Genomic DNA, 57,671 nt, shown 5'->3' with positions numbered 1-57,671 from the left:
TGACAAACTCTTCTCTCCAGGTATTCTTTATGCTGTTGACCGCGGATTCTGCCTCTGTGGCCGCATCGAAATTCTCTCCTGCTGCTCCATAGGCTCCGCGCTGCTCTTTTTCAAAAAGCTCACTCAGGTAATCAAGGAGTTTTTCCTCGTCCAGTTCAGCCCGGGCATAGGCGCTGCCATTGATGCCCTCGCAGGAAAGCTTCATATAATCTGCAAGGGAGAGGGTCTCCACCGGAATCAGTCCATCCACCGTCGCGGTGACATCCTCATAGATAAAATGAATGCCGTATTTCTCGATGTAATCCGGTCCGCTGCAGTGGTAGGTCACTTCGTTGCCGTTCTTCTGGTAATCTTCGCCCTCGTAGATCCAGGACATGTTGTAGATCACAGAAGGAAGGGAGTCTGAAATGTACTCCTCGGCTTCCTCGGAGTTGTCTGCCTTGCGGATCAGTTCAGCCGTCGCTGAGATCAGGCCGTCATAATCCTGATTCAGATACACGGCTCCGAAGCCGTCAAAACCAGAAAACTCTACCTGAACGTAGTCCTTGACGTTTACCTCCTGAACCTTCACCAGATCTTCTACTTTTATCGTCTTGTCGCCGTTTTTCAGCTTCACTTTATAGGCTTTGAGAAGATCCTTGTCCACGCTGCTGCTCACTTTGACTTTGTCGCCGTTGGAAAGGTTACTGTCATCGGAGAGCACGATATCCTTGTAAATATCGTCCGTCAGATCCTGAATCTCCTCCCGCATGCGCTCCGTCAGCGTCATCTTTTTGGAAACCGCGTCGAAAATGGGCTGAATGTCGAAATCAAAGTAAGCCCGGCCATTGCCGTCCACACCGCTGATCGTCACATTCACGCAGTCCATGACGGATACGGTAGTCCCTCCGCCGAAAACACCTTTGATCAGCACCACAGCCAGAACGATGACGGCCACGAGACCGACAATGGCGTAAAGCCCGGTCTTACCGCCATTTCCGGCGGGCTTGGGCGCTGGCTCCGGCGCTGGGCGCGGAGCTTCCGGTGTCGGAGCCGTTTTCGGTCTCGGCTTGGGAGCCGGATTCTTTGGAGGGGGAGCCTCCTCCTCGGGTTCCGGCCTTACTTCAACAGTTTCTTCCTGCTCTGTCGTTTCTTCCACCGGCGGCGGAGCAGCCTGAATCTTCGCTCCGCAGTATGGGCAAAATTTTGTCCCATCGGCTAATTTCTGTCCACATTCCTGACAAAACATAACTTTTTCCTCCCTTCTCTCTTTCCAGTACAGGTCACAGACCTGTTTTATAAGAGTATAAAGCAATTTAGTATAAAAGTAAACGGATTACTCATCATAATTCAGCAGAATTTACCAAAAAATATCGCCTGAGATTTTTTCTCAGACGATACTTTTTCACTGAACGTAATAAATTTTTTCTTTTTTCTCCTGACGCTTTCTCTTACTCTTCTTTTTTCCTCAGCCCCCGCGTGTTCTTCTCCACCAGCTTCCGGGCCACCATGATCTGGTGGCCGCAGCCGGTGCATTTGAGGCGGAAATCGGCTCCGACCCGGAGGATTTCCCACTCATAACTGCCGCAGGGGTGGGGTTTTTTCAGTTTTACGATGTCTCCCACCTGGTAATCCATTGTTTTCTCTCCGTTCATTTTCAGATCTGGGAAAAGATCTCGCCGATGCTTCCCTGCACCAGAAGGTCTGCTCCCGCGTCCTTCGGGGTGACGGACTTATTGACCATCACCAGTTTCTTTCCATTATAGTAGTCGATGAGGCCGGCCGCCGGGTAAACCACCAGAGAAGTGCCGCCCACGATGAGGACGTCAGCCCTGGAAATGTACTGGATGGCCTTGGAAACCACCTGCATGTCCAGCCCTTCCTCATAGAGGACCACGTCCGGCTTGATGATGCCGCCGCATTCGCATTTCGGCACGCCCCCAGCCCGCTGCATGTATTCCGCATCGAAAAATTTGCCGCAGCGCGTGCAGTAATTCCGGTGGATGCTGCCGTGAAGCTCCAGAACTTCCTTGCTTCCGGCCTTCTGATGGAGGCCGTCGATGTTCTGGGTAATGACAGCTTTGAGGCGCCCCTCCTTCTCCCACTGGGCCAGTTTCCGGTGGGCCGCATTGGGCTTCGCATCCAGAACCAGCATCTTATTGCGGTAAAAACGATAAAATTCCTTCGGATTCCGCATGAAAAAAGTGTGGCTTAAGATGGTCTCCGGCGGATAGGCATACTCCTGATTGTAAAGGCCGTCCTGGCTTCTGAAATCAGGGATTCCACTTTCCGTCGAAACGCCCGCACCTCCGAAAAATACAATATTATCACTGTCGTCAATCCATTCTTTCAGCTTCTCAATCTTTTCATCCATTCCGGATACCCCCTTTTTATTTCTTTTTCGACCAGTAGGTTTTGCTGAGCTTACCCTGGACGATAAACCGCGTGGACTCGTTGCCTGTACAGGTGGAGAGGGTCACGATTTTATCCTCCGCCGTCACCTTGATGTCATTTCCCTTTACTACGGAACGGCTGTAAGCGTCATCGATGTATTTCTCAAAGCTTCCCTCCTCGGAGAAGGTGATCTGGTAGGCCAGGCTGTCCACCGCCACCTCCGCACAGGAGAAAATATCATAGCGGTAAATCTTGTCCGGCGTGTAAATCCAGAAATAGGGGGCTTTCTCGTAGACTTCGTCCTCGTAAAATTTCCGGAGGGTGCCGAACATGGAACCGTTCTTCATGTTGTGGCCGTAGATAATTGTGTTCTTATCGGAAAAATCGCTGTGGTTCTGATATTCCATGAAAATACACCCGGCAAAGTTGTCCACCCGCTCAAAGGTACGGTGCAGATAATAATCGTTGTTCGTACTCTGGGCAATCGGGTAGCTGATATCCAGCGCGTTGACGCGGATCCAGCCGATGATATCCTCGTTGACCTTTTTCAGGCTCTCAAAATCTACAGGGTTTTTGAGCACCGGATAAGCCTTCACGGTCGTCTTTCCTTCCGCGTCGGTCTCGATCTCCGTCTCGGTCTCTCCCGTGGTGTAGGGATCTTCGGCCGTGCCGGAACCCTCGACTTTTCCAGTAGTTTCAGAAGTGCCGTCGGTGGCTTCACTTCCGTCGCTGCCAGTCCGGGTGCCGTCGCCGGTACCTGACGGGGTGTTGTTTTCCGTCGTGCCGCTTATCGTATCCTCCGTCACATACTGCTGCTCCAGAGAGGAATATTCGTCAGTACCTTTCTTATATTCCAGATAGATCGTCACCAGCTGAAAGGCGCAGTAGCAGAAAACGACCAGCGCCGCCAGAAAGACGAGCCTCCAGATAAAATCGCCAATGCTCTTCTTTTTCCTGGATCTTTTCATTCTTTTCCTCCATTTTTTGCGATGCGGCCCCATTTTTTCGCCGCTGCGGGCTGCTGCTCCTCCTGATGCCTCGGAAGTTTCACGGTAAAACGGGTGCAGACCGGGCTGCTCGAAGCCGCGATGGCTCCGCCGTGAAGCTCCACGATCTCTTTCGCGATCGAGAGACCCAGGCCCGCGCCTCCGGTCCGGCTCTGGCGGGCATTGTCCACACGGTAGAATTTTTCAAAGATGAAATTCAGCTTCTGGGGCGGGATCTGATCGCCCTGGTTGGAAAACGTGATGATGATGTCCTTTTTCTCCCCGAAAGCCTGGATGTCAATGTTCGTGCCGGGATAACTGTAGGCGATGGCATTTCTTAAGAGGTTATCGAAAACCCGGGCCAGCTTGTCCGGATCCCCGTCCACCAGCAGATTGTCGTCCGTGTGGATCGAACAGGTCAGGGATTTCTCTGCCAGCACCGCATAGCTCTCATCCGCCAGCTGCTCCAGCATCATGGAGAGATCCAACGTTTCCTTCTGAAGCACGATATCCTGAAGATTGAAGCGCGTGATCTCGAAAAATTCGCTGATGAGCTCACCCAGCCGGATCGATTTTTCCAGGGAAATATGGATGTATTTCTTCTTGTCCTCCTCGGAAAGCCCCGGCTGTTCATCCAGCATCGTGAGATAGGCGATGATGGAGGTCAGCGGCGTTTTGAGGTCATGGGCCAGAAAGACCACGAGGTCATTTTTTCGCTGCTCACTCTCCACGGCCTCGTACTCCCGGCGTTTCAGCGTCATTTTCAGGGTGTTGAGCTTCTCGGAAATGGGCCTCAGTTCCGGCTCCAACGTCACAGGAGCCTCGGAATTACTTAAAATAGTCTCGATCTCCGTACCGATACTGTTGAGGTACCTGGTGACTTTTGACATGGCCAGATAGAAAAAGATCAGGAACAAAATGATAAAGCCTACCGCCACAAAGAGACCTTTGTTCTGCATGAAGACCGTGCCGTAGACGCGGTCAGCCTCCGTCTGGCTCATTCCGAACTTCATCAGAAGGCTGATGATCATGGCCGGGAAGCTGTCCTGGAGCACGCCGTCAATGAGGACCACCAGGATGATATAGCCCACCGCCAGGGAAAAAAACGCCATCAGCACAGTACGGAGCATGAGGCTCCATTTTAACTTCCGGTAATTATTTTTCAACGCGGTATCCCACTCCCCAGACGGTCTTGATGAAATCCGATTTTCCCGTCGGTCCGCTCATTTTCTCGCGGAGATGACGGATGTGGACCATCACCGTATTGTTGCTGTTTTTGTAGTATTTTTCCTTCCAGACCTGCTCAAAGAGCTGCTCGGAGCTGATGACCTGCCCTCGGTTCTCGCAGAGAATCCAGAGAATGTCAAACTCGATGGGCGTGAGGGTCAGTTCTCTTTCATTATAAATACATTCGTGGGTATTCCGGTTCAGGAAAAGCCCACCGAAGTCGATGATGTCCTCCTGAGACCGATTTCCCTCATTGTACTTCGTGGACCTTCTTAACTGTGCCTTGACTCTCGCCATGAGCTCCAGCGGATTGAAGGGCTTCGCGATATAATCGTCGGCCCCCAGGGTCAGTCCGTTGATTTTATCCATGTATTCGGTTTTGGCCGTGAGCATGATCACCGGAAAGGTGTATTTTTCACGGATCTTCTGCAGGATTGTGAAGCCGTCGATATCCGGCAGCATCACATCGAGAAGAGCCAGGTCCGGCTTCTCTTTTTCCACAGCTTCCAGAGCGTCGCGGCCGTTGTAGCATTTCACGACCTGATAGTTTTCATTTTTCAGGTAGAGTTCTACTACGTCGGCGATCTCCCGCTCGTCATCTACAACCAATATCTTACTCCCCATTTTTATGCCTCCCTAAATTAAATTCCGCGCGGCAGTCGCCAAATATCCATGCAAGCATGGCTGCTTGGCTCGTTGCTCGCGGAAATCAAAAATGCTGCGCCGTTTCGGCATGGCAATGACAGACAGCCGGAAAAAGTCTTCTGTGTCTGTCAGCGCCATGTTCCCTCCCCGGTGCAGCAGTTTTTCTTATTTTTCACTACTTTGTACTAACAAATTGCTCCGCTGCTTCGCAGCTCCCGCAATTATAACTCACATGTACCTACTGTTCTCGGGAACGGCAGCACGTCGCGGATGTTGCCCATACCGGTGAGGTACATCACGCAGCGCTCAAAGCCAAGGCCGAAACCGGCGTGACGGGTGGAACCGTATTTCCGGAGATCCAGGTAGAAACCGTAATCCTCTTCCTTAAGGCCCAGCTCATTCATTCTGGCGAGGAGCTTCTCATAGCTGTCCTCTCTCTGGCTTCCGCCGATGATCTCTCCGATACCCGGAACCAGGCAGTCCATAGCGGCTACGGTCTTTTCGTCGTCGTTAAGCTTCATGTAGAAGGCCTTGATCTCCTTCGGATAATCGGTAACGAATACCGGTTTCTTGAAGACTTCCTCTGTGAGGTAACGCTCGTGCTCGGTCTGCAGGTCTACGCCCCAGGATACTTTGTACTCGAATTTGTCGTTGTGTTTCTCCAGAATCTCGATGGCCTCAGTGTAGGTCACATGGCCGAAATCGGAGTTTGCCACATGTTTCAGACGCTCGATGAGTCCTTTGTCCACGAAGGAGTTGAAGAAGTTCATCTCTTCCGGCGCATGCTCCAGAACATAGTTGATGACATATTTCAGCATGGACTCAGCCAGGATCATGTCGTCCTTGAGGTCTGCGAAAGCGATCTCCGGCTCGATCATCCAGAACTCAGCCGCATGACGGGTGGTGTTGGAATTCTCTGCACGGAAGGTCGGTCCGAAGGTATAGATGTTGCGGAAAGCCTGAGCGAAGGTCTCGCCGTTGAGCTGGCCGCTTACAGTCAGGTTGGTCTCTTTCCCGAAGAAATCCTTGCTGTAATCGATGGAGCCGTCCGGATTTTTCGGCGGGTTGTTGAGATCCAGAGTCGTCACCTGGAACATCTCGCCAGCACCCTCACAGTCGCTTCCTGTGATCAGGGGAGTGTGTACATAGACGAAATCTCTCTCCTGGAAGAATTTGTGGATGGCGTATGCAATCAGGGAACGCACGCGGAATACGGCCTGGAAAGTGTTGGTTCTCGGACGCAGATGGGTGATGGTACGCATGTACTCCAGGCTGTGACGTTTCTTCTGCAGCGGATAATCCGGTGTGGAAGCGCCCTCGATGGAGATCTCTTCTGCCTGGATCTCGAAGGGCTGTTTTGCTTCCGGAGTCGGAACCAGAGTTCCTTTGACGATAACGGCAGCGCCGACGTTGATCTTGGTCAGCTCCTGGAAGTTTGCCATGGTGTCGTGATATACGATCTGCAGGGTCTCAAAAAAAGTACCGTCGTGCAGTACCAGGAAACCGAAGGCTTTGGAATCACGGTTGCTCCTTACCCAGCCACCGACCTGGATTTCTTTGTTTAAATATTTTTCTCTGTCTCTGAAAATTTCTCTAACTGTAGTAAGTTCCATTTTTCTTTCCTATCCTTTTTCATGTTTGATTACACGGATTGTTTCGTGCTTCGCACTCCCACAATCCTTCCCTACATTCGCATATCGTGGAGCTTACGCTCCCCTTCCATGCTCATGTAGGGGCGCGTCCCAAGGTCTAGGTCCGCTTTGTGCAAGTCCAAGCAGACTTAGACTTTTGGACGCTGTAATCACAGTATATCCTATTAAAAAGATCTATGCAAGGGCAGTTCTTTTTTTTGTTATAAACTCTAATATTTTTCTGTATAAAATATTAAAAAATGCTGATTTTATCGCCTTACAAATTGATTTTTACACAGATTTGCACTATAATGTTCTAATAGCTAAAAGCGTGGGACAGCAAAACTGCCCACGGTGTCAAAATTTTATCACAGATTGGAGTTTTATTATGGACCGTATTTTCAACATGGACAACAAATTTTTCACCTTCATGGGCAGGGTGGCGGATCTTATTATCCTGAACCTTCTCTTCCTGCTCTGCTGCATCCCCATCGTCACCATCGGACCGGCCATCACCGCCATGTACTATGTGACGATGAAAATGGTTCGGAACGAGGAAGCCTACATCGCCCGTTCCTTCTTCAAATCCTTCAAGGAAAACTTCAAGCAGGGTCTCGGCATCTGGCTCATCGCTCTGGTACTGATCATCCTTGAGTTCATGGATTTCATCATCATGAAACAGCTCAGCGGCGGCATTTACACCGTTGTCAAATACGGCCTGCTGGTCATCGCTCTTATCATGGTTATGATCCTCCAGTATGTGTTCCCGCTCCTGGCGAAATTCGTCAACACCGTGAAAAACACAATCCGCAACGCGCTTCTGATGTCCTTAAGACATCTGCCCTACACGATCCTGATGCTGCTCATCAGCATTGCTCCCATCGTTGCAATGCTCTTCAACACCATGATCTTCTCCTACGGCATCCTGGCCTATTTCCTTTTAGGCTTCTCCACCCTGGCCTTTGCGAAATCCTACTTTTTCGTGAAGATCTTCGACAAATACATCCCGAAGGATGAGAGCGAAGAGGAAGAAAAAGATGAGGACGACTGGACCATCGAGGGACTTCGTGAAGAGCTCGATGGAAGCACTGAGGGAACTGATTCTGAGGAAACCGTTTCTGACGAAACCGCAGCTCCCGCCGATGAAAAGCCCGAAAATGACAACACGACAGAGCAGTAATTTTCTCCTCTGACTGCTGCATCTGCCTATTTCCAGCGAGGTGAAACATGCAGACAGGAAGCAAAGAACTGATCCGTGACATCAATTTTCATCTGATTTTAGAAGCCATCATCAATGAAGGCCCCATTTCCCGTGCGGGGCTCGCCAAACACCTGGGACTTACCAAGGCCACCGTCTCCTCCATCGTACAGGAGCTTCTGGATTCCGGCCTGGTAAGGGAGGTGGGAAGCGCCCCGGCGGAAAAAGGCCGGAAACCCATTCTCCTGAGCTTACATCAGGAGGCCGGATACGCACTTGCCGTCAACATCGAAACCACAGGAATCACGGTTATGTCCGCTGATCTTCTGGGAACGGGCTGTCGGCTGAGGCAATATCCGGTCCGGGCCTTTGATGAGGGTTTTTTTTCATTTCTTCTGGAAGTTCTGAAAAATACGATGGAGGCCCTTCCGCCCTCCCGCTACGGTGTCGTGGGCATCTGTCTCGGCGTTCACGGCGTCTCCCGCGGAAACCGGATGATTTTCGCTCCCTATTATTCCCTGGATGCGGACCTCGCCCGGCGGCTGATGGAAGCCTTAAACCTGCCGGTCTATCTCTATAATGAAGCAAATCTCTCAGTCCTTGGCGAGCGGGCTTTTGCCTTCAATTATCCGGATATGATCAACATCAGCGTTCATTCCGGCGTGGGCATGGGAATCCTCATCAACGATCACCTTTACACCGGAGCCAACGGTTTCGCCGGAGAGCTGGGCCACACCATCGTGGAGCCAGATGGCCGCCCCTGTCCCTGCGGAAATCTTGGCTGTCTCGAGCAGTACATTTCCGAGCGGGCTCTTCTACTTGAACTCTCCCAGCGGAAAGGCTATGAGGTCTCCCTCGATGAGCTGATCCGCCTCTCCCGGGACAAGGACCCGGATGCTCTTTTCGTCCATCAGCTTTTCCTCAAATATATGAGCATCGGCCTCAACAACGTTCTGAATACCCTGAACCCGGACCTCATCGTCATCAACAGCTCCTTCACGACCTATTTCCCGGACATCGCACGGACCCTGGAAAAATCCCTCAACAACCGCATGGGGCGCCCCTTAAAAATCCGTCCCTCCCATCTACAGGACACGGCAATCCTCCTCGGCGGCATCTATGTGGTCCTGAAGGAATTTCTCAAGGTGGAAAATCTCCGTCTGAAACCCGCCGTCACGGAAAACGACATGTAAAAAGCTCTGAACCTTAAGATTTTCTCTTAGATTCAGAGCTTTCTTTTTACTCACTTAATGCATTGGCAAGAGCTGCGAACTGCTCCAGCGTCAGGGCCTCGCCGCGGACACTCGGGGAAACACCCAGCGTCGCAATGGCTGCTGCCACCTGCTCCTTCGTGAAATCCAGTTCCTGAGAGTTCACCAGGCCGTTCTGGAGCGTTTTTCTACGCTGGTTGAAGGAAGCCCGGATGAGACGGAACAGGAGCTTTTCGTCCTTGACCTGCACCGGTGTCTCCTCGAAACGGGTCAGACGGATCACCGCGCTGCCCACGTTAGGTCGGGGCATAAAGCAGTTGGGCGGCACATTTGCTGCCAGATAGGGGCTCGCATAATACTGAACCGCCAGGGAAAGAGCGCCGTAATCCTTGGTGCCGGGGCCTGCCTGCATCCGGAGGGCCACCTCTTTCTGAACCATGACCGTCAGGCTCTTCAGGGGCACATGGCTCTCAAAAAGGCTCATGATAATCGGGGTCGTGATGTAGTAGGGCAGATTTGCCACTACTTTGATGGGTTTGCCGCCGTTTCTCTCCTCAGCCAGTTTCCTGAGATCCACCTTTAAGACGTCCTCGTTGATGACGCTGACGTTGTCGTAAGCGCTCAACGTATCCTCGAGAATCGGGATCAGCGTGCTGTCGATCTCCACAGCCACGACTTCCCGGGCCGCTTCCGCCAGATACTGGGTCAGCGTACCGATGCCGGGGCCGATCTCCAGAACAAAATCATCTTTGGTGATCTCCGCCGCAGCGATGATTTTGTCCAGCACATGGGGATCGATGAGAAAGTTCTGGCCGAATTTTTTCTGAAAGCTGAAATTATATTTCTGTAAGACCTCGATAGTCTTCTGGGGATTTGATAATTTTTCCATTTTATCCATTGATTTTATACATCCTCATTGCATTTTCCCAGGTGGTCTCCTCCACCGTTTTGGGGGCAATTCCTTTGAGCTTCGCAATCTCTTCTATGACATAGGGGAGAAAAAGCGAAGAATTTCGTTTTCCTCGGTAGGGCGTGGGGGCGAGATAAGGGCAATCCGTCTCGATCAGAATCCGCTCCAGGGGAACGGCCGCTGCCACTTCCTTCATGACACGGGCGTTTTTGAAGGTGACAACGCCACCGATACCGATATAATAACCCATTTTCAGATATTCCGCAGCCATCTCTTTTGACCCGGAATAGCAGTGGATCACGCCGCCGGTGCTGCCTGCGTGATGCTCCTTCATGATGTCAAAGGTCTCCTGGGAGGCCTCCCGACTGTGAATGATGACCGGAAGATTTACCTCTTTGGCCAGCTCCAGCTGGCGGATAAACCACTTCCTCTGGACCTCGTCAGACTCGGTGTCCCAGTAGTGGTCGAGGCCGATCTCGCCCACAGCCACGATCTTCTCCCGGCCGGCCAGCTCCTTCATCCACTGGATTTTTTCCTCGGAAAGCTCTCCCACATGGTCCGGATGAACGCCCACGGAACCATAGATAAAAGGATATTTTTCCGTAAGCTCCACAGTGGCTGTCACGCCGGAAAGCTGGGCCGACACGTTTACAATGGGGGAAATTCCGTTTTCCGGAAGGCTATTCAGAATGGCCTCCCGGTCTTCATTAAATGCCTCATCGTCGTAATGGGCATGACTGTCAAATATCATTTTACTGTAACCTCCAGCACTTTGCTCCAGGGACTGTAGACGTTCTTTTTGCCGACTTTCGCCATAGCACAGATCTTGAAATAGTAAGTGCGTCCTTTTCTCAGATTTTTCCAGGTGTAGGAGCGGTTCGTTCCGCTGTAGAGTCTCCGGAAACTCCGCCCTGGGGCGTTGGTCCAGTAAACTGTACAATTTGTGGCTCCCTCGGGGATCTTCCAGGCCAGCCTCAGGCCGCCCTCGAGAGCCTTTCCATAGATCACGGGCGTCTTCGGATGAACGGTCAGATAGAAACTCTTCACCGCCCCAGCTCCGTATTTTGCCTGGCAGGTGATCTTCACTCTGCCCGGTTTGTTGGCTTTCAGAATACCGTTCTTCGTGACCGAAGCGATTTTCGGATCGGAGCTCTGGAAGGTTACTCCCTTATAAAGGGCGTTCGTAGGAAGAATCTTGGTCTGAAGCACCAGCTTTTCTCCGACGTTCAGATCGGTGGGCGCATTGGTCACACGCACCGCCGACACATAATTTCGCACGGCTACAGTGAATTTCGTCTGGATTTTTCCGGAACTGCAGGTGATTACGGCTGTTCCGTTTTTCCGGGCCCAGAGCTTGCCGTCGGCCGTCACCGTCACCACCGAGGGGCGGGAGCTCTTGTAGGTCAGACTCGCGTTTGTGACGTTTGAGGGAACAAGCTCCATTTTCGGGGCATATTTCTTGCCCACGGCCAGTCGCAGAGTCTTCGCCTCGGGCCGGATAGCGGTCAGTTTCACCTCCACCTTTACCTTGCAGCTCAGGCTCTGGCGGTCGCCGTAGCGGGAGGTGCAGGTGATCGTGGCCTCGCCGCCTTTTTTCGCTGTGAGGGTCCCGTTTTCATCCACAGAAACTACCGAGGAATCACTGGATTCCCACTGGAAGGTCTCCGGAGCCACAGCCGCCGAGGCCTGGGAAAAACCGGTGTTTTTAAGATAAACCGTGAGGTTTTCCGTCTTGCCGGGCTCAAGCTCCAGAGAGGTTTTATCAAGATAGAAGGAGGCATTCTCTCCCGTGATCCGGATATCTGTGACCTTGCTCACGTCGGCCTGGCTTCCGGGATTTTCTGCCTTCTCTGTGCCGAAAAGCTGTACCCAGCACTTGAGGTTTCCCTGAGAAAAACAGCCCACGCCGATGCTTTTTACCTCCGGGTCCAGGATGTGGCTCTTGAAGCCATCGGACTGCATCCAGACTTCCATGGCCTCCCGGGCGGAGCTGACGCCGATCAGGCGGTTTTCCGCTTTGGCCTTGCTGCTGACGGAATCAAAGCTGGCCCCGTTGGGGCGCCGGTCGGAATAGAGGACGTTCAGCTCCGCGCTCCGAGTCATCGCCCCCTCCAGAAGCTCCCGATCCATCACGACAGCTTCAAGACCTGCTTTGACCCGCTCCTGATTGACCAGCGTCAGGACCTTTTCCGCCTCGGAATAGAGGTAGGTACCGGAAATCTTGAGGCCGCCCCGTTTCCGATAGGAGCCGTCCCCCTGATCCTCCAGGTCTTCCGGAAGGTTCAGGCTCAGGGCGGAACAGCCTGAAAAAGCGTTTTTGTCAATGCGATAGACACCGGACGGGATCACGATATTTTTCAGGGCGCTGCACAGACAGAAGCTCTGCTCCCCGATGACTTCCAGAGAAGGGTTCAGTTCCACGGTCTCCAGGGAGGTGCAGCCGCGGAAAAGCTGGATCGGGAGTTTTTTCACGCCGTTTCCGAGAGCTGCGGTTTTTAAGGCCGTACACTCCTGGAAGGCTCCGGTCTCCAGCGTCTTCACGGAATCCGGAAGGGCAATGGAAGCGAGGCTCTTGCAGCGGTAAAAAGCAAAGCTTCCGATGGTTTTTAAGGCACTTCCGAATTGGAGCTCCTCCAGGGTCTCACAGCCCCGGAAGGCATTGGTTTCTATCGTGAGGACACTGTCCGGAAGGCTTACTTTTTTTATTGTTTTCTGATCTAGGAAGGCTCCGGAGCCGATGGCTGTGATGCCGGCTTTCACCTGAACTTCCGTGATCTCTGAGAAATCCGTATCTTTGAGAGTAGCCGCCGTCAGAGCGCCTTTTCCGGAGATCAGAAGAAGACTTCCCTTCTGAGTCACTGAAATTTTCCCGGCGGTTTCCGCTGTGTCTTTTGCAAGAGTCGCTGCTGAAATTGTCTCAGAAATTACCGGTGTGCCTGCATTTGCGCTCAGTCCCGGCGCGCCGCCGGAAAGCAGAGCCGCCGTCAGAAGAGAAGCTGTTGCCTTTTTCCACAGATTCGCCATTTTCCTTTCCTCCTTGTTTAAGATAAGCCCGGCGAGGGCGGCTTTTTGCCGCCTGCCAGGCTTACGTTTCCCACTACTTTTGAATGTTTTACGGGTCTTAAAGTCAAAAGCTTTATCGTGCAAGCACGAACAGCTTTCTGGCTTTGATCCCCTGATGTTAGCAAACTTCTGCGCCTGCGGGCATTTTTTTCTCGGGAACCATGAGAGCCAGCTCGCCGTTCTCATCCTCAGCGCAGAGGATCATTCCCTCGGAAAGAACGCCTGCCAGTTTGGCGGGTTTGAGGTTTACAAGAACCATTACCTTCTTGCCGACCATCTCCTCCGGTGAATAGTGAGCCTTGATACCGGACACGATCTGTTTTACCTCGCTTCCGATCTTCACCTGGGAGCAGAGAAGCTTTTTGGATTTCTTGACTGCCTCGCAGGAGATGATCTCACCTACCTGGAACTGCATTTTCTCGAAGTCCTCGAAGGTGATCTCCTCTTTTTTCGGGATGTCGATCACCGGCTCTTCCTCTTTGGCTTCCTCGGTCTCACCGGCTGCGGCTTTGGCTGCGGCTTTCTTGGCCTCTACCTTTTCCAGAACCTCTTTGACGTCCTGACGTGCGAAAAGGATCTCCGGCTGCTCTGTCACCTTGTTTCCTGACTCATAGAGACCGAAAGTATGCATATCGGAAAGCTCTCTCTTCTTGGCGTTCAGCTGAGCGAGGATCTTCTCGGAAGTCTCCGGCATGAAGGAGCAGAGAAGGCTGCCGCCGATCGTGATGCTCTCTACCAGGTTGTAGAGAACTGTTGCCAGACGATCCTGTTTCTCCGGATCCTTGGCCAGAGCCCAGGGCATGGTCTCGTCGATGTATTTGTTACAGCGTTTGAAGAGAACGAAGATCTCACTGATGGCATCTGCCACACGAAGGTCGTTCATCTTTGCATTTACTCTGTCCACGGTGGAGAGAACAACCTGTTTGAGGTCCTCATCCATGGTGTCGCTCACGCCTTTGTCAGCCACAACGCCGCCGAAATATTTATTTGACATGGAAACCGTACGGTTCAGAAGGTTTCCGAGGGTGTTGGCAAGGTCGGAGTTCAGACGCTCCACCATCAGATCCCAAGTGATCACGCCGTCGTTCTCGAAGGGCATCTCATGAAGCACAAAGTAACGCACTGCGTCTACGCCGAAGAGCTCTACCAGATCGTCTGCGTAGATTACGTTTCCTTTGGACTTACTCATTTTTCCGTCGCCCTGAAGGAGCCAAGGATGACCAAATACCTGCTTCGGCAGAGGCAGATCCAGAGCCATCAGGAAGATCGGCCAGTAGATTGTATGGAAACGAATGATGTCTTTTCCAATGAGGTGAAGGTCTGCGGGCCAGTTTTTCTTGAAGAGGTCGCTGCTCTCACCGTCGCAGTCATAACCGATTCCGGTGATGTAGTTGGTCAGGGCGTCAAGCCATACATAAACCACATGCTTCGGATCGAAGTCTACCGGGATTCCCCATTTGAAGGAGGTTCTGGATACGCAGAGATCCTGCAGTCCCGGCAGAAGGAAGTTGTTCATCATCTCATTTTTACGGGAAACGGGCTGGATGAACTCCGGATGCTCGTTGATGTAGTCGATGAGTCTCTGGGCATATTTGCTCATTTTGAAGAAGTAAGCTTCCTCACGGGCAGGCTGTACCTCGCGGCCGCAGTCCGGGCATTTGCCGTCTACCAGCTGGGACTCGGTAAAGAAAGACTCACAGGGAGTACAGTACATTCCCTCGTAATAGCCCTTATAGATATCGCCTTTGGCGTACATTTTTTTGAAAATTTTCTGAACCTGTTTCTCATGATACTCATCGGTGGTACGGATGAATTTATCATAGGAAGTGTTCATAAGATCCCAGATCCGTTTGATCTCGGAAGACACGTTATCGACAAACTCTTTCGGAGTAATGCCGGCTTCCTCGGCCTTCAGCTCAATCTTCTGGCCGTGCTCGTCGGTTCCGGTCTGGAAAAACACATCATAGCCCTGCTCTCTCTTGAAACGGGCGATGCTGTCTGCGAGAACGATCTCGTAGGTGTTTCCGATATGCGGCTTGCCTGAGGTATAGGCAATGGCCGTGGTGATGTAATATTTTTCTTTTGACATGTGTAGATCCTCCTTCTTAATTCCGCAGAGACGATTCCGGACAGGCACAGCATACCACATCAGTGTATCTGTCCCGGCTGTCCTAACGTCCTGCATCCATTGCTTCCCGCGAAAAAAACCGCCTTCCCGGGGATCTCCCAGAGAAGGCGGCATAAAACCGCGTTACCACTTCACTTCATCTCCTTCTCACAAAGGAGACCTCACTGAGTGCTTTTCACACTCTTCCGCTGTAACAGGCGGTCCTGTCACCGGCTTGCTGTCCCATCAAAGCTCACCCGTGCCGCTCAGAAGCCATCTTCACCCATCGTCCCTATGACCCCTCTCAGCAAACAGGCCTCTCTGTGATATTTCTTATGGGTTACTCTCTTCATCTCTGCGTTTTCCCTAGATTTTAGGCTATCACAGGCGGTTGGGGTTGTCAAGGGGAAAAGTCAAATGACTTCTCAGACCATCGGGGACATACAGCGTGCCAAAAACTCCGTCTCCAGTGGTTAGTGCTTCGTCATCCACACCCGCATTTCATTCAGCCCCCGGTTGCCCCAGCTGTAATAGGGAACCGCATAAGCCGTGCAGGGTGTTTCTTTGAGCTTTCTGGCGGAATACAGGCCCTCGGGGATCTCTTTTCGGAAAGCTTTCACTTTCAGTCTTGTGACACCGTTTAAGAGCTTCGGGTCAAAAGCTTCCGCTTCTGCCGGTTCCGAATCGTCGATGGCTAGAGACAGGATATCTCCGTTATTGTCCGCCCCCTCAAAGCAGTAGACCAGCGGACCTCTCTGGAGAGCCACACAGCCCTGGATATCCGGGATTTTCGGGGAAGCATAGAGAAATTCCGGGGCGTCATCCAGCTGGAGCTCAATGATCTCTCCCGTCTCAACGGTTCCCAGATAGAGGTAGCCCTTCTCGATTTTGTAAGATACCTCCGCCATAGAACCGGCGTCTGTCCCCCGCCGTACCGTCACGCTGCTGCTCCAGCCCGGAACACGGACTGCCAGCTCTTTTCCGCCCTTTCTGATCTCATAGCGGATCGTAAAAGCATAGGGATATTCGGTGACGCAGTTCAGTTCCAAGCCATTTTCAAACTTTGTGTCTCCCGCTACATAGAGGTGGCAGTAAGCGGTATTGCCATTTTCTCCGTAAGCATACTTTCCAATGGAAGTGATGAGCCGCGCCACATTTGGCGGGCAGCACGCGCAGGCGTACCAGGTGGGCCGCTGGGGAATCACATGCTTATGCGTCACCGCCTCGCCGGCAATGCCCGGAACCACTTCCAGGGGATTCACATAGAAAAAGCGTCTGCCGTCCAGCTGCATGCCTGCGAGAACCGTATTATAGAAGGCCCGCTCCATCACGTCCCCATAGGTTCCCTTTACCTCATTTTCCAGCATCCTGGAGGCGAAAAACATCAGGCCGATGGAAGCACAGGTCTCCGCATAAGCCGTATCATTGGGAAGATCATAATCCTTCGTGAAAGCCTCCCCAAGAAACGTGGAACCGATGCCACCAGTGACATACATCCGCCGTTCCGTAATGCTCTTCCAGAGCCGATCGCAGGCTTTTTTCAGCTCCTGATCATCGGTTTCGGAAGCCAGATCTGCCATGGCTGTATAGAGATACACGGCCCGGACACTGTGGCCAGTGGCTTCGTCCAGCTCCCGCACCGGGCACTGGCTCTGCTGGTAAGCGTGATCCGTCGGATCAGCTCCCCATACCTTCCAGGTTCTCTTAGCTACTTCTTTTTCGTAAAAAGCGGTGTCTGCACCGCGTATATTCAGAAAATGCTCCGCCAGATCCAGGCAAAGCTTATCCCCAGTTGCGCGGTACATCCGAAGCAGCGCCAGCTCCACCTCCGGGTGCCCCGGGTAGCCCTCATGGCCTTCCGTCACAAAATGATGGTAAATGCACTCGGCATTTTTCAGCATCACCTTCAAAAGCCTGTCTTTTCCGGTCGCCTCATAGTAGGCCACTGCCGCCTCCATCATATGACCCGCGCAGTAAAGCTCATGGCCTTCCAGCAGGTTGGTCCAGCGCTTGTCCCGATCCTTTATCGTGTAGTAGGTGTTCAGATAGCCGTCCGAGTCCTGGGCTCCGGCGATGATATCGATAACCCGGTCCGCCGTGGCCTCCAACTCCGTATCCGGGAAAAGAATCAGCGCATAAGCCACAGCCTCCAGCCATTTGGCCGCGTCGCTGTCCTGAAAGACCATGCCATAGAAGCCGTCTCCCACATCCTCTCCTCTGAGAGCCTTCCCTGCATTGATGAAGTTCCGGATCACATGGCTTTTTTCCACGCCCTCCATCTCATCGCAAAGCACCTTATACTGATACGGAATCACCACATCCTTGATGAGATGCTGATAACGGCCGACAAAACCCTCGGCGGTGGTGAAATCTTTCAGTGAAATCTGTTTTTGTACTTTCATTTTGAGTCTCCTTTCCAATGGGGACGGTGTTTTTGGCTCTTTTCCTGTCCCTGTTGACCTTCTCTAAAGCTAAAAGAACTGCTGTATTTCTCCGAGGTTGTTGTCACAACTTCCAGATTATTCAGATCCGAAAAGATGGATTCTTTGCTTACCCTTTTAAATGTGGAGAATAAAAGTCGTAAGCTCTCCCCAGTGACCGGATACATACGCTTCCTGCAGCTTTCGCAGCTTGTCATTTTTCCAGATATTCAGCCCTTCAAAATATGTTCCAAGCCCTGAATACTTCACGGAAAAAAAGTATTCTACCCTACTCATATTCAAAATTTTTCCAAACCGTCTCGGCCGGGTAATCAGCGTCACACTGTCCTGATTCTCCCATCATTCTCTGATAAAATCCGTCTTATCTATATAAAAACAATAGTTTTCTCTGATCGATATAAAATCCTGATTTCCTATGGAGATTACTGATTTCATGCTGCCGACCTTCTTTCCTGTTATAAAAAGAGTTTCATGCCACCCAATCTCTTCATTGAGATCATGATAGCATGAAACTCTTTTAGCGTAAAGTCAGATTTTCCTTGTTCTCTCTGATCTGGACATTCCTGCAGTCCTTCAGGGCGTATAATTCCTGATTTTTTTCAGAATAATGGATCTCATTTTCTTCAATCCGGATATTTTTATGTACCGTTCTTTCCTCCGATGCTTTTTCAATCACAGGATCTATAAAAATCACACCGTCACCCTGGCAGTTGTAAAATTTGTTATTTCGTATCAGAACATCTTCTACTCTGCCTGACTCATACCAGTTGTTTGCATCGCAGGAAATGTAAATGGGCGCCATACTCAATTTACAGAATGCATTATTTTCAATGACAATCGGTTTTCTGCTTGTAACCAGAACGCCAAAGCCATGCAGATAGCGCAGGTTCACATTTTCTATGCAGATATCTCTACTCAGCCAGAAAAAGGCTCCCGGCGTATCCCGTATCGTCAATCTCATCTGCGCGCACAGCCCTGTCTGCACACTCTCATGCCAATCCACAAGGGGCAGTCTTTTATATTTCTTTGAATTTTTAAGGGTATATAAAAAAGCCTGAGCAGAGATTTCAATGATTCTGCTCAAGCTTTTTTGGGGGATTCCCGGTGGTTTCCGGCTTCACGCCATCGCCCGATACAGCCGCTCTTTCGACAGCTCCGGTGTCTCGTTCAGGGCATAGGAAAACTCGTCTACCAGCAGGTGTTCCACCTGTTTTTTGTAGTTGAATTCCATTTCGCCGAACTTTTTTCCGCTCTCTTTTCTCTTCTTTTCCTTCTGGTACAGTTCTTTGAAGAGTTTCAGGTGGCCGGCTATATCGTGCCTTTCCATAAGTCCGTCATAATGGGCTTTCAGCTGGGCCGGTTTACTGACGTAAAAGGGAGCCGCTTCCATGGATTCGAGCTCTTTTAAATAAGTACAGGCTTCTTTTTTTGTAATGATATTCCGCATAAAGATATCAGAATCGACAGGAACATAAATCCGTGCGTTGCCCGTCGCATCCAGCGGACGCAGCGTATAATATTCCTTGGCTTTATCCGCAGAAAAACCTGGCTTTCCGATCTCTTCCACCACACAGATACCAATATTTTTGTACATGATATGTTCTCCGATCTGATACATTCTTTTTACCTCCTCTTTATCTGTTAGAAATATTTTATCACAAATTTACATAAATTTTCAAAGGCAGTTTTGTACAAATCTTACAGTTTCTACAGAGGTAAAAATGCCCAACGCCGCTCCTATTTCACCCCATACAAAACTCCCGCGCCTTTGATCATCCACGGGGTCTGGATGAATTTCGGGACGAGCTGGTTCTGGTTCTCGATATTGGCGATGTAGTGGACTTCGGCGAAACCTTCCGCTTTCAGCTCTTTCACCAGGTCTTCCATATCTCCGTACAACGCTTTCTGGGCAAACATGTCCTGAAGGGAAAAAGCCCCGCCTTTTTTGAGGACGCGGAGGGCCTCTCTGACCACATCCCGCTTATCCCTGGCTGTGCGGACCTCGTGGAAGACAAAATTGCTCACCACAGCATCAAAAGTTTCATCCGGGAAAGCAAGCTTTGCGGCGTCTCCCTTTTCAAAACGGCCCCGGGCTGCCACACCCTCAAGCTTTGCATTCTGCTCGCACTGTTCTTTCGCATAGCTCCATTCCTTTCCCCAGTAGTCCATTCCCACAAAGGAGGCCTTCGGAAATGTCTTTGCACAGCGCATGGTCAGCGCTCCGGCGCCGCAGCCGATATCGAGAAAGGTGCCTTTTCCGTCCCATTTAAGGTGATCCACCAGAAACTGATGCACATCCCCCATGATATCGCCCTTTTTGAAATCAAAAGCTTCCCGGCAGCGCCACATATAAAAGGTATAAGCGCAGAAAATCAGGCAGAGAATGCCAGTGACCCAGGCTGCCGGTTTCAGCTGGAAAACCCGCTGAAAAAGAAACGTCAGAACGGCCAGCACCGAGTCTGCCGCTCCCAGCATTTTCATGATATTTGTCGGCACCCAGTTTCCATAATTTGCCTTCGTTGATAAAGTTAATTTCTTCCTTGCCATAAAGAACTCCTTTCCGCTTTTGCAGCATAACGTTTGTTACATTTTGTTATGTAAAAAGGTCCGGGGCAGCTGCCTCGGACCTTAGTTACCATTTTTCTGATATTCTGTTTTTGGAAGCTTTTCGCTGCCTTCCATTTTCAGGAGCTTCACCAGCGCCTCAAACCCGGCGTCACAGTATTCGCCAATCTGCCTTGCCAATTTCTTCGTCTCCTCCAGACTGTAATCTTTCTGAATGACGGCCAAATAACTCTCAATCCGCATCCGCACCAGCACATCCAGAAGTTTCGGGTCAACTTTAGCGATCCCGTATTTTTCAAAAAACATGCAAAAACCGTTGGTCAAGCCCTCCCGAAGGGTCTCAAACACCTTTTCATAGGGAGTCCCGGCTGTCCCGGTCATCAAAATCTGAAATTCCGCCTTATGCAGCCAGATCATTTCCACCATCCACTCGTCTGCATCCGAGCTGGAAGCTTCTTCCTCAAACTCGCTCTTGACGTTCTGGTTCATGAGCAGCAGAAACTGAGCAAGGATCGGATCTAGGATCTCTTTCAACACTGCTTCCTTATTTTCAAACTGAAAATAGAAAGCTCCGGTGGTGACGCCCGCCTTCTTACAGATGCTCCGAAGGCTCGCCCCCTTATATCCTTTCTCCAGAAATTCCTCCCTGGCGGCTTTTAAAATTTCTTTTCGTGAAGATTCCTTTTCTGTATTCATATCCAGATATTAGCACAGACTAACTAAAATGTCAATTTTCTTAAAATCACAGCTTCAACATTTTTTAAGTTCAGCGTTTTGAAAATCAAGTTGCTGATACATTGATATGCTGGGCGGAAAATGAGGCCTGGCGAGTCAAGGTATCTGTTACTTCGCTTTCGCTGTGCTGGATTGACCGCAAACCGCCAAAATCCCAAATGTGGTCAATGGAAGCGCCCAAAATGCATGACTGCAATTCTCAAAAATCTAAATGCAGTCAATGAAAGTACCAAAAATGCATGACTGCATTTCTTAAAATTCCAAATGTGGTCAAACACACCAAATTGCAGATCCCAATTCTCAAAACTCCCCAATCCATGCTTTTACCGGAATTTCCTGTAAATTTCCCGAATATTTTGTACAATTTTTTTCAGAAAAACACTTGCAATTTCCTTTTTTTGTGTTATAGTAGTTATAGAACAAATGCAAAATAGTTCTCAATGAATCCTACTATACCAAAAGGAGGCAGGACTTATGAATATCAATAAATTTACACAAAAATCCATTCAGGCCGTCAACGACCTGGAGAAAATCGCATATGAATATGGAAACCAGGAGATTGAGGAGGAACACCTTCTCTATTGTCTTCTGAACCAGGAAGACAGCCTGATCCTCAAGCTGATCGAGAAAATGGAGATCAACAAGGATGAGCTCCAGCGCTCCCTGATCGATGCGCTGAACAAACGGCCGAAGGTTTCCGGCGGACAGGTTTACATCGGCAAGGACCTGAACCGTGTGCTGGTGAGCGCCGAGGATGAAGCCAAGGCCATGGGCGACGAGTACGTTTCCGTGGAACACCTCTTCCTCTCCCTGCTCCGTTATCCCAACGCCGGTATCCGCGATCTGTTCAGAAATTATGGCATCACGAGAGACCGTTTCCTTCAGGCTCTCTCCACAGTCCGGGGCAATCAGCGGGTGACCAGCGACAACCCGGAGGTAACTTATGATACCCTGAACAAATACGGCGAGGATCTGGTGGAGAAAGCCAGAAACCAGAAACTGGATCCGGTCATCGGCCGTGATACGGAGATCCGTAACGTGATCCGTATCCTTTCCCGTAAGACGAAAAACAATCCGGTTCTCATCGGTGAACCCGGTGTTGGTAAAACCGCAGCCGTAGAAGGTCTGGCTCAGCGTATCGTCCGGGGCGATGTTCCTGACACGCTGAAAGACAAGACCATCTTTGCCCTGGATATGGGTGCTCTGGTGGCCGGCGCCAAATACAGAGGTGAATTTGAGGAACGACTGAAAGCCGTCCTCGAAGAAGTCAAGAAGAGCGAAGGTAAGATCATCCTCTTCATCGATGAGCTTCACCTGATCGTAGGCGCAGGAAAAACCGACGGCGCCATGGATGCAGGCAACATGCTGAAACCTATGCTGGCCCGTGGCGAACTTCACTGTATCGGTGCCACTACCCTGGATGAATACCGGGAGTACATCGAGAAGGATGCTGCTCTGGAACGTCGTTTCCAGCCTGTCATGGTCAATGAGCCCACGGTGGAAGATACCATTTCCATCTTAAGAGGACTGAAAGAGCGTTACGAAGTTTTCCATGGTGTCAAAATCACCGACAGCGCTCTGGTGGCAGCCGCTACCCTCTCCAACCGTTACATCTCTGACCGTTTCCTTCCGGATAAGGCCATCGACCTGGTGGATGAAGCCTGCGCTCTCATCAAGACCGAGCTGGATTCCATGCCCACCGAGCTGGACGAACTCCGCCGTCGTGTCATGCAGCTGGAGATCGAGGAAGCAGCCCTGAAAAAAGAGACCGACAATTTAAGCCGCGAGCGTCTCGCTGACCTTCAGAAAGAGCTGGCAGAGCTCCGGGATGAATTCAATACAAAGAAAGCCCAGTGGGACAATGAAAAGCATTCTGTCGAAAATCTCTCCAAACTCCGTGAGCAGATCGAAGACATGAACAAACAGATCGAGAAGGCAAAACAGAACTACGACCTGAACAAGGCTGCAGAGCTCCAGTACGGCGAACTGCCCAAACTCCAGCAGCAGCTTTCCATCGAGGAAGAAAAGGTTAAAAATGAAGATCTCTCCCTGGTACACGAAAGCGTCACCGAGGATGAGATCGCCCGTATCGTCTCCCGCTGGACCGGCATTCCCATTGCCAAACTGACCGAAGGCGAGCGGACCAAGATCCTTCATCTGGACGAAGAACTCCACAAACGGGTTATCGGTCAGGACGATGGCGTGCAGAAAGTGACGGATGCCATCATCCGTTCCAAAGCAGGCATCAAAGATCCGACGAAGCCCATTGGTTCCTTCCTGTTCCTTGGACCTACCGGCGTTGGTAAGACCGAGCTGGCGAAAGCCCTGGCCCAGTGTCTGTTCGACGACGAGAACAACATGGTGCGTATCGATATGAGTGAGTACATGGAGAAATATTCCGTGTCCCGTCTGATCGGAGCTCCTCCCGGATATGTAGGCTACGAGGAAGGCGGTCAGCTGACCGAGGCCGTGCGCCGGAAACCTTATTCCGTTGTTCTTTTCGATGAGATCGAGAAGGCTCATCCGGATGTGTTCAACGTTCTTCTGCAGGTACTGGACGATGGCCGTATCACCGATTCCCAAGGCCGGACGGTAGACTTCAAGAACACGATTCTCATCATGACATCCAACATCGGCTCTTCCTACCTGCTGGACGGCATTTCCGAAGACGGCTCCATCAAAGAAGAGGCGGCCAACCTGGTCATGAATGACCTCCGCGGTCACTTCCGTCCGGAATTTCTGAACCGTCTCGATGAGATCATCATGTTCAAGCCTCTGACCAAGGACAACATCGGCCACATCGTTGACCTAATGATGAAAGATCTGAACGAGCGTCTTTCCGATCGGGAGATCTCTCTGGAGTTGACACCGGAAGCAAAAGACTATATCATAGATGGTGGCTATGACCCCGTCTATGGAGCACGGCCTTTAAAACGGTTCCTCCAGAAACATGTGGAGACTCTCGCAGCCCGGGAAATCTTAAGCGGCGAGATCCATGAGGGCGACACCATCCTCATCACACTTCAGGACGGAACTCTGAAAGCAGAAAGGAAAGCCGGATGATTCCAAAGGATCCCGTCATTCTGCTGAGCTATGTAAACACACAGCTCCGGGACTATTTTGATTCCCTGGATGCCTTATGTTCCCTTCGGGGAATCCGGAAAGATTCCCTGATCGCAACGCTCGACAGCATTGACTATCATTATGACGAAAAAACGAACCAGTTCATTTAAGAGCTGGTTCGTTTTTTTGTCTCAATATTTCGTGTACATGTAAGTAAAAGCTTTTCTCAATGCCTGTCTGCTCATGGTCTTGCCCCACTGGATCTGACAGTCGCCGGTGGAATTGCAGTCCGCATACTGAATGCTGCCGCTGTAAACCTTCGTGACAATGATCGTGTGGGAGTTGTTGTTGATTCGGATCACATCTCCCGCATGAATCGTCCGGTAACTCTCCACATACTTCCATTTTTTCAGGCTTCCATAGAGATCCTGGGCAACCTTCAGGGCGAAACCGTGGCACTGATAACCAGCCACCTGCATTCCTGCGACCATCCCAAGATAAAGATTGCTCTCACAGCCCACGGAATTATATGCACAGTAGCGATCGTCATCATGAATACAGGGTCTCTGTGTCACCTGATTGTTGTTTCCTCCGTCGTTCCAGTAGGTTCCTGTGGGAAATTTCTTCTGCTCCGCTGCCAGCCGGCTCACCACCTGAATATTGACCCGGTAACAGTACGCCCGCTTCTTCCAGGTGTATTTCGCTGTCAACACCGCAGTACCTGTATGTTTCGCTGTGACCTTTCCGGTATCATCCACCGTCACAATGGACGGCTTCGAGGAAGTCCAGCGGACATCTGTTACGTTCTTCCCTTTCAGAGTGACCTTTCCGGTGTCGCCCTGACGGATCTGTCCGGCCGAAAGCCGAAATTCTTTTCGTCTGGTGTATTGGAACTGGACCTGTATTTTCTTTGCCTGAGCCGCCCGAACCTGCAAAGGTTCCAGTAAGACTCCGCCCATCACACTTCCCAGTATCAACAGCCATGCTGCCAGGCACACTTTCCATAATCGCTTCATTGAATCCTGCGCCTCTCTTTTCTTTCATTCTCTGCGCCGGAAAATCTTCTCCTTTTTCGGCGTTCTTTTTTATCATAAGCCACCGTTTCCTGCTTGTCAACGCCGTAACTTTTAAGATTTTATGAACCCTTTGTTGATTTTGCTGTTTTCTGTCAATTCCCATAAAAAATGCCAATTATTTTTACCTGATTTTCTCACTCTTTTCCCCGTACGGACTCCTTCTTTGACAAAATGCACAACTTTTTCCCATTTTCTCCCAGGGAAACCCTCTTCAAAACATCCGTTCGATGAAAGTTATCCACATTTTCATTCTCGGGTTTTCGTGGGAAAAGTGGACTTATACACCAAGTTATCCACATTATCCACATTTTTTATCCCCAATTTGGTGGTTTACATAGGTTTCCACCGAAACAAATGTTTTGTCTATTTATCATAATTGCCTTTTTTCGTCGCTTTTTTGTGCAAAAATCATTGTTTCATTCATTATGAAAAATTTCACCATTATCTGACGATTCATTTTCCACACCCTGTACGCCCTGCGCCAAAAATGGCAGAGAGCGAGATACGCTACACATATCTCGCTTTGATTAGCGGTCGTCAAATGCACTTGCACAAGTGCGTGCATTTTCCTCGTCGCCATAACAAAAAATACCGGCAAACGGAAGATGTTCCATTCGCCGGTATTTTATCATTTTTAATCGGAAATCGGATCCCAGTAAGTCATAAAGACGTTGCCTGCCTCCTCGAAAAGAGCGGTGCTGTCGTTGATTCCATAGTAGAAGGTCTCGGTCTCGCCGGGATTCATAAGGATTGTATTATACTCGTCGTAACCTGCGATGATGACGATGCCCTGAGGGGTCTGGTCTGTGATCGGGGTCTTAGCCAGCACCGGTGTTCCCTCGCTGACATAGTAGAGAACGGAATCCAGCGTGCAGCCGCTCAAATCAAGGGCTTTCCTGCCGGTTCCCTCCTCGATGGCTGCCACATCCATGGAGCCGTTCCGGATCACATCCGGGAAGGTGCTGGTGTCCAGCGTGAGCTTCGTCACTTTGTTTCCGCGTTCCCAGATGTTCTGGAGGTTGCCGTCCACCACCACGCCCAGGTTCTCATCCGCTGTCTTCACCGCCGTATTGATGGCTGTGCAGACGTCGTAGAGCTTGCCCTTCGCGTAGACATAATAGAGCTCTTCCCGCTCCCCGGAGGCCTCAAGCTTCACGCTCGCCGTGCCCTCCTGAATGGTCTCCCGGCTTCGGATGACCTTAGGTGCAGAACTCGTGGAAAGAGCGCTTCCCACAGTGAGATAAGTTTCAGTCTCTTTCCGGCTCGTGGTCTTCGTGGTAAGGCCTGCCTGACCGCTCTCATCGGCGCTGCTGCTGACAATATGGTCCTCCAGGGCATCCACAAAGCTTCCGTCTGCCTGCCGTTCCACCCGGGTCATGGTCATCATTTTACTCTCGATGACCGTATCGGTCACATAATAATTTCCGACGCTGTATTCCTTCACCACCTCGCCGCTTCCGTTGACCAGCTCCACCTTTTTCATCGGGAAAAATTCCAGGCCCGCATGAGCAGTGTTGATATCTGCGGTATCGGCAATGCCATAAACGGCGGCCTCATCCAGGAAGCCTAAGTATCGGAGCCGCTCGGAATCCCCGCAGGAAATGGTCTGTTTCTGTCTCGTATCAAGATCCAGGATCGTAAGGACGGAAGCATCGTAGGTGCTCTCGGTCCAGGCAAAATACCGGCCGGTTCTGGAGGAACCATAGCAGCCCTCTTTCAGGCCGGAAACCAGAACCTCCGCCTGGTGGGTCGCAAAATCAATGCCGTAAACGCTGCCATCCACACAGACATAGAAGTAATTCCGGTCTGTGGAAATATAATTGAGGTCCTCCACATCCCTTTTCAGAAGCTCATAGTTCTGCTTTGCCTCCACGAAAAGGCACTCGGTAATGCTGGAATCCGTGGCATTGAAATAGTAGACCGCCACACCGGATTCTCCCTCGTGCCGTCCCCGGTTCATGTAACCGGAAACCAGGAAATACATATTTCCCGCCTCGTCGATATTCACAATCTGAATATCGTTCTGCATGTAAGTGTCTCTGGCATCGGAATTGCTCTGTTGCGGGAAACTGAAGACCTCCATCATCTTGTTTCCGGAGGTCTGATACTCCCAGAGAGCGCCTTGGCGGACGAAAGCCACACAGTTGTTCTTCAGATCGCTTAAATATTCCACATCCCTGCCGGCGATACCAAGATTGATGCCGGAGGAGGTGATAACGCCGGTGTTTTCCGGATTGAAGACCTCGTTCACAGTCCGCTCGAAATCCAGAAGACGGATACGCTCCTCGGTGTAGAGCATCCGGTAATATTCCGATACGGCGTAAAGCTCGGTCTCGTTGTTGTCATTTTTCGCGGAGATCATATAGTCCATGACGATCGTAGCCGTACTGTCGTTGATCTCCTTAAGGCTCGGCGTGGGCTTATAGTAGGCCTGGGGGCTTAAGGAGCCCCAGCTCAGCTGGTCCATGCTGCAATGGATATCCGAGAAAGCAAAGGTCGAATTGTCTCCCTCGTCGCTCGGCTCAATGTAGGCGGAAATGGATTCCAGATCGTTTTTGTTCAGGCATCTCTCATAGAAGCCCATCGCGAAATCCAGATAGCTCTCCGTATGGAGGCCGTCCTCGTTAATGATCCGCGTATAATAATACAGCACCTGACCGCCCGCCGTGATCTTTAATTTCAGCGCATACTCGGTATTGATGAGAAGGTTGTCCTGAAGGCTTAAAGTGACATTCAGATAACCGTCCTGCTCCTCCGTCTTGTTGACCTTGGTATTTTCCAGCGTTCGGGAACCGTCGGCGTTCAAGACCTCATAGCTGATATCGCTGATCTTTTTCTTATAGGGATCGATACGAAGATTCAGGGTCCTGTCATTTTCCAGAGGAGTCAGAGTGTCCCGCATGGCGGTGACGTCCATCTCCTGGGTATAGCCGTGGAGGCAGTTTAAGAGACTGTCCCCGTTTTTCATGTATACCAGCGGAAAGGTGGCTTCCGCCATGGTCTCGGTGGTGTCCGTGGTTCCTTGGTTCAGATACCAGTAAAAACCGACCACTGCCAGCACGAAAATCGCTGCCAGCGTCAGAATGCGTATTATGATTTTTTTCATGCCCCTTATCCTCTCTTGTCATCCAACAGCCGTTTCAGCGTCGGATCTACTCCTAAAAACTCCATGCAGGCCTTTAATTCCGGTGATTTTCCTTTCCGGGAGCCCTTCACTGCCCGGATCAGAATGTTTTTCGGCGTATGTTCCATATCGATAAATTCCAGGATCTGCACTTCATACCCCTGTTCCTCCAGCACTCCTGCACGGAGCGCATCGGTCACAAGTGCAGCCATCCGTTCCCGGATCAGACCGTATTTCAATACCGGCTCCAACACCTCCTGATGGATCTGCCGGTTCAGCTCATGCTGACAGCAGGGCACTGACAAAATGACCTTCGCCCCCCAGCGGACGGCCTTTTCCAGTGCAAAATCTGTCGCCGTATCACAGGCGTGGAGCGTCACCACCATATCCACACGGTCCTCTCCCGTGTAGGAGGCGATATCGCCGGTCAGGAATTTCAGCTTGTCGTAGCCGTAATCCCGGGCCAGGGCATCGCAGTGCTCGATGACGTCCTCCTTCAGATCCAGACCGATGATCCGGATATCCAACCCGTGGAGAACCTTCAGATAATAATACAGCGCGAAGGTCAGGTAAGACTTGCCGCAGCCGAAGTCGAGGATCGTCACTTCCCGATCCTTCGGAAGCTCCTCCCGGATGTCCTCGACAAATTCCAGGAAACGGTTGATCTGCCGGAATTTGTCATATTTGGAATGAACAATTTTTCCCTCGGGGGTCATGACCCCTAAGTCCACCAGAAACGGCACCGGCGTGCCTTCCTCGAGAATGTAGCGTTTTTTCCGGTTGTGACTTAAGTCCGCCGGACGCATCTTGATGGGTTTTCGTTTTTCCCTGATTGTGACCTTGCCCTTCTTGCTGGTCAGAACGGAGACGGTCCGGTCTGTGAGATCCAGCTGGAGCTGGCCAAAATCATTCATGAGCCATTCCGTGATCTTCGAAATAGCCGCCTCTTTTTCCAGATTTTCATGAAACTGCTGCTTTCCCACCTGAGCAGCGGTCTGAAAAAGGAGGCTTCCTTTATGAAGCACCGGCCGGATTTTCACCCTCGAAGGGCCGTCTTTTTTCCGGGCCGCGCTTAAAACTGCCTGAATCAGCTGATCCGTCAGACAGGCAGTCAGTGTATCATATAAATTTCCCATTGAAATTCCTCGTTTTCTAAAGAATTATTCAAAACGTTCAAATCATCAGGCCCCAGACCCGCGCATTACATGCGCTATCGCTGCATTCGCAGCTTTTGTCTGAGGCTGATAGGCGTTCCGCCCATCACAAAATGACAATCCAGCCTATTGCAAACCAGTTTGCATAGCCTGTCTTTTCATTTTGCTTATGCTCTGAACTGTTATATACAAAAAGAGTCGCAGCTTTCGCCACGACTCTATTGTAAAGGCTTTTTTTAAAAACCTCAACCGTTTTTTCAAACTTCTGTATCAGCCCTTTACACCGCCGACCACGATACCTTTGACAAAGTATTTCTGGAAGAACGGATAGATGCAGAGAACCGGGAGAACACCGATAACTGCGATGGCCATACGGATACTTACGCTGGGAAGTTTGGAAACATCCACTGCGGAAGCTGCCGAGCTCTGGCCGCTGGTCAGGAACTGAATGTTGGTGATGATCGTATTCAGGATCGCCTGAATACTGAAGAGGCTCTCGTCGGTGATGTAGTACAGGCTGTTGGTCCAGTCATTCCAATAGCCTAAGCCTACCATCAGGGAGATGGTTGCCATCATGGGTTTGGAAAGAGGGATAACCACTCTTGCCAGGATCTTGTACTCTCCTGCTCCGTCGATTCTGGCTGCCTCGATGAGGGCGTCCGGAATGCTGGAGGTGAAGAAGGAACGCATCATGATAACGTAGAACGCATTCAGAAGAAGGTTCGGCATGATCAGCGCCCAGATCGTATTTTTGATATGGAAGGTCTGGGTCCACATCATGTAGCTCGGAACCAGGCCGCCGTTGAACAGCATCGTGAAAAATACGAAGAAGGAAAAACCATAGCGGAACGGAAGCTCTTTTCTGGAAAGAGGATAAGCGAACAGGGTGGTGATGAGTACGCTCAAGGTGGTTCCCACCAGGGTTACGATGAGAGTAATGCCATAGCCTTTGGCGATCTTCATACTGCTCTTGAAAAGATATGTATACGCATTCAGTGAAAACTCTTTCGGCCAGAAGCCGTAACCATACTGGGCCAGAGCTGCCTCACTGGAAAGTGAGGAAGAGATCAGGAGCAGGAACGGTGCCACTGCCCAGACAGCTAAAATAATAAACACAATATTCAGGACAACCTGTCCGGTTTTACTTTTTGTAACCATCTATATTTCCTCCTTTCCTAGAATAATGCATTGTCTTCATCGATCTTACGGACAATGAAGTTTGCGGTGAGTACCAGAACAAAACCAAGTACAGACTGCAGGAAACCTGCTGCGGAAGCACGTCCCACATCATTTAACTGGGTCAGTCCTTTGTAAACAAAGACGTCGATCGTATCGGTCACGGAAGAGATCAGACCGGAACGCATCGGAACCTGATAGAACAGACCGAAATCGGAATAGAACATACGGCCGATGCTTAAAAGCACCATGGTGATGATCGTTCCGCGAAGTCCGGGAAGAGTAACGTGCCAGACCTGTTTCCAGCGGTTAGCACCGTCTACAGTAGCTGCCTCATAGAGGGAAGAGTCAATACCGATAACCGTTGCATAGTAGAGGATACTGCTGTATCCGAAGCCTTTCCAGAGGTTTACAAATACCAGGATGAAAGGCCAGTATTTGGAGATGGTGTACCAGCTCACGGGATCTTTTCCCATAGCAACCAGGATTTTGTTTAAGAAACCATTTTCCTGGCTCAGGAAACCAAACACGATGTAGGAAACGACTACCATGGAGATCAGGTAGGGAACCAGAATCACGGTCTGGTAGATTTTTTTATTCAGGGTACCACGCATGAAGTTCAGCATAACTGCCACAGCCACAGCCAGTACATTTCCAAGAAGGATAAAGGTCAGGTTGTAACCGATGGTATTCCGGATGATGTTCTTGGCATCCTGTGTTTTAAAAAGATAGGTAAAGTTGCTTAAGCCTGCCCAGTCACTGCCCCAGATTCCTTTTCCGTAATTGAATCGTTTAAAAGCGATCACCAGACCAGCCATGGGAATGTAGTTGTTGATGATCAGATAGATCAGTCCCGGCAGCATCATGGAAAACAGTGCCAGCGTCATTTTCGTCTGTGCCCCTCTTTTCCGACGGCCAGCCGGTTTTACAGCTGTTTTTGCCATGTTTTTTTCCTCCTCGTTATAGCAAATCTCCTAAGAAAACTGCCGGCGGAGTTTTTCCGCCGGCAGATATTCATTTTTCCTCTCCCTGATTTACTGCTGTTCTGCCAGATAAGCGTCCAACTGTGCCTGTTTCTCTGCAATGATATCAGCAAGACCGGCTGCTTCCAGTTCGGAATTTGCCTGTTCAATGGTGCTTTGAACATCAACGCTTCCGGAGAGCAGCGCTTTGTAGTATTTATCCATGATGTTAGAGCATGCGGTGTACTGATCAACTACATTGGTGGTATCAAATGCGAAACCAAAGCCTTTTGTTTTCAGAGTATCCTTATTGAACTGGATCAGATCTTCAAAGAAAGTCGGGCCGTTTACATCCAGCGGATAAGTGTTTCCGGAATAAGGAACGATCCAGTAACCTTCTGCCATGCCGTAGCCACAGTCAGCAGCGGTCTTTCCTTCGGGGAAGGAGATGGTGCCGTCTTCATTTACTACATAATGAGTTCCCTCAATACCATCTGCAAGAAGAGTGCAGACATCTTTATCGGTATAAAGGATCTGCATCAGTTCCCAGGCTGCATCGGTATCTTTGGAGTTTACGTTGATTCCATAGCAGAGAGCCTGATAAGAGTTGGACTGTGCCCAGGCACTGACAACCTCGGTACGGATCATGCCGGCTACATTGTTTACAGAGTAGTTATCAAAGCAGGCAATGGCCTGGTCGTTTCCGATCAGCGTCTGGAACGGCTGCGTATTGCTTAAAACATCCTGCATGGTAAAGCCATCCTGATACCATTTGCGTGTCCAGGTACAGAAATCTACAAAATCATCGGTCTCGAAGAGGTTTTTCACCTCGGTGGACTGCCCCTGATCCTCCAGCACGCCGATGTACTTCTCATCACCGAGACCATCCCAGGTCCAGCCATTTACCATAGAATCAGATCCCTGCGGAACCAGTGCATAACGATCCGGATATTTCTCATGCGCCTTAGTCAGAAATTCATCGATCTCTTCCATGGTCAGCTTCTGGCCGTTCTCGATACCAAACTCTGCTGCAATGTCTGCATCGATGTTCAGACCGATGATGTTACCGAAGTTTCTTAAGTTCGGAACCGCATAAATTTTTCCGTCCACAGTGGTTCCTTTCATCTCTTCCTCGGACCATACCTGTTTGAACTCATCAGAAGCGTTTGCGTAGTAATCCGTCAGATCTACGAGCTGACCGTTCTTTACATAAGTACTGAGCGGAGTCATGAAGACTGCGATCACATCTGCCTCATCGCCGGTAAACAGAAGGTTGGACTGCTGCAGCCAGTTACCGGTGGTGATGTAGGTCAGGTTCAGATGGATCCCGTATTTCTCCTCAGTGATCTGGTTGATGGCATCCTCTACCTGGGGAGCATCCGGCAGATCATAAACGGTTGGCAGGTGCAGGGAAACTTCTTTCACATCTCCGTCTGCAAATGCACTGAGCTGAGCTGCGGAAAGCATCATGGCTGCTGCGCCACATACGGTAAGAGCTCTTTTTACTGATTTTTTCATAGATTTGTTCCTCCTTTTTTGTTTCGTTTCTGTGTTTTTCTGATGTCATAATTGTAACAGAAAACCAAATACGCTTCTGCCACTTTCATGATTTTGATTGTTTATTTTGTGATTGTTTTATGATTTTTTCATGGTTTTTTTATGCAATCTGTCATTTTCATGACATTGATTATCACTTTTATGACTTCAGCCAGAAAACTTCCGGCATATTGTATAGAAAAAGAAGAGTTTTTCGTCAAACGAAAAACAGCCCGCAGCAACCTTGCAATTTCTGCCGCCTGTGAAACCGAAGGCAGAAATGCAAGGTTGCTGCGGGCGTCCGGAAATGTGCAGCAAGCGTTCTTGATCAGACTCTTGTAAAAAAATTTTGAAGTTTATTTCTCATGTACCTTCCGGTACTCCTGCGGCGTCTGGTCGGTGATCTTTTTGAACATCTTGGAAAAGTGGGAGAAGTTATCGTAGCCCACCTTGGAGGCGATAATGCTGACGGAAAGACGGGAATTTTTCAGAAGCTTCTGAGCCTCCCGCATTTTTTCCATCATGACATAATCCTTGAAGGTCTCGCCGGTCTGTTGCTTGAAAAGCCTGGAGAAATATTCCTCATTCAGGTGAACATAACTCGCCACATCTGTTCTGGAAATGTTCTTGCTAAGATTCTTCTTGATATAGGAAACTGCCAGTGTCACCGCATCCTGATCTCCCTCTTCCTCCAGATTCTCTGCATTTTCCCAGAAAACGCCTTTCTTTCCTTCCGCATTGCAGGCGGCCCGCCTTAAAAGCCCTTCGAAAACCTGCCGTACCTCGCCTTTTTGAGGAGCTTCCCCAGGATAAAAGGCAATGCTGAAATCCATATTTGCCTCAATAAAATCATAAAACTGCTGCATATGCTGGGAACAGCTCCCCTCATGAAACTCTGCACGAGTCGTCTGGATGAAGCACCAGTAACGGTCTTCCCGGAAGCCCGTGACCCAGACATTTGCTTTCTCCTGATAAAAGAGTTCTTCCAGAACGTTTTTCAGCACCAGACTCACCAGTTTTTTCTCCCAGTCGTTCCGAAGCTTCTTCCAGCGCACGACCTGGACCAGGGCCGGATAGATCTGACACTCTTCTGCATCCACCCCGTAGAGCTCCGGCAGATGACCATAAAGCTGCTCCGCCTCTGCCCAGTTTTCTGCCATAATATTTGCCGTCAGGACGTCAAACATATGATTCTTCTGTTCCATAAAAAGCCGCTGGCTGTTTATCATATTCTGCATTTTCTGCTTTTCACAGACACGCTCCCAGACCCGGAGAAGTGCTTTCTCCACATCCTCATAACGGACTGGCTGCAGAATGTAATCAAAGCTTCCCATCCGAATGGCCTCTCTGGCGTACTCGAAATCCGCATGGGAAGTCAGGAAAATGCACTCAATATCCGCAATTTCTTTTTTCGCCCAGAGACACAGGGAAATCCCGTCCTCCTCCGGCATTTCGATGTCACTTAACAGCACATCTACCGGAAAATTTTTCAGAATCAGTTTGGCCTCTCTGGCACTGCAGGCCGTGTATACCTTGTCCACCGGAAGCTTTTCCCAGCGGATCCCGTTCTTCAGACTGTCAACCACTGCCCGCTGATCATCTACCAGACAGACATTCATCATGTTGTTTTTCCCCCCCTTGGAAGGATCAGTTCACTCACTGCCCCTTCATTGTTCTCAAACAGATACTCCGCCTTGTCTCCATAGAGGAAACCGCAGCGCCGTTTGATGTTGTTGATACCGACACAAAACGTACCAGAAGCCGAATCTCCGTTGATTTCCTCCAGTATGGCATCACTGTAGCCCTGACCATTGTCCTGCACCACCAGGTCCAGATAATCGCCCTCCTCTGTCTTCAGGTAACTGGCCGTAATCTGGATCTCCAGCGGACATCTGGCATCTCCCAGTCTGGCATATTTGATGCTATTTTCCACAAAGGTCTGTACGGAAAGGATCGGAATCTGCCAGTCCTCCACCTCGGGATCTACCGTGATCTCACTGGTCACAGGCCGTCCAGTCACATGCTTCTGAAGACCGATATAGTTCTCCACAAAAGCCAGTTCCCGGGAAAGCGGTACCGTTTCCTGCTCTGCCCGGAGAAGATAGCGGAGATGCTCCGAAAGGTTCAGCACCAGCTCCTGGATCTTCTCATCCTCATGCGCCATGGCAAGGGCATTGACAGTCTTCAGCCCGTTCAGGTAAAAGTGAGGCTTCAGCTGAAGCTGCAGATATTGCATCTGAGCCTTCTGTTTTTCTATGATCTCTTCATAGGTGAGATTCTTCTGTTCCTCCAGCTCCCGTACCATCTTTTCCAGTGTCTGACGCACCTCGGTAAATTCCTGGAAACTGCCGCCGATCTCCGGCACCTCCCTTGTCTCACCATTCCGGATGCGGTTCATGGCATCCGTCAGCTGTCGAAGCGGCTGTACCACCTGCCTTCTCATAAACTGGAAAAGCAGGAACACTGCCACGACAGAAAACAGCGTGAGCAAAAGAAGCAAAAGCTGCTGGATCGTGGCGGTCTGCCACCATTTTATGGAATAAATGGTACAGATCCAGAAATCCATATTGGAGATTTTTCTGCCAAACACCTGATAATCCGGCTTTATCTCTTCCAGCATCGTTTCTTCTGCCATGATCTTACTCAAAAGCCGGATCTGCTCTGCCTGTTTTTTCCCGTTTAAAACGTCCCCGTTCTGCACCATGCAGACCTGTGCCTTGATCCCGGTGCTTCTCTCTATCTGTCCTCCAAGCTCCGGCAGGGTATAAACTCCGATAACAGCCACCCCGCCTTTTTTATAACAGACAAAAAGCGAGATTGTTTCTCCGGATCGCACAGTTGACCAGCTTTTTCCCTGGGAAGCATTTGCCTGATATTGTGCCAGCATATTCTTTACTTCCTGTGAATAAACAAAATCCGAATACTTATCCTGTGTCCCATACCAGCACTTTTCACCGTTTCCATAGAAAATATAGAAGCTGCTGAGGTAATCCTGGATGATCAGCCGCGTACGCAGTTTTTCCCGGAGATCATAAACGGTACTGTACTCCTTCGCTGAGCTCTGTTCCTTCTGCAGGGCCTGGAAATTCTTGTCATTCGCATAAATATCATACATCAGCTGATCCACTTTATCGATGGAATTTTTCACCTGCTCCGTATAATCGTTCAGAAGCTCCCATTTGGCAGCTTTCAGTTTTTCCTGATGTGCCTGGATCATATAGCAGTCCAGCAGAAAGAGAATGACCAGAACTGCGCTGTAGCCGAGCATGGTGATCTTCACAATGGTCCGGTTTAGACGTCTGATTTTCTTCTCACGCGGCATTCCTTCTTCGCCTCCAGTGTATAAGTTTTACCGTCCACATAGAGCGTTCCGCCCGGAATCTCAGAATAAACCCTGATTTCCTCCTGGTCCACGGAGACAGAAACGGTTCCACCGGGTACAGGCACTTTGCCTTGGAAGCCCTTGAGGTCGCCCGGATTTGGCCGCACATCGAAAGTATCATACGCAATGCCTGTATTTTCCACACCCAGCCGGAAATTGCCCAGAAGATAAATGGGACTCGCGCTCCAGGCATGGCAGAGGGATTTCTCGAAGGGATTTCCGTACATCGCATAGTGCTCCACGCCGGTCATGGTCGGATCATACTCCTCATAAAGAGTCGTCGCTCCCGTCGCCAGCATGCTGCCGTAGTATTCCCGGATGGATTTTTCCAGGAGGTTCGTATTTCCGGCCTTGCAGTGTACCTGATTTTCGTAAAATTTAAAGTAAGGCGTGGTGATCTGCGGCACTTCGTCATTGAGGACCACCCGCTCGTAAATGTCTTTTTTCACGGTGTCATCGCAGCCCAGGAAAAGGTAAGCCAGAATGTTGCTCTGTCTGGTCACGTTTCGTTTACCAGACTCGTAACTGTCGATAAATACCTTTTTCTCTGTATCGTAGAATTTCTCAAAGATCTGCTTCCGGAGTTTTTCTGCCTCCCCGCCCAGACCTCTGTCATCTCTTCCGATCACCGCACAGATGGCCGCATAACACTCCATGGCTTTGGCAAAAAGGATCTGTTCTCCACAGAGCGCTCCTGTCTTATCCATGGGAGCCCAGTCGATAAACACCCAGTCACCGGGCTTTCCTCTCATGAAACCGTCCTCATCCCGTCTTTCCAGACAGAAATCCATAACCGCCTTCATCTGGTCTTGGATCTGCTCCAGGAAATCCTTATCCCCGTAGGTCTTATAATACTCGTAAAGACTGATGATCCAGAAAAAACTGTAATCCATGATCGTGTTGATATGTACCTTGAAGGGCTGTTTTCCGCCCAGAGCGATCAGCGTCCGCTTCTCGATCTCTTTATCAAAAAAGAGATATCGGTTCACGAAAAGGCTCTGGTAGGCATCTGCTGACCAGACCCACCGATCTCTTTTGATGCCGTCCAGGAAAAATTCCCGGCTGTTCAGATGGAAGGTATATGCCGCCACATCCCAGACTTTGTTGATGATCTCCTCGCTACAGTGGAAAGAGCCTTTGTATTCCAACGGCAGATACTCATACTCTGCCTTCACTTCCACATTCTCATCGCTGACAAAAAGATAACGGAAAGCATAGGGAATATAGCTTAAGACACCTTTCTCCGGCTTATCCTCAAAGCGGATGACACACCACTTTGCATCCATGGCCTCTTCTCTGGATTCCCCAAAACGCACTTTCACCGGTCCTTCACCCAGTCCGGAAAAGCATGTCCTTGCAAAAGTCTCTTTTCCAAAATCAAACAGGACACCTCCCTCGACCTTTTCCTTTTTCACCCAGGAAACGGGCAGATAGGAAAACGGAAAATGATCCGGCGTCTGATCCGAAGAAGCAAACATTTCACTGGTCCCGACTTTCTTCCAGTCCTGACTCATATCATCGCAGAGCCAGGTATCGTCACTCTCAATGACACCATCCACATAAATACAGGGGAAAGTTTCGGTGTTTGCCACCCGGATGAGAACCGTGGTGGTTCCCGGCTCCAGTTTGATCTCTCTCTGTCCGCCGTATTTCTTCTGATTCCATGGCTCTGCTCCTACAATGACCGAAATATTTCCCAACGCATGGATCCGGAATACTCCTCCTTCTGTCGTCACTTCTTTTTTGAAGCAGACCACCGGTTCCGGGGCATAAAGCTTCCAGACTACCGGTTCCGGATAGCCATACTGCTGTCTTCTTGTATGAAGGATCATATTGTGGTAACATTCAAATTCTCCGTATCTCCAAATCCACTGGCTCATATGTGTACCTCTCCTTTTCTCGTTTCAGGCAGACTTCCCGCCTTTTTTCTGTACCCCAAAACACTGCTTCAGACCGCGGCCTGCGGCCTGCGAAGGAGAAACTCTCTTCCGCAGGTCTTTGTCACAGGCGCAGTCTCTCATTGTCTGATAATAAGGATATGATACCACAAAAATTCTGGATCGCTCAATTACTTTTTGTGACGAAGATTATCCTTTTTATGACCATTGCCGGCTGTTTCGTCTGCGGCTGCGCCGCCGGAACATCTCATCCACGAGGAGCGTCTGGATCAGGTCGCTGAGCCAGTTCTGGTCCGGCGGATAGCGCCGCCAGGTCTCCTGGTTCATGGCCAGCATCTCATCTTTGTCCTCCCCTTCCGGGGGCTGGTACTGTTCCTTCACCTGCCCGTAGATCCGGGAAGTCAGGCGGCGGACCTGGTTTTGGTCCGGAGATTCATCATACATGAGGCTTCCCTCGTATTCCATCTGGTCGCAGACATCCTCAATCCACGGAAAGAGCTCCTTTGAGATCTCCGGATAAAGGTTCTTCATCCGCTCCAGATCCCGCTCGGTCTCATAGTCGTCCTCGTAGTAGCGGGTAAGTGGCGTGGAAGGCTCATCTTCCTGGAAGAGGGAGTCCTGGGACTGAGGTGCAGGCGACTGCTCGGGTGACGGAGCCTGCCAGACTTCCTCCGCCTCAAAGGGACGGATGCAGCGCGTGCAGGGGCGGGGCCTGTTTGGACCACCTGGGCCCGGGCCGGGCGGCGGGGGAGGTGGCGGCGGGCCGAAACCTGGACGCGGCGGCGGACCAGACGAACCTCCCGGACCGGGGCCGTAACCCGGACGTGGCGGGGACGGCGGCGGGGGACCAAACCCAGGGCGCGGCGGTCCACCGAAACCAGGACGGGAAGGACGACGGCACCAGGGGCATTTCATTTTCATGGGATCATAATATTCCATAGGGTTCTCCTGAAAACCTCATCCCTACAGGATATGCAGGTTTTGCGGATCTGACCCACATTTTTCTCGGCACGAAAAAAGGGCCCGCCGAAGCGGGCCCCGTAAAACTCATTTTAAATTAGTCGTAGAGGTTCTGTGCGATCTCTGCATCGTCCATATTGTCAGCGGTGTACCACTGGCATCCGGTATCCACATCTGCTACTTCCTCACCGTTTGCTGCCATGGTCAGAAGGTCGATAACTGCTGCGCCCATTGCTACAGGAGCCTGGGTTACTGCGCCGTAGAGAGTACCGTTCTTGACAGCCTCTTTGATAACAGTACCGGAGTCGAAGGTCACGCCTAATACCTGATCTTCGCCGCTGCCCAGTTTCTGCAGGTTCTCGTTACCGGTTACCATTGCCTCACCGGAGTGCTGGTTAGAACCGTAGATGCAGATGGTATCATCTTTGTTCAGCAGGGTCTGGCAGTCTGTTGCGGACAGCTCTGCGGTTACCTGTGACGGTACTGCTACATCAATGATTACTTTTGCATCGTCAGTAGCCTCTACTTTAGAGTCCTGAACGTATTTGTCATTTCCTTCTACGGTTACGGTGTGTCCATCAGCTGCTGCCAGCTCTGCGATCTTATCGATGAAGCCAAGACCTCTGTTAACGATAGACTCACTGGTTGCATCCTGACCCATAACACCGATACGAACAGAACCTTCCGCTGCTGCGATTCTGTCTTTCAGAACCTCATAGGTCTTCTCTGCTGCCAGCTCACCGGCTGCATAGTTGTCGGTTGCTGCGTTTGCTACTACAGAACCTTCCGGAGCTCCCGGTACACCGGAGTCAAATCCTACGATGGGGATTCCTGCATCTTTTGCCTGCTGCAGAGCGTCATTACAAGCATCCGTACTCAGTGCTGCAAGACCGATTGCTGCCGGTTTTGCATTGATTGCACTGTTCAGCATCTGTACCTGGTCTGCGATATCAGACTCAGAGTTCGGTCCTACAAAGTTCATGGTAACACCGAGACGGTCAGCCTCTTCCTGTGCTCCTTTTAATACTGCCTGCCAGTACTGATGCTGGAAGCCTTTGGATACGATCTCGAAGTGATAAGCCTCTTTTGCCTCTACATTGCTCAGATCTACAGAAGCTGCTGCCTCAGTCTCTCCCTCGCTTGCAAGTACGGGAACGGTGATCATGGATGCCACCATAGCGGTTGCCAGTAAAGCGCTGATCATTTTGTTTTTCATTGTAAAATCCTCCTTTTTTACATTACATAGTTTTTTCCCCTGATGCCCATAGGCATCTTATCTAACAGTTCAGGCCCCCAGGCTTTCGCCTCTCCTGAACGGCTATTCTTTTTTAGTCAACCACTACGCCCTTCTGGAGCATAATGTTTGCATAGAGTGCGCTCTCGCCGGTAGCGATGATCGCATATACTTTTTTCGCCTCATCGTAGAAAGCAAATCTCTCGATGTGACCGATGGCGTCTCCGCCTCTCTTATCATGTTTTTCAACGATTTCTTTATAAGTATCCCAAATCGGTGTCTCAACATCGTCACCGGGCATTACTTCCATCAGATTTACCGGATGCTCTACATAAGTATCCAGCGGGAACACCTCAAGGATGGCGTCCAGAAGTTCCGGCACGCCGTGGCCGTCACAACGGATCACGATCGCGTCTTTTCCCATGGACTCTGCCGGGAAATTTCCGTCGGAAATAACCAGACGGTCGCTGTGTCCCATTTCACAGAGCACTTTTAAGAGCTCCGGAGATAAAATCTTTGGAATTCCTTTTAACATTTCTTGCTTCCTCCCAGTTGTCATTTTTTCGGACCGGGCTGCCGCCCCCGACAGCCCGTCCATACACACCAAACACACTTTTTATGAAGTGAAAGCCTTAACAGGCCTGCTTCCAATTATTAGTCGTAAAGGTTTTGTGCAATCTCAGGATCGTCCATGTTGTCAGCGGTATACCACTGGCATCCGGTATCCACGTCTGCTACTTCCTCACCGTTTGCTGCCATGGTCAGAAGGTCGATAACTGCTGCGCCCATTGCTACAGGAGCCTGGGTTACTGCGCCGTAGAGAGTACCATTCTTGACAGCCTCTTTGATAACAGTACCGGAGTCGAAGGTCACGCCTAATACCTGATCTTCGCCGCTGCCCAGTTTCTGCAGGTTCTCGTTACCGGTTACCATTGCCTCACCGGAGTGCTGGTTGGAACCATAGATGCAGATCGTGTCGTCTTTGTTCAGCAGGGTCTGGCAGTCTGTTGCGGACAGCTCTGCGGTTACCTGTGACGGTACTGCTACATCGAGGATCACCTTAGCCTCCTTGGTAGGCTCTACTTTACAATCCTGAACGTATTTGTCGTTTCCTTCTACAGTTACGGTATAGCCGTCAGCCTCTGCCAGCTCAGCGATCTTGTCGATGAAGCCAAGGCCACGGTTGATGATGGACTCACTGGTTGCATCCTGGCCCATAACGCCGATACGAACGGAACCTTCTGCTGCTGCGATTCTGTCTTTCAGAACCTCATAGGTTTTCTCTGCTGCCAGCTCACCAGCTGCGTAGTTGTCAGTTGCTGCGTTTGCTACTACAGAACCTTCCGGAGCTCCCGGTACGCCGGAGTCAAAGCCTACGATGGGGATTCCTGCATCTTTTGCCTGCTGCAGAGCGTCGTTACAAGCATCGGTACTCAGAGCTGCCAGACCGATTGCTGCCGGTTTTGCGTTGATTGCGCTGTTCAGCATCTGTACCTGGTCTGCGATATCGGACTCGGAGTTCGGTCCTACGAAGTTCATGGTAACGCCGAGACGCTCAGCCTCCTCCTGTGCTCCCTTTAATACTGCCTGCCAGTACTGATGCTGGAAGCCTTTGGATACGATCTCAAAGTGATAAGCTTCTTTTGCTTCTACCTTGCTGAGGTCGATGGTGCCTTTTACGGTTTCGGTCTCAGATTCGCTCTCGGACTCGGCCTCAGTCTCTTTTGCGTCAGTTGCTTTCTTGGTTTCTTTCTCGGTTTCGGACTCAGATTCTGTCTCAGTTTCTTTCTCGGTAGCCTTCTCGGTTTCCTTCTTGGTCTCTTTCTCGGTTACCTTTTCAGTCTCAGATTCAGACTCGGTCTCTTTCTCGGTAGCTTTCTCAGTTTCCTTCTCGGTCTCCTTCTCGGTTACTTTCTCAGTTTCCTTCTTGGTCTCTTTCTCAGTAGCCTTCTCGGTCTCTTTCTCGGTAGCCTTCTCAGTTTCCTTCTCGGTCTCTTTCTCGGTTACTTTCTCAGTTTCCTTCTCGGTCTCTTTCTCAGTAGCCTTCTCAGTTTCCTTCTCGGTCTCTTTCTCAGTAGCCTTTTCGGTTTCCTTCTCGGTCTCTTTCTCAGTAGCCTTCTCGGTCTCCTTCTCAGTAGCCTTCTCGGTCTCCTTGGAAGCAGACTCGGTCTCAGTCTCTACTTTTTTCTTGGTTTCTTTTTCAGTAGCCTTTTCCGTTTCTTTCTCGGTGGCTTTCTCGGTAGTTTCTTCTTCCGTCGTTGCAGCTTCTGTGGTAGCTGCCTCGGTAGCTTTTTCTGTAGCCTTCTCAGTGGCTTTCTCAGTCTCAGTAGCTTTTTCCGTTGCTTTTTCAGTTGCCTTCTCGGTTGCTTTCTCGGTGGCAGCTTCTGTTGCTTTCTCAGTGGCTTTCTCGGTTGTCTTATTTGAGCCGCTTCCGCAGCCGCCAACCATTGTTGCTACCATGGATGCACATAAGAGTGCGCTGATTACTTTGCGTTTCATCCTTCGAAATCCTCCTTTTGAAGGGCAGCGGAACCTCTCATTCCGCTGTCGAAAAAATAAAAAGTGTGTGTGCTGCTGTGTTAGGCTAATTTTCTATTCTTGATCACGTCGATGAATACGGCGAGAATCAGAATCAGACCGGTGATGATCTGCTGCCAGTTTGCCTGCAGACCGATATACGGAAGGCCGGATTTCAGCATGGACATAACGAATACGCCGAGCAGGGTACCGAAAATGGAACCGCAGCCTCCTGTCATGGAAGTTCCGCCGATGATGGCACCGGCGATAGCGTCAAGCTCAAGGCCTGCGCCGCTTCCGGGGGCGATAGATGAAGAGAATACAGCCGCGTAAGCAACTCCTGCGATTCCTGCGAACACACCGGAAAGGATATATGCTAACGCCTGATATTTTACCACATTTACGCCAGAAAGTCTTGTAGCTTCTTTATTACTTCCGATTGCAATGATGTAACGTCCTGGTCTCGTTCTGTTGAGGAAGAGGGACATGAGGATGACGAAAAGAATCACCCACAAAAAGCCTACCGGAAGAAGAAGTCCGGGTTTGTTGATCTTAAATAACATACGGAACCAGCCCTGCTCACTGGAAGCTGCCGGCCAGGTCACACTCATACCACCGGTGATGATAGAACCAAAACCTCTGGCCACCATCATCGTTCCCAGAGTAGCGATGAAAGGCGGAAGTTCCAGTACTGCAACCAGCACACCGTTGATACAGCCCATCAGAAGACCCAGAAGAAGTGTTCCGAGAATACCTACGATTACCGGCATGCCCTGACGGGTGATCAGATAACCGCCGAACAGTGCGTAGCAGATCATTCCGGTACCAATGGACAGATCCACACCGCCTGTGATCAGACAGAAGGTAACGCCGATGGCCATGAAGCTGATATAATAGGAATAATCAAAAATACTTACCAGTGTAGGATATTTACGAAAGCCCGGGCTCATGATGCTGAAAAATGCAAACAGAACAATGATTACGAGCAATACTACGATTTTCTGTGTACCCACAGCTTTTACAAGGGGATTGTTTGTAAAAGCATTTCCTTTTTTCTTATCTGCCATCTCTATCTCCTCCTACTTCCGAAGCGTTGCCGCGTGCATGATACGTTCCTGAGTTGCTTCCTCAATTCCGATCTCACCAGTTACCCGGCCTTCGCACATAACTATGATACGGTCGCTCATTCTCAAAATCTCTGTCATCTCAGAGGAAATCATGATGATCGATTTTCCAGCTGCTACCAGCTCGTTCATCAGATGGTAAATTTCACTCTTTGCTCCTACGTCGATGCCTCGGGTAGGCTCATCGAAGATCAGGATATCACAGTTTCTCACCAGCCATTTGGCGATAACAACTTTCTGCTGGTTTCCTCCGGAAAGGTTTACCACCAGCTGATCCACGCTGGGAGTCTTTGTCTTCAGGGAATCCACATATTTCTGGGCGATGCCTCTCTCTTTCTTCTTATTGATGAAAGCGCCGCTCATGAACTGGTCCATGGTAGCCATCGTGGAGTTCTCCGCCACGCTCTTTCCTACGACGATACCGTAACGTTTCCGGTCCTCAGAAAGATAACCGATACCATGTTTTACCGCATCCATGGGATTCTTGATATCCACTTCTTTTCCGTTTATGTAGATCTTTCCGCTCTCCTTGGGGTCTGCTCCGAAAAGAGCTCTGGCCGTCTCGGTACGTCCTGCGCCCATCAGGCCGGAGAAACCGAGGATCTCGCCTTTGTGAAGCTCGAAGCTTACATTCTGTACCATTTTTCCTGCGTTGAGGTTTTCCACCTTGAGTACTACCGGAGCGTTCTTCGGAACGTTGCTCTCGGTCTTCGGATCCTCGTAAATGACACGGCCAACCATCATGTTGATGATGTCGTCCTTGGTACATTCCTTGGTGATGAGGGTGCCTACATAGCAGCCGTCACGCATGACGGTCACGCGGTCCGTGATGACCTTGATCTCATCCATACGATGAGAGATATAAACGATTCCCATGCCCTTATCACGAAGGTCACGGATGATTTTAAACAGCTCTTCGATCTCGGCCTCAGTCAGCGCTGCTGACGGCTCGTCGAAAATAATAACCTTTGCGTCATGGGAGATGGCTTTTGCGATCTCGCACATCTGCTGACGGCCTACGGTCAGATTTCCCATTTTTTCTGTGGGATCAATCTTGATGTTCAGACGATCAAAAAGCTTCGCTGCTTCCTGATTCATCTTCGCATCGTTGATGAGTTTTCCATTCATGATCTCACGGCCGATGAAAATGTTCTGGGCCACGGTCAGATGGTTCATCATATTTAATTCCTGATGCACAATGACAACGCCTGCTGCCTGTGCGTCACGGGGATTTGCAAATTCTACTTCTTTTCCCTCGTAGGTGATGGTTCCGGAGTCTTTTTTATAAATACCGGTCAGCACCTTCATAAGAGTGGATTTTCCGGCTCCGTTTTCTCCCATGAGGGCGAGCACTTCACCTTTTCTGATTTCAAGATCTACATGATCAAGGGCATGTACACCCGGGAACGATTTGTCGATCCCTTTCATAGTCAAAATAACTTCGCCCATGTCTTCACCTTCTACCTTTCTTTCTATGGATCAATCAGTTTTTCTTTCTTCTGCTTCGTACATCGGCAAATACTGCCACCAGAACGATGATACCGGTAATTACATACTGATAATCCTTCTGGAAGCCCATAGCCAGGATTCCTTCCTGAAGAAGAGAAATAATCATAACGCCGATGATACTTCCGCCGATGGAGGCGACGCCTCCGGACATGGACGTTCCGCCCATAACACAGCTTGCAATGGCGTCATTGTTGAAGGTATCTCCAAGACCCGGGGAAACAATGGTGTAAGATCCCACATAGGCGATGGCTGCGAAGCCTGCCAGCGTACCGCAGATCACGAAAGCCAGCAGTTTCCATTTCTTTACGTCAACACCGGAAAGCCTTACTGCTTCCTGGTTGCTTCCAAGACAAAGGATATAACGTCCTGCTTTGGTGTTATTGAGGATGATACCGCAGATAACAGCCACGATCAGGAGAATGATAAGACCTGTAGGGATATCCGTTCCGCCCACATTCATTTTGATCAGGTTTTTGTACCAGCCGCCTTCGCCACTGGACTGGGGCCAGCTCATGGCCTGTGTCTTCGTGAAGACGGAACCGATACCTTTGGAAAGCATCATGACGGCCATGGAGGAAATGAAGGACGGCAGTCCCATATAAGCCACCAGAAAGCCGCTGAAAAGTCCGAATACAAGGCCCACCAGAATGGTGATGATAAGACATGCTCCCATGGGAACACCGTCCACAAAGAGTTTTCCACCGATCAGAGCCGCACAGAACATCACGGGTCCGATGGAGAAATCAATCTCACCTGTCGCAATGACGAAAGTAACGCCCAGAGCCAGAAAGCCCAGGAAGTACGCATAGTTTAATGCACTGATGATACGCGAGTAGCTCACAAAGCTGGGCTCGACGATACTGAACAGTATGTACATCAGCACCAGTACACCACAAAGGATGATCCGGTTGAAACCGAGTTTTTTCACAATCGGACTGTTTTTAAAATTTTCCATTTCTCTTCCTCCATTCTCCAAGTGTTGCCGTATACATGACGATACCCTCCGTTTCCTTTGGTGAAAGGATCATCCTGCCCTTTTCCGTACATTTCTTTTCGCCCCCGAAAAGCCCCCAATACATTTTTAGGCAGGTTGATCATTTCTTCATTACTATGACAATATTATATGGTTATTTTTGAAGAAAAAGAATGGGATATCTTCTGATGAAAGGGGAATATTTTACTTTTTCATGGAATTTTTTACACTTGGCATAATAAACTACACAAAAAAGCCCTGCTTTCGCAGAGCCTTTTGTCTCTTAATCCAAGAACGGAAAGAGGAATTTCTGATTCTCATCCGTATACATATTCTCTTTTGTGATGAGCTCGGAACCGGAATCCACCATTTCCGGAAGGATCTCGCCCCGAAGGAGAAGCACTGTATTTTCCACACCAAGATACCCCATGTTAAAGGGCTTCTGGACTATAATGGCATTGAACACCCCTTCTTCCAGCATCTGGACTTCTTCAATGGAACTGTCAAAGCCAACCATGAGGATCGAATCGGAAAGTCCCAGATCCCGGACCGCTTTCCCGGCTCCTATGGCACTGTATTCATTGAGACCCACCAGGATATTGATGTCCGGATGCTCTTCCAGAAGGGCTTTTGTCCGGTTGTATGCTTTTTCATAATTGGAATCGCAGTAAACGGTTCCCACGATATGTTCTTTCTCATCCCCCAGTCCTTCACAGAGACCCTGGTAACGCTCCTGCGCGGTAGAAGAACTTTTCACATGGGATACCACTCCGATCACCGGATTTTCCGGAAGATGTGTCAGGATAAATTCCCCCATTTTCCGTCCGGCAGCCACATTGTCCGTCTCTATCACGATCGACTGAAGATTCTGATCCAGTTCAGAATCAATGAGTACCAGCCGGATCCCCGCGACAACGATCCGGTTCGCCGCCTCCGTGATCTCACTTTTACTGGAAGGCGAAAGGATGATCGCATTCGGATTCATGGCGATAGCTTCATCAATGTAACGCACCTGGGCTTCAAAATCCTGCTCGGAATCCGGAGCGAGAATCGTCAGATCCACGTCATACTCGTTAGCTGCCATCTGCGCCCCTTTCAAAAGCGAGGTCCAGAAATCATTGGCATCATCCCGTGCTTTGGGAATATAGACTACCTGGATACGTCTGGCTGTGCTGGAACGGTTTACGATTATGATCCCCGCTCCAAAAACAAGGACAAGGATCAGGATAATGAGCCCAACTATATATTTTCCGTTATTTTTCATGACTCTTCCCCTCCCTCTGCGGGAATGATCACAGAAACGCCGGTTCCCATGCCCGGCATACTCTCATAAACCAGCCCGTATTCCTTTCCATAATAAAGCTGCAGACGGTTCTGTACATTATAGACTCCCACATGGCTTGTTTTTTTCCTCTGCTTTTCCTTCGGTTCCGGTTTCTTTTCCAGGATATGCTTCAGTGTTTCTTCGTCCATGCCAACGCCGTTGTCCCGTATGGTGATGACCACCTTTCCGTCCTGGATCTCTCCCAGGATAAGGAGCATCCCCTTTCCGTCCAGATATTTGATGCCATGATAAATGGCATTTTCCACCAGTGGCTGGATCACCAGCTTGACGATCTTCCGGTGAAGGACCTCTTCGTCTATATCAATGATATATTCCAGCTGATCCCGGTAGCGAAGCTTCTGAATCGCCAAATAATTACGGGTATACTCGATCTCCCGCTCTACCGTGACGATCTCATCCTCATTGCTGATGCTCTGGCGGAGAAGCTTTGCCAGCGCCGAAGTCATCTGCACCACTTCTTCATTTTTTCCACTCTCTGCCATCCAGATGATGGAATCCAGCGTATTATAAAGGAAATGCGGATTGATCTGTGCCTGAAGCGCCTGAAGCTCACTTTTTCTCTTCTGTTTCTGTTCACGGACATTTTCCGCCATCAGATTCTGGATCTTCTCTGTCATGATATTGAAGGAATGGGTCAGACTGGTGATCTCATTGCAGCCCTCAGGACTTATCAGAGCCTTGTCAAACTCTCCCTTCTGCACATTTTTCATAGACTGTTCCAGTTCCTTTACCGGTTTTGTGATCTCACCAGAAAGCCACAACGCCAGAAGCAGAGAAAGGACTCCCAGACAAAGTGCGATCAGCAGATAAAAAAACTGGATTTCGGAACGATTCTTCATAAACTCCGAGACATCGGAAACGCCGACTACAGACCAGCCTGTCTTATCCGATTTAAATACGGAATACAGCTGACGCCGCCCGTTTTGAGAGGTCAGAAAATTCCCTGTCCCGTTTTCCAGCACCTCATCGATGAGCTCCGTTTTCATGCCGCTGTAAAGCAGCTGCTGCTTGGGATGATAAATGATCTTTCCTTTTTTCCCCACGATAAACAGGTAGCTTTTGCTCCCCAGGTTCACATTAGTACAAAGCTCCTGTATGGAACTGTAGTTCATGTCTACAAAAAAGATCCCCTCTACCTCATGCGTTTCCGGATTGATCAGTCCTTTGCTCAGCGTGATCACCCACTGATATTTTCCCTCAATGGCATTCTGGACATGTGAAGCGGAGATCACCGCCTTTCCTTCCGCCTCCATCGTATCCTGATACCAGGGCATGCTGGCGAGATCCACATACGGATTGCGTGTGTCCGTTCCTCTGTTGATGAGCGTCCGCCCGTTCTTTGCAAAAACAGCAATGTTGCAGATATCAGACCGGGCATCCAGCAGCGTGACAAACTGCTCCTGGATCCGTTCCCGCATCATGATATGCTCCATCCGGTCAAAAAGATAATCGGAGAGTTCCGGATTGTTCGTAACAATCTCCATGATGTTTTCCATATAACTGATGTAGGAATCGATATCCCCGTTCACCTGCTCCACCAGCTGGATCGTATAGGATTCTGAATTTTCCAGAATCGTCCTCTCCGTGTAATTCAGAGAGAACAGCAGGAAGATCAGAAGTGCCAGCAAGGTGATCGCCATATAAGAAAAGATCATAGCCCCCCGTATGGTCCGGAATCTGGAAAGCATCCGTAAGGGAGACTTTTTTTCCCCGCCCATTACTTCCGCACCTTTCTGGCATACTCTGTCGGCGTCATACCCGTAGCTTTTTTAAAGATATTGGAAAAATAATGGGGATCGCTGTAGCCCACGTCACAGGCGATCTCGTAGTTTTTCCGGGAGGTGTTTTCCAGGAGGAATTTCGCCTTTTCCACGCGCTTCCTCGTCAGTGCCTCGATAAAAGTCTCCCCGGTGTAATTCTTGAAAATTGAGCTGAAATAGCTCGTGCTCATGGCCAGATAGGAGCAGACGGAATTTAAGGTCACGTCGGAATCCTTATAATGTTCCTCAATGTAATCCAGCGCCCGAAGGGCCTGCCGCTTACAGTAGCTGTCCTTCTCGTCCCGGAAATGCTCCGCCAGCCGGGTGCTGAAAGCCACCAGCACCTCCTCCACCTCGGAAAGATGATTCCGGGCGTAGACCGTATTGAGAAGTTCCCGCTCCTCTTTTAAAATCTTTTCATCGTTCAGAGCCGCAAGATCCAGCTCGTTCATGACCGAGAGGATCAGATTCTGCACATGAAAAATGCTCCTGTTCCGGTTCAGACAGGATTGCCGGAGGGCACTGGTGAAAGCGCCGATTTCCTCCCGTACGTCCTCTTCCTTTCCGCTTCGGATCGCCAGGCAGATCCGGCTCACATATTTCGGCAGCTCACCGCTGACCAGATCCTGATTTTCCGGAAGCTCCCTGGCATAGATCACCTGATTTCCGCCCAGAACAAACTTGTATTCCAGCGTCCGTTTCGCCTCCTGGAAGGATCGCGGCAGCTCCTGAAGCCGTCCGACCCTGCCGCCGAGTCCGATAGTGCTCTGAACCTTCAGAAAATGGAAAATGCTGTCGTGAATCTCCTCCGTCACTTTTAACGCCAGCTCCTCGATCCCCTCGTTTCCCGAAAAAATCAGCACGGTCCGCTCGTCCACATCCTGAAAGCTCACGCCCGCCTGGTAAAAATCCATGATCTCCGCGGAAATATTGTAGATTGCAAAGCAGGCCAGATCGCTCTTATACTCGTCCGACTGTCTCAGAAACGGCGTCAAATCGTCCCCGGTCACAAGGGCCGTCATGAAATATTATCCATTCAGCCGGATCTTATAATCCTTTAATTTTTCCTGGATTTCCTGCGCTCCCACGTTTCCCATGAGAAGGCTGTTCAGGAAACGGCCGCGGAGAATCGGCAGATTGCTCATATACGCGCCGCGGATTCTCTTCATATCCGACCTCTGAAAACGCTCCTCGTCCAGTTTTTCTTTTACCCGCGTCAGAGTCTGGGCCAGCTCTTTCGCCGTGATGGGTTTTAAAATATAGTCCATCACCTGATATTTTACCGCTGTCTTGGCATACTCAAAGTCATCATAACCGCTGATAATGATAACCTTGACCCCTTTGTGCTTCTCATAGAGATAGCGGGTCAGTTCCATGCCGTCCACATAGGGCATGCAGATATCTGTCAGGACCAGATCTGCTTCTTCCTGATCCAGCCGTTCGATTGCTTCCCTGCCGTTCTTGCAGGTCCCCATAAGCTCGTACCCCAGTTCCTTCCAGCGGGTGTTCTCGCTGATCGCCTCACGGATCAGCGCCTCGTCATCCACCAGCAATACTTTATACAAAAATAACCCTCCCTTGTCTTCGTAAATCCCCAAAACAGTGCCATAGCAAATTTATTCTGAATGTTCTGAATAATTACATTTTACCTTATAATCCTTCAAAATACAATGGCCGGACAGACCGCAGATTTACATTTTAGGGCTGGCATGATACGATGGAGACAATTGATTTTCAGGAGGATTGGATATGAATATTTTATATGAAGATAAAGACATTCTTGTGGTGGAAAAGCCCGCCGGGATTCCGGTGGAGACCAGCCGCATCGGCAGTAAAGACATGGTAAGTTTACTTAAAAATCATCTGGCGGAAACGGGTGGAAAGCCCGGCGGCATTCCCTATCTCGGTATGATTCACCGGCTTGATCAGCCCGTACAAGGCATCATGGTATTCGCCAAAAATCAGAAGGCCGCCGCTTCCCTGAGCAAAGAAATCGCTCAGAACGAGATGAAAAAGACCTACCTCGCCGTCGTGGAAGGAACCGCGAAAGAAGAGGAATCGCTCACAGATTATCTCTTAAAGGATGGCCGCACCAACACTTCCAAAAAGGTTCCCAAAGGAACCAAAGGCGCGAAGGAGTCCCGGCTCTCCTACGAATGCCTGAAAACACTGGAAGATCCGGCTCTCGCCGCCCTTCCGCTCTCCCTCGTCCGGATTCATCTTTTCACCGGCCGCCATCACCAGATCCGCGTCCAGATGGCAGACGTCGGCCTCCCCCTCTACGGCGACCGGAAATACAATCCCGCTTCCAAAGGGTCCTCTCTGGCCCTCTGTGCCTTCGAGCTCACCTTTCGACATCCGGCAACTGGAAAAAGCATGACCTTTTCCTGTAAGCCCACAGGGGAGATTTTCGGGAAGTTTTGATCCTGGTATCATCATTATGTATAAAAGGAGCCCATTTCCGGGTGATAGGGAAATGGACTCCTAGGGGGTGCTTATACTATATTAGAAGAAACTTCTTGCACAGCAAGGTGTACGGTAGCCGATGCTGGATACCGTAATTCCTGTGCTCGGATTGCTGGCATGTACGACCTGTCCGTTACCGATGTACATGGTTACATGACCGATTCCGCCGCTGCCCTGATAGAACAGAAGGTCGCCGGGCTGGATGGAATCCAGGCTTACCGGAGTACCTACGGTAGACTGTGATGCTGCGGTACGCGGAAGGCTGATGCCGAAGTTTGCCATTACGGAAAGTACAAAACCGGAACAGTCTGCTCCGTTGGTCAGGCTGGTGCCGCCGTATACATACGGATTACCTACAAACTGAAGTGCGTAGCTTACAACACTCTGACGAATGCTGGAAGAGCTGGAGCTTGAGCTGCTATCGGAAGAACTGCTGTCTGAGGAGCTGCTGGAGCTGTTATCGTAGGAGGAACCATCGTCGTAGTTGCCATCCTGCTGATTCTGCTGTGCTTTCTGCTGTGCTTCCTGCTCTGCCTTGGCTGCTGCCTCGGCCTCTGCCTGCTGACGGGCTGCCTCCGCTGCCGCTGCTTCAGCCTCTGCCTGCTGGCGGGCTGCTTCTGCTGCTGCCGCTGCTTCGATGGCTGCCTGGGCTGCCGCATCGGCTTCTGCCTGGGCTTCCTCAGACCAGTTCTGGTCTGCCTGATTCTGTGCGTCTACAGCTGCCTGCCATGCATCGGCTGCTGCCTGCTCTTTCTGCTGTGCTTCCTGCTCCTGGCTGTCTGCACTTGCCTGGGAAGCTGCTGCTGTCTGAGCTGCCGCATCAGCCGCTGCCTGAGCTTCTGCTGCCGCCTGAGCCTCGGCTGCCTCCTGGGCTGCCTTCTCAGCTGCGATACGCTCCTCCTCTGCCTGAGCTTCCTGTGCCCATACAGATGCAACGGAGGTATCCTGTGCTACATATGCGATCTGATCTGTCAGATCCTGAATCTCGTAATCATATTCCTGCTCGCTGGCCAGCATCTTGGCTTCTGCCAGTGCTGCGTTGGCCTGATCTGCTGCGTAAGCTGCCTCGTTTCCGTCAGCGGCGTTCATAGCTGCGTAAGCTGCTTCCTGCATCTGGGTTGCTTTGTCAAGAGCTGCCTGGACTGCTGCTTTTCTCGCCTCTGCCTGCTCTACGGACTCTGCTTCCACGAACTCGGTATCGCAGTCTACATACTCTTTGGAAACATAACCTTCCACATCATCATCCACTGCAACCTTTACCCAGTCGCCGTCGTCCTCGAGGACTCTCAGCTTCTCGGAATCGCCTACCATGGAAATCGCCTCGGAATTGCTGTCTGCGGAGGAACGAACCATCAGAGTCTCGGTCCCGCCTTTTACCGTAGCCATGTCCGTGCCGACTTCCTGAGCCAGGGCCTCAGCCTGAGATCCAGTCACAAAATAATCGGAGCTCACATATCCGGTCACCTCTCCGGACTGAATGAGGTACCAGCCGTCATCGGTCTTGCCAAGGATCTCTGCCTTGCAGTTATTATAAAGTTTTCCGACAACGTTGCCCTCTGTGCTGGCTGCGTCACGGATATTTACATACTCATCTACCTGTGCGATGGCCACGGTATCATAACCGCTCGGAGCCACCTTCACAACTTCCTTCTGCTGCTGACTGTCTGCGATCTCTGCGCCCATACCTGCCAGTGCGGAATCCAGTCCGGAAGCCATAGTCACCACCCCAGTGCTTCCAAGAACCATTGCACCGGTCATACAGCAGGCCGTAAGTTTCATTAACACGCTTCTTTTCATTATAGATATCACCCTCCGTATCGGTTTTCAACGAAATTTTCCAAAAGGATTTCCGTGTTTTAACCGATTTGTTACATAATTGTTAATTTTACATAGGGCTATCATAACAAATTCAGCTTAATTTGTCAACAGAGATTCACATATTTTTCATTTCTTACTCTTTTTTCGTAAGATAATTCCGGGCGGAATTTACGGCATTTGCCCCGTCTGCCACGGCGGTGACGATCTGTTTCATAGGCTTTGTGCGAAGGTCTCCCGCCGCGAAAACGCCAGGAATATTTGTTACACAATCCTCCCTCGCCTTAACATATTCGAAATCATCCAGCGCCACCTGTCCTTTGATCAGAGTTGTGCAGGGAACGACGCCCACCGCCACAAAGAGGCCTTCCACCGGTAGATTTTTCTTTTCACCGTTCTCTGTATTTTTCAGATGGACGCTTTCCACCTGGTCCTCGCCTAAGATCCGCGTCACCTCGGAGTCCCAGATCACTTCGATATTGGGTCTCGCGAAAAGTTCTCTCTGCAAACTCTCCGCTCCCCGGAGCTGATTTCTTCTGTGGATCAGATAAACCTTCTCACAGCCTCTGGAGAGAAAGATCGCATCCTCAATGGCCACGTCTCCACCACCCACCACGGCAACAGTTTTTCCCTTGAAAAAGGCCCCGTCGCAGGTCGCGCAGTAGGAAACGCCCATGCCAGAAAAATCCTCTTCTCCCCGGACCTCCAGCTTTCTGTGGGAAGCGCCCATAGCCAGAATTACGGTCCGGCCGTGATATTCACTCTGGTCGGTATAGATTATTTTCTCTTCCTTTTCCAGATCCACCCGTTCCACGGTTTCCATTACAAACTCCACGTCCAGTTTTTCCGCATGCTCCCGAAACTTCATCCCTAAGTCAAAGCCGCTGATCCCCCGATAACCCGGATAGTTGTCCACCTCGTAGGTATTTACCACCTGGCCACCGCTTACAAACTCCTTTTCCAGCACCAGAACAGACAGGCAGGCCCGGGCCGCATAGATCGCCGCCGTAAGTCCTGCCGGGCCGGAACCGATGATGATGCAATCGTATAATTTTCCCATTTTTTATCCTCCTTAAAATCCGGGCGCAAAAGTCCCGGACAAGTCTACCTTTCTGCTGTCAGTATAGCAGATTTTCACTGAATAATACATGGGATGTTTTTTCTATGCTGCAAACAAAAAAGCGTTGACAAAAAGCTTTTCTTGCGCTAATCTATTTGTATTAGTAACTGTTATCATTATTGTATATGACCTCCCGCCAGAGCGCAAAAGTTTTTCTTCTATATTATATAGAAGTTTCTGCGTTGGGCAGGTGCATTTGCGGAAGGAGAAAAAATATATGGCAAATCTGAAAAGAAGCAAACAGAGAGAATGTATCAAGGCTTTCCTCGCCACCCGGACGGACCATCCCACCGCCGATACCATCTATATGAATATCCGGCAGGAATTTCCGAACATTAGCCTGGGAACCGTTTACCGGAACCTGGCACTTCTCTCCGATCTGGGCGAGATCATGAAAATCACCACTGACGGAGGAGCTGACCGTTTCGACGGCAACGCCACCCGGCATCATCATTTTATCTGTACCAAATGCCATCGGGTTATGGACCTGGATATGCCGAGTATCGACGGCATCATGGAGACGGCCCAGCAGTGCTGTACAGGCAAGATCGAGAATTATGTGACGCATTTCTACGGAATCTGCGGGGACTGTATTGATAAGAATTAACTGAAAAAGTTTTTCAACTTTTTTCAAAAAACTATTGACGAACTACAAAAATTGTGCTATTTTAATATCAGTAATCATTACTGATTTGATTACAAAGAAACACACAAAAGAATTTTAAAAAATATCATATAAAAGAAAAGGAGATAACGATTATGGCTAAATGGGTATGTAGTGTATGTGGATATGTTTATGAAGGAGAAGCTGCTCCGGCTGTCTGTCCGGTATGTAAAGCACCGGCTGAAAAATTCATCAAACAGGAAGAGACCATGAGCTGGGCTGCAGAGCATGTAGTTGGCGTTGCTAAAGGCGTTTCCGAAGATATCCTCGAGGATCTTCGTGCAAACTTCCAGGGCGAGTGCTCTGAGGTTGGTATGTATCTGGCAATGGCAAGAGTTGCTCACAGAGAGGGTTATCCGGAAGTTGGCCTGTACTACGAGAAAGCCGCTTACGAAGAGGCTGAGCACGCTGCTAAATTCGCAGAGCTCCTGGGCGAAGTCGTAACCGACAGCACCAAGAAGAACCTTCAGATGCGTGTAGAGGCCGAGAACGGTGCTACCGCTGGCAAAGTAGATCTGGCTAAACGTGCAAAAGCAGCTAACCTGGATGCAATCCACGACACCGTGCATGAAATGGCAAGAGATGAGGCTAGACACGGCAAAGCATTCGCAGGTCTGCTTAAGAGATATTTCGGAGAATAATTGACACTTCCAGGAGGGTGGGACGAAAGTCCTACCCTCTTTTTTTTCCATTGGGGATGATGTTTTTGGCTTTTTCTCCGTCCCCTTTGGCTTACCGATTCATTTCATCAACAATCGTTACAGGTTTTGCGGTCATTTCTACCCATGCAGGAACAAAGCCACTCTTAATGGCGTTTCTGACTGACCTGACATTGGACCATGCTGTACAGTAAAATGGCACCTTATTCCTGCTTATGATTTCTTTTGCGAGTGCGCTTGTCAGTGCAGAAGCAATCCCCTGCCGTCTGTATTCTGGCAGTACATCCACACCAATCTGCCACATATCTTTGCAATCTGCGGAACAGGCGGCCAATCCAACCAGCGTATTTCCATCGTATGCGCCGATCCCGAGGATATCCAGCTGCTTGCGGTCTTCACAAAGCGCATTGCTCCATTCTGGCCGATACAATTCCCCAAAATCTTCCTGTTTCAGTATACGCGTTTTATAAGCACAGGAAAGAATCGGTATCCTGTTTATATCCGGCAGATAATATTCTGCCATAAAGCATATTTTATGGCCTCTCTCAATCAGTCGTTCGTTCAGCCAGTGCATATTTGGTGTTTCAAAACAATGGTAAAATTCAAATTTCTCTACATACTCGGATACGATATCCAAGGTTTCATTTATTGAAGCCACCATGATATTATTTCCATAGGAAACGAGATTACAGGTAATCGGCTCCTTCAGATATTTGCGGGCGTTCTTTCCTAATTTTAAGGTAACAATCACATTTTTATTTATCTTAAAGTCATTCTCGCAGCATCCCATATCCTCTGCGGATTGCCTCATGGCAATTTCCATCATTTCACGGTTTGTCATAAATTTCTCTCCATATTACAAAACTGTTCCGGCGTGAGACTGTTCAAGACAATCTGCTTATTATTTCCCTAAATGAAAATTACACAAATCTCAAAATTCTTTTTATATCTTCGAGATTGTGACCCTCACATGACTAAAGTCATGTGCTTCCAGACGCTTTAGGCGTCAGACTAAATATCGGCGGATACGCCTGTAACTTAGGTCTGCGCGGTTATGCGCTT

The 57,671-nt window shown here is 50.0% G+C and carries 47 protein-coding genes and 1 pseudogene (1 of these 48 running past the window's edge); 7 read left to right on the top strand and 41 right to left on the bottom strand.

The genetic code is table 11. From position 1 onward, the window contains the following. From LKD71_RS00240 to asnS, 8 genes are all read right to left on the bottom strand, one after another. Positions 1-1,228: the 5' portion of an NPCBM/NEW2 domain-containing protein gene (locus LKD71_RS00240; RefSeq protein WP_227613903.1), read on the bottom strand. It extends 3,221 nt beyond the left edge of the window; only the first 1,228 of its 4,449 coding nucleotides appear in the window; its start codon is at positions 1,226-1,228; its stop codon lies off the left edge, out of view. A 202-nt stretch (positions 1,229-1,430) separates the two neighbouring features. After that, entirely contained in the window at positions 1,431-1,616 is a 186-nt protein-coding gene (locus LKD71_RS00235) for a DUF951 domain-containing protein (RefSeq protein WP_178045949.1), read from the bottom strand. A 20-nt stretch (positions 1,617-1,636) separates the two neighbouring features. Next, positions 1,637-2,353 (bottom strand): NAD-dependent protein deacylase, encoded by a 717-nt coding sequence (locus tag LKD71_RS00230; protein WP_227613902.1) that lies wholly within the window; start codon positions 2,351-2,353, stop codon positions 1,637-1,639. A 16-nt stretch (positions 2,354-2,369) separates the two neighbouring features. Then, positions 2,370-3,341, bottom strand: a complete 972-nt coding sequence (gene srtB / locus LKD71_RS00225) for a class B sortase (RefSeq protein ID WP_227613901.1) — start codon at positions 3,339-3,341, stop codon at positions 2,370-2,372. Continuing rightward, on the bottom strand, positions 3,338-4,525 hold the full coding sequence (locus LKD71_RS00220) for a sensor histidine kinase (RefSeq protein ID WP_227613900.1): 1,188 nt from the start codon (positions 4,523-4,525) through the stop codon (positions 3,338-3,340). The genes srtB and LKD71_RS00220 overlap by 4 nt, the downstream gene beginning before the upstream one ends. Then, on the bottom strand, positions 4,515-5,210 hold the full coding sequence (gene vanR, locus LKD71_RS00215) for a VanR-ABDEGLN family response regulator transcription factor (RefSeq protein ID WP_227613899.1): 696 nt from the start codon (positions 5,208-5,210) through the stop codon (positions 4,515-4,517). Before vanR ends, LKD71_RS00220 begins: the two co-directional genes overlap by 11 nt. Before the next feature lie 12 nt (positions 5,211-5,222). After that, a complete protein-coding gene (locus LKD71_RS00210; RefSeq protein ID WP_227613898.1) occupies positions 5,223-5,369 on the bottom strand; it encodes a hypothetical protein in 147 nt (48 codons plus the stop codon). 83 nt (positions 5,370-5,452) lie between these two features. Continuing rightward, a complete protein-coding gene (gene asnS, locus LKD71_RS00205; protein ID WP_227613897.1) occupies positions 5,453-6,844 on the bottom strand; it encodes an asparagine--tRNA ligase in 1,392 nt (463 codons plus the stop codon). A 406-nt stretch (positions 6,845-7,250) separates the two neighbouring features. Between asnS and LKD71_RS00200 the strand changes: the two genes are divergently transcribed. Then, positions 7,251-8,042 carry a YesL family protein gene (locus LKD71_RS00200; RefSeq protein WP_227613896.1) on the top strand — a complete coding sequence of 264 codons (792 nt, stop codon included), beginning with the start codon at positions 7,251-7,253 and terminating at the stop codon, positions 8,040-8,042. A 47-nt stretch (positions 8,043-8,089) separates the two neighbouring features. Beyond that, positions 8,090-9,253, top strand: coding sequence for an ROK family transcriptional regulator (locus LKD71_RS00195; protein WP_227613895.1), 1,164 nt, complete (start codon positions 8,090-8,092; stop codon positions 9,251-9,253). Between the two features lie 46 nt (positions 9,254-9,299). On the opposite strand, the gene rsmA is transcribed toward LKD71_RS00195, so the two are convergent. The 10 genes and pseudogenes from rsmA to LKD71_RS00145 form a co-directional block, all read right to left on the bottom strand. Next, positions 9,300-10,160, bottom strand: a complete 861-nt coding sequence (rsmA, locus tag LKD71_RS00190; RefSeq protein WP_178046312.1) for a 16S rRNA (adenine(1518)-N(6)/adenine(1519)-N(6))-dimethyltransferase RsmA — start codon at positions 10,158-10,160, stop codon at positions 9,300-9,302. Position 10,161: 1 nt separating this feature from the next. Further along, a complete protein-coding gene (locus LKD71_RS00185) occupies positions 10,162-10,932 on the bottom strand; it encodes a TatD family hydrolase (protein ID WP_227613894.1) in 771 nt (256 codons plus the stop codon). Continuing rightward, positions 10,929-13,205 (bottom strand): leucine-rich repeat protein, encoded by a 2,277-nt coding sequence (locus tag LKD71_RS00180; RefSeq protein WP_227613893.1) that lies wholly within the window; start codon positions 13,203-13,205, stop codon positions 10,929-10,931. Before LKD71_RS00180 ends, LKD71_RS00185 begins: the two co-directional genes overlap by 4 nt. Before the next feature lie 157 nt (positions 13,206-13,362). Continuing rightward, complete coding sequence (gene metG, locus LKD71_RS00175; RefSeq protein ID WP_227613892.1) at positions 13,363-15,333, bottom strand: methionine--tRNA ligase; 1,971 nt, start codon at positions 15,331-15,333, stop codon at positions 13,363-13,365. Between the two features lie 491 nt (positions 15,334-15,824). Further along, complete coding sequence (locus LKD71_RS00170; protein WP_227613891.1) at positions 15,825-17,753, bottom strand: glycoside hydrolase family 127 protein; 1,929 nt, start codon at positions 17,751-17,753, stop codon at positions 15,825-15,827. A 59-nt stretch (positions 17,754-17,812) separates the two neighbouring features. Continuing rightward, positions 17,813-18,227, bottom strand: a pseudogene (locus LKD71_RS18475) (AAA family ATPase); the annotation flags it as partial. Between the two features lie 82 nt (positions 18,228-18,309). Then, entirely contained in the window at positions 18,310-18,753 is a 444-nt protein-coding gene (locus LKD71_RS00160; RefSeq protein ID WP_227613890.1) for a right-handed parallel beta-helix repeat-containing protein, read from the bottom strand. A gap of 156 nt (positions 18,754-18,909) precedes the next feature. Beyond that, positions 18,910-19,410 carry a CarD family transcriptional regulator gene (locus LKD71_RS00155; RefSeq protein WP_227613889.1) on the bottom strand — a complete coding sequence of 167 codons (501 nt, stop codon included), beginning with the start codon at positions 19,408-19,410 and terminating at the stop codon, positions 18,910-18,912. Positions 19,411-19,529: 119 nt separating this feature from the next. Continuing rightward, complete coding sequence (locus tag LKD71_RS00150; protein ID WP_227613888.1) at positions 19,530-20,339, bottom strand: class I SAM-dependent methyltransferase; 810 nt, start codon at positions 20,337-20,339, stop codon at positions 19,530-19,532. Between the two features lie 81 nt (positions 20,340-20,420). Further along, entirely contained in the window at positions 20,421-21,053 is a 633-nt protein-coding gene (locus LKD71_RS00145) for a TetR/AcrR family transcriptional regulator (protein ID WP_227613887.1), read from the bottom strand. A 513-nt stretch (positions 21,054-21,566) separates the two neighbouring features. On the opposite strand from LKD71_RS00145, the gene clpB reads away from it, so the two are divergent. Both clpB and LKD71_RS00135 read left to right on the top strand, forming a co-directional pair. Further along, entirely contained in the window at positions 21,567-24,155 is a 2,589-nt protein-coding gene (gene clpB, locus LKD71_RS00140) for an ATP-dependent chaperone ClpB (RefSeq protein ID WP_227613886.1), read from the top strand. Continuing rightward, positions 24,152-24,325 carry a DUF4250 domain-containing protein gene (locus LKD71_RS00135; protein ID WP_117766726.1) on the top strand — a complete coding sequence of 58 codons (174 nt, stop codon included), beginning with the start codon at positions 24,152-24,154 and terminating at the stop codon, positions 24,323-24,325. Before clpB ends, LKD71_RS00135 begins: the two co-directional genes overlap by 4 nt. A 21-nt stretch (positions 24,326-24,346) precedes the next feature. On the opposite strand, the gene LKD71_RS00130 is transcribed toward LKD71_RS00135, so the two are convergent. The 20 genes from LKD71_RS00130 to LKD71_RS00035 all read right to left on the bottom strand — a co-directional run bounded on the left by LKD71_RS00130 (position 24,347) and on the right by LKD71_RS00035 (position 51,450). Further along, positions 24,347-25,171: an Ig-like domain-containing protein gene (locus tag LKD71_RS00130; RefSeq protein WP_227613885.1), complete on the bottom strand. Its 825-nt coding sequence runs from the start codon at positions 25,169-25,171 to the stop codon at positions 24,347-24,349. A gap of 694 nt (positions 25,172-25,865) precedes the next feature. Next, positions 25,866-28,337, bottom strand: a complete 2,472-nt coding sequence (locus LKD71_RS00125) for a hypothetical protein (protein WP_227613884.1) — start codon at positions 28,335-28,337, stop codon at positions 25,866-25,868. Positions 28,338-28,342: 5 nt separating this feature from the next. Continuing rightward, positions 28,343-29,491 carry a class I SAM-dependent methyltransferase gene (locus tag LKD71_RS00120; RefSeq protein ID WP_227613883.1) on the bottom strand — a complete coding sequence of 383 codons (1,149 nt, stop codon included), beginning with the start codon at positions 29,489-29,491 and terminating at the stop codon, positions 28,343-28,345. A gap of 288 nt (positions 29,492-29,779) precedes the next feature. Continuing rightward, a complete protein-coding gene (locus LKD71_RS00115) occupies positions 29,780-30,667 on the bottom strand; it encodes a carbohydrate ABC transporter permease (protein ID WP_227613882.1) in 888 nt (295 codons plus the stop codon). Between the two features lie 17 nt (positions 30,668-30,684). Then, positions 30,685-31,629, bottom strand: a complete 945-nt coding sequence (locus tag LKD71_RS00110; protein WP_227613881.1) for an ABC transporter permease — start codon at positions 31,627-31,629, stop codon at positions 30,685-30,687. 90 nt (positions 31,630-31,719) lie between these two features. After that, entirely contained in the window at positions 31,720-33,165 is a 1,446-nt protein-coding gene (locus tag LKD71_RS00105; protein WP_227613880.1) for an ABC transporter substrate-binding protein, read from the bottom strand. A 374-nt stretch (positions 33,166-33,539) separates the two neighbouring features. Then, positions 33,540-34,805 (bottom strand): response regulator transcription factor, encoded by a 1,266-nt coding sequence (locus LKD71_RS00100; RefSeq protein WP_227613879.1) that lies wholly within the window; start codon positions 34,803-34,805, stop codon positions 33,540-33,542. Continuing rightward, the gene (locus LKD71_RS00095) at positions 34,802-36,505 is read right to left on the bottom strand and encodes a sensor histidine kinase (RefSeq protein ID WP_227613878.1); all 1,704 of its coding nucleotides are present in this window, start codon (positions 36,503-36,505) and stop codon (positions 34,802-34,804) included. Before LKD71_RS00095 ends, LKD71_RS00100 begins: the two co-directional genes overlap by 4 nt. Further along, a complete protein-coding gene (locus LKD71_RS00090; protein WP_227613877.1) occupies positions 36,475-38,445 on the bottom strand; it encodes an alpha-L-rhamnosidase-related protein in 1,971 nt (656 codons plus the stop codon). Before LKD71_RS00090 ends, LKD71_RS00095 begins: the two co-directional genes overlap by 31 nt. Positions 38,446-38,661: 216 nt before the next feature. Further along, the gene (locus LKD71_RS00085) at positions 38,662-38,994 is read right to left on the bottom strand and encodes a hypothetical protein (RefSeq protein ID WP_227613876.1); all 333 of its coding nucleotides are present in this window, start codon (positions 38,992-38,994) and stop codon (positions 38,662-38,664) included. A gap of 526 nt (positions 38,995-39,520) precedes the next feature. After that, positions 39,521-40,639, bottom strand: coding sequence for a substrate-binding domain-containing protein (locus LKD71_RS00080; RefSeq protein ID WP_227613875.1), 1,119 nt, complete (start codon positions 40,637-40,639; stop codon positions 39,521-39,523). Between the two features lie 112 nt (positions 40,640-40,751). Next, positions 40,752-41,192: an RbsD/FucU family protein gene (locus tag LKD71_RS00075; protein ID WP_177265041.1), complete on the bottom strand. Its 441-nt coding sequence runs from the start codon at positions 41,190-41,192 to the stop codon at positions 40,752-40,754. Positions 41,193-41,311: 119 nt separating this feature from the next. Continuing rightward, positions 41,312-43,156 carry a substrate-binding domain-containing protein gene (locus LKD71_RS00070; RefSeq protein WP_227613874.1) on the bottom strand — a complete coding sequence of 615 codons (1,845 nt, stop codon included), beginning with the start codon at positions 43,154-43,156 and terminating at the stop codon, positions 41,312-41,314. Positions 43,157-43,236: 80 nt separating this feature from the next. Next, on the bottom strand, positions 43,237-44,241 hold the full coding sequence (locus tag LKD71_RS00065; RefSeq protein ID WP_178047336.1) for an ABC transporter permease: 1,005 nt from the start codon (positions 44,239-44,241) through the stop codon (positions 43,237-43,239). Positions 44,242-44,253: 12 nt separating this feature from the next. Beyond that, on the bottom strand, positions 44,254-45,747 hold the full coding sequence (locus LKD71_RS00060) for a sugar ABC transporter ATP-binding protein (RefSeq protein ID WP_178047335.1): 1,494 nt from the start codon (positions 45,745-45,747) through the stop codon (positions 44,254-44,256). A 34-nt stretch (positions 45,748-45,781) separates the two neighbouring features. Then, positions 45,782-46,762: an ABC transporter permease gene (locus tag LKD71_RS00055; protein WP_178047334.1), complete on the bottom strand. Its 981-nt coding sequence runs from the start codon at positions 46,760-46,762 to the stop codon at positions 45,782-45,784. A gap of 301 nt (positions 46,763-47,063) precedes the next feature. Then, a complete protein-coding gene (locus tag LKD71_RS00050) occupies positions 47,064-48,044 on the bottom strand; it encodes a substrate-binding domain-containing protein (protein WP_227613873.1) in 981 nt (326 codons plus the stop codon). Continuing rightward, entirely contained in the window at positions 48,041-49,843 is a 1,803-nt protein-coding gene (locus tag LKD71_RS00045) for a cache domain-containing protein (RefSeq protein ID WP_227613872.1), read from the bottom strand. The genes LKD71_RS00050 and LKD71_RS00045 overlap by 4 nt, the downstream gene beginning before the upstream one ends. Next, positions 49,843-50,907: a helix-turn-helix domain-containing protein gene (locus LKD71_RS00040; RefSeq protein WP_305038925.1), complete on the bottom strand. Its 1,065-nt coding sequence runs from the start codon at positions 50,905-50,907 to the stop codon at positions 49,843-49,845. Before LKD71_RS00040 ends, LKD71_RS00045 begins: the two co-directional genes overlap by 1 nt. A 6-nt stretch (positions 50,908-50,913) precedes the next feature. After that, entirely contained in the window at positions 50,914-51,450 is a 537-nt protein-coding gene (locus tag LKD71_RS00035; RefSeq protein ID WP_227613871.1) for a response regulator, read from the bottom strand. Between the two features lie 184 nt (positions 51,451-51,634). Between LKD71_RS00035 and LKD71_RS00030 the strand changes: the two genes are divergently transcribed. After that, complete coding sequence (locus LKD71_RS00030; RefSeq protein WP_227613870.1) at positions 51,635-52,309, top strand: RluA family pseudouridine synthase; 675 nt, start codon at positions 51,635-51,637, stop codon at positions 52,307-52,309. An 81-nt stretch (positions 52,310-52,390) separates the two neighbouring features. On the opposite strand, the gene LKD71_RS00025 is transcribed toward LKD71_RS00030, so the two are convergent. Beyond that, entirely contained in the window at positions 52,391-54,148 is a 1,758-nt protein-coding gene (locus LKD71_RS00025; RefSeq protein WP_227613869.1) for a C40 family peptidase, read from the bottom strand. Positions 54,149-54,302: 154 nt separating this feature from the next. Then, on the bottom strand, positions 54,303-55,226 hold the full coding sequence (gene trxB, locus LKD71_RS00020) for a thioredoxin-disulfide reductase (protein ID WP_227613868.1): 924 nt from the start codon (positions 55,224-55,226) through the stop codon (positions 54,303-54,305). Between the two features lie 277 nt (positions 55,227-55,503). Here trxB and LKD71_RS00015 point away from each other — a divergent pair, with 277 nt between their 5' ends. Further along, a complete protein-coding gene (locus tag LKD71_RS00015) occupies positions 55,504-55,893 on the top strand; it encodes a Fur family transcriptional regulator (protein WP_178047327.1) in 390 nt (129 codons plus the stop codon). Between the two features lie 152 nt (positions 55,894-56,045). Then, a complete protein-coding gene (locus tag LKD71_RS00010; protein ID WP_178047326.1) occupies positions 56,046-56,591 on the top strand; it encodes an NADH peroxidase in 546 nt (181 codons plus the stop codon). Positions 56,592-56,682: 91 nt separating this feature from the next. On the opposite strand, the gene LKD71_RS00005 is transcribed toward LKD71_RS00010, so the two are convergent. Next, positions 56,683-57,450 carry a GNAT family N-acetyltransferase gene (locus LKD71_RS00005; protein WP_227613867.1) on the bottom strand — a complete coding sequence of 256 codons (768 nt, stop codon included), beginning with the start codon at positions 57,448-57,450 and terminating at the stop codon, positions 56,683-56,685. Positions 57,451-57,671: the final 221 nt, after the last annotated feature.

Source organism: Fusicatenibacter faecihominis, from assembly GCF_020686945.1.
GTDB lineage: Bacteria > Bacillota > Clostridia > Lachnospirales > Lachnospiraceae > Limivivens > Limivivens faecihominis.
Note: the sequence above shows the minus strand (reverse complement) of the source record. Positions and strands in the feature narration are given on the sequence as shown.

What these genes read in the sequence shown, in the direction of transcription:
- LKD71_RS00040 (WP_305038925.1), bottom strand. Translation starts at nt 50,907, where the DNA reads ATGACGGCCCTTGTGACCGGGGACGATTTGACGCCGTTTCTGAGACAG.
- LKD71_RS00045 (WP_227613872.1), bottom strand. Translation starts at nt 49,843, where the DNA reads ATGGGCGGGGAAAAAAAGTCTCCCTTACGGATGCTTTCCAGATTCCGG.
- srtB (WP_227613901.1), bottom strand. Translation starts at nt 3,341, where the DNA reads ATGAAAAGATCCAGGAAAAAGAAGAGCATTGGCGATTTTATCTGGAGG.
- LKD71_RS00050 (WP_227613873.1), bottom strand. Translation starts at nt 48,044, where the DNA reads ATGAAAAATAACGGAAAATATATAGTTGGGCTCATTATCCTGATCCTT.
- LKD71_RS00230 (WP_227613902.1), bottom strand. Translation starts at nt 2,353, where the DNA reads ATGGATGAAAAGATTGAGAAGCTGAAAGAATGGATTGACGACAGTGAT.
- LKD71_RS00155 (WP_227613889.1), bottom strand. Translation starts at nt 19,410, where the DNA reads ATGTATCAGATCGGAGAACATATCATGTACAAAAATATTGGTATCTGT.
- LKD71_RS00180 (WP_227613893.1), bottom strand. Translation starts at nt 13,205, where the DNA reads ATGGCGAATCTGTGGAAAAAGGCAACAGCTTCTCTTCTGACGGCGGCT.
- asnS (WP_227613897.1), bottom strand. Translation starts at nt 6,844, where the DNA reads ATGGAACTTACTACAGTTAGAGAAATTTTCAGAGACAGAGAAAAATAT.
- LKD71_RS00075 (WP_177265041.1), bottom strand. Translation starts at nt 41,192, where the DNA reads ATGTTAAAAGGAATTCCAAAGATTTTATCTCCGGAGCTCTTAAAAGTG.
- LKD71_RS00150 (WP_227613888.1), bottom strand. Translation starts at nt 20,339, where the DNA reads ATGGCAAGGAAGAAATTAACTTTATCAACGAAGGCAAATTATGGAAAC.
- LKD71_RS00200 (WP_227613896.1), top strand. Translation starts at nt 7,251, where the DNA reads ATGGACCGTATTTTCAACATGGACAACAAATTTTTCACCTTCATGGGC.
- LKD71_RS00085 (WP_227613876.1), bottom strand. Translation starts at nt 38,994, where the DNA reads ATGAAGAACCTTTATCCGGAGATCTCAAAGGAGCTCTTTCCGTGGATT.
- LKD71_RS00055 (WP_178047334.1), bottom strand. Translation starts at nt 46,762, where the DNA reads ATGGAAAATTTTAAAAACAGTCCGATTGTGAAAAAACTCGGTTTCAAC.
- vanR (WP_227613899.1), bottom strand. Translation starts at nt 5,210, where the DNA reads ATGGGGAGTAAGATATTGGTTGTAGATGACGAGCGGGAGATCGCCGAC.
- LKD71_RS00065 (WP_178047336.1), bottom strand. Translation starts at nt 44,241, where the DNA reads ATGGCAGATAAGAAAAAAGGAAATGCTTTTACAAACAATCCCCTTGTA.
- LKD71_RS00195 (WP_227613895.1), top strand. Translation starts at nt 8,090, where the DNA reads ATGCAGACAGGAAGCAAAGAACTGATCCGTGACATCAATTTTCATCTG.
- LKD71_RS00145 (WP_227613887.1), bottom strand. Translation starts at nt 21,053, where the DNA reads ATGAATACAGAAAAGGAATCTTCACGAAAAGAAATTTTAAAAGCCGCC.
- metG (WP_227613892.1), bottom strand. Translation starts at nt 15,333, where the DNA reads ATGTCAAAAGAAAAATATTACATCACCACGGCCATTGCCTATACCTCA.
- rsmA (WP_178046312.1), bottom strand. Translation starts at nt 10,160, where the DNA reads ATGGAAAAATTATCAAATCCCCAGAAGACTATCGAGGTCTTACAGAAA.
- trxB (WP_227613868.1), bottom strand. Translation starts at nt 55,226, where the DNA reads ATGGGAAAATTATACGATTGCATCATCATCGGTTCCGGCCCGGCAGGA.
- LKD71_RS00080 (WP_227613875.1), bottom strand. Translation starts at nt 40,639, where the DNA reads ATGAAAAACAAAATGATCAGCGCTTTACTGGCAACCGCTATGGTGGCA.
- LKD71_RS00105 (WP_227613880.1), bottom strand. Translation starts at nt 33,165, where the DNA reads ATGAAAAAATCAGTAAAAAGAGCTCTTACCGTATGTGGCGCAGCAGCC.
- LKD71_RS00090 (WP_227613877.1), bottom strand. Translation starts at nt 38,445, where the DNA reads ATGAGCCAGTGGATTTGGAGATACGGAGAATTTGAATGTTACCACAAT.
- LKD71_RS00170 (WP_227613891.1), bottom strand. Translation starts at nt 17,753, where the DNA reads ATGAAAGTACAAAAACAGATTTCACTGAAAGATTTCACCACCGCCGAG.
- clpB (WP_227613886.1), top strand. Translation starts at nt 21,567, where the DNA reads ATGAATATCAATAAATTTACACAAAAATCCATTCAGGCCGTCAACGAC.
- LKD71_RS00235 (WP_178045949.1), bottom strand. Translation starts at nt 1,616, where the DNA reads ATGGATTACCAGGTGGGAGACATCGTAAAACTGAAAAAACCCCACCCC.
- LKD71_RS00115 (WP_227613882.1), bottom strand. Translation starts at nt 30,667, where the DNA reads ATGGTTACAAAAAGTAAAACCGGACAGGTTGTCCTGAATATTGTGTTT.
- LKD71_RS00185 (WP_227613894.1), bottom strand. Translation starts at nt 10,932, where the DNA reads ATGATATTTGACAGTCATGCCCATTACGACGATGAGGCATTTAATGAA.
- LKD71_RS00210 (WP_227613898.1), bottom strand. Translation starts at nt 5,369, where the DNA reads ATGGCGCTGACAGACACAGAAGACTTTTTCCGGCTGTCTGTCATTGCC.
- LKD71_RS00030 (WP_227613870.1), top strand. Translation starts at nt 51,635, where the DNA reads ATGAATATTTTATATGAAGATAAAGACATTCTTGTGGTGGAAAAGCCC.
- LKD71_RS00010 (WP_178047326.1), top strand. Translation starts at nt 56,046, where the DNA reads ATGGCTAAATGGGTATGTAGTGTATGTGGATATGTTTATGAAGGAGAA.
- LKD71_RS00095 (WP_227613878.1), bottom strand. Translation starts at nt 36,505, where the DNA reads ATGCCGCGTGAGAAGAAAATCAGACGTCTAAACCGGACCATTGTGAAG.
- LKD71_RS00130 (WP_227613885.1), bottom strand. Translation starts at nt 25,171, where the DNA reads ATGAAGCGATTATGGAAAGTGTGCCTGGCAGCATGGCTGTTGATACTG.
- LKD71_RS00160 (WP_227613890.1), bottom strand. Translation starts at nt 18,753, where the DNA reads ATGAGATTGACGATACGGGATACGCCGGGAGCCTTTTTCTGGCTGAGT.
- LKD71_RS00060 (WP_178047335.1), bottom strand. Translation starts at nt 45,747, where the DNA reads ATGGGCGAAGTTATTTTGACTATGAAAGGGATCGACAAATCGTTCCCG.
- LKD71_RS00100 (WP_227613879.1), bottom strand. Translation starts at nt 34,805, where the DNA reads ATGATGAATGTCTGTCTGGTAGATGATCAGCGGGCAGTGGTTGACAGT.
- LKD71_RS00070 (WP_227613874.1), bottom strand. Translation starts at nt 43,156, where the DNA reads ATGAAACGCAAAGTAATCAGCGCACTCTTATGTGCATCCATGGTAGCA.
- LKD71_RS00015 (WP_178047327.1), top strand. Translation starts at nt 55,504, where the DNA reads ATGGCAAATCTGAAAAGAAGCAAACAGAGAGAATGTATCAAGGCTTTC.
- LKD71_RS00005 (WP_227613867.1), bottom strand. Translation starts at nt 57,450, where the DNA reads ATGACAAACCGTGAAATGATGGAAATTGCCATGAGGCAATCCGCAGAG.
- LKD71_RS00110 (WP_227613881.1), bottom strand. Translation starts at nt 31,629, where the DNA reads ATGGCAAAAACAGCTGTAAAACCGGCTGGCCGTCGGAAAAGAGGGGCA.
- LKD71_RS00135 (WP_117766726.1), top strand. Translation starts at nt 24,152, where the DNA reads ATGATTCCAAAGGATCCCGTCATTCTGCTGAGCTATGTAAACACACAG.
- LKD71_RS00125 (WP_227613884.1), bottom strand. Translation starts at nt 28,337, where the DNA reads ATGAAAAAAATCATAATACGCATTCTGACGCTGGCAGCGATTTTCGTG.
- LKD71_RS00025 (WP_227613869.1), bottom strand. Translation starts at nt 54,148, where the DNA reads ATGAAAAGAAGCGTGTTAATGAAACTTACGGCCTGCTGTATGACCGGT.
- LKD71_RS00120 (WP_227613883.1), bottom strand. Translation starts at nt 29,491, where the DNA reads ATGGGAAATTTATATGATACACTGACTGCCTGTCTGACGGATCAGCTG.